Genomic DNA, 56,276 nt, shown 5'->3' on the forward strand with positions numbered 1-56,276 from the left:
CGAGCATGCCCTGACGGTGACGGAGACCGGGCTGGCCTTCGTGCAGGACGCCCGGCGCCGCGGAGACATCTGCCAGCCCTTGGACTGGATCACCGAGGTCTACCACCCACTCGGCAGCGGCGAAGCCGTCATCCCCGACGCTGCTCTACTACCGCAGCTCCAGCAGTACGGACGACGGCGAGGGCGGGGCGATGCTGCGGGCCTTCGTCGAGGTCTACCGGGCCACCATGGGCCCCAAACGCCTCGCCGCCAAGTTGACCGCCTACGCCCGGCTACACCGGTGCGTGCCCGCACCCCCGCCCGGCGCGCGGCACCGGCCGGCCATCCAGGAACCAGCGAAGGAGGACTGGCGGCGCCGCTACCCGCTCTTCCCACGGCTGCTGTTCATCCTGGACGGCACCGGCCCCGCAGGCGTCGAAACCCGCATCCACGCCCTGCACGCGGCCGCCCGCGACGTGACGCTGGCCGACTTCCTGCGCGAGGTCCTCGTCCTCGCGGCACCGATGACCGACCTGCTCCAACACGGCCCCGCCGCACCCACCATGAACCCGACCACGGCAGGTCACAGGCTTGCTGGCTGTGTGCGCGAGTTGCTGTGCCGTCGTTTGTCGGCGGGTTCGCGGCAAGGCAGGGCCGCAGCAGGACGGCGCCACGCGATCGGTCGGGGGCTGCGGGGCGGCGCCGACGCGGTGTACTACGCCCATGGTCGAATACCTCCAGTGGCACACCGATGACTGGCTCGCTCACTTCGCCGCGCGGGGGCACCCGGCTGTACGGCCGCTGGCCGCAGCAGAGAGGTCCTCCGGGATGACCTCGTCCCGTGCCAGATGCTCCGCCCGGAGTTGCACCGGCAAGTCCCACATGCTCATCGCTCTGGGCACGGAGGCCGCCATGAAGGGCTACCGCGTCCGCTACACGCTCGCCACCAAACTGGTGAACGAGCTGGTCGAAGCCGCCGACGAGAAGCAGCTGAACAAGACCATCGCCCGCTACGGCCGCGTCGACCTTTTGTGCATCGACGAGCTCGGATACATGGAACTAGACCGGCACGGCGCCGAACTGCTGTTCCAGGTTCTGACCGAGCGGGAGGAGAAGAACAGCGTCGCCATCACCTCAAACGAGTCGTTCGGAGGCTGGACGAAGACCTTCACCGACCCCCGTCTCCGCGCCGCCATCGTCGACCGGCTCACCCTCAACGGCACCATCATCGAGACCGGAACCGACTCCTTCCGCCTGGCCAGCACCCGAGCCCGTGCCGAACACGCAGAAGCAGGCTGATCAACCCCTCCACCGCCTGGCCGCCAACCGCTGAAGGCCGGCCAGGCCGACGTCATCCGAGCGGGACAGGCCCTCCAACCCGGGGACCAGCGTCCAGATGAGCTGTGATGCGCGTAATCGTCCGGGCATTGTCCTCGAACAGATGCGCCTGCATGCCCGCCGCCTGAGCAGCCTCAACATTGACTGCAAGATCGTCGATGAACAGACAGCTCTCCGGCCGCATCTCCAGGCTGGCGCATGCGGCCTCGAAGGCACGCGGGTCCGGCTTCTCGAGGCCGATCTCGTGCGAGTACACGATTTGCTCGACCAGTTCGTCGAAGTGATACAGCGCCGTCTCCCGCTCCCGGGCACCGACGAAGCTGTTGCTCAGGATGCCCAGCCTGCAGCTTCCCCGCAGCCCACGCACATAAGCGATGAGCTCCTCGTTAGGCGTTCCCAAGTACTCCGCCCAGAGATCAGCCATGAAGCCTTCAACCTGGGGCGCGTCGAGCCCCAAGCGTGCTGCCACCTGCTCGTGAACCTCTCGTTCACTGATACTCCCGACGCTCCCGGCTTGCCACAGGTCGCGCATCCGCTCATGCACAGTGCCGAACGGCAACCCCAGCCGCTCTTCCCACCGCTGCACACACCCCGTTTCCGGCGTAATCTCCAGCACGCCACCAATATCGAGAATGACGCAGGTCGCCGTCACTCGAACTCCCCCTCTTCGTCCTGCCCTGCTGGCGAGCGCACACCGCTCGCTCGTGTGATCTACGGAGACACTGTCGCCCTTCCCTCTGGGGCAAGGTCAAGCGATCTTGAAACCTTGTGGCAGCCCTGTTGCGAGCCGCCGACACGACTCGGCTGCATCGGCAGGTGCCTTTAAAACTCGTGACGAACCGCGGAGTCCTCGACCGGACGATGACGTCAGAACTCGTCAACAAACGCTGCGGCAAGAAGTGATCGAAGCCACCGGCGTCACCATCGACTGCAGCATCAACTTCAACGACGCCGAGTTCTCGGGCACAACAGTGTCCTTCATCGACGCGAAGTATCGCACCTGTTGAGGTGCACCGCCGCGGTTCATATGAGTTCCTTGAGTCGCTCTTGCCTGCTGCGTAGACAGTGGGCCCGCCATTTGCAGCCCATGCCGACGACGTAGCGGGTCGCACGGCGGGGTAAGCACGGGACTATGGGAAGCAGAAGACGACTGGGCTGGAACGAGGATCGGACGATTGACGGCACTGTTTACGCAGTGCTGTCCGTCATCGCTGGTGCCCTCTTCCTTATCGGCCTATGCGGGTTGTTGCTCGGTGTGAAGGTCGATGCGAGCGAGGGGGAGCCTCTGAAGTGCGGGACCGCCGTCACAGGCGTGGAAAGCGCCGTTACCTTTGACGCCGTCCAGGCCGGGCTGCCGGATCGGGCTGTGGACGCTCGCGTTGCGGCGTGCGACTCGGCGATCAACACGCGGCGCGTCTGGGCTTGGCCGGCCACCGGAGTGGGAGCAGTAGGCGGGTTCGTGCTCGTCTACCTGGTGCCCTTCGTACACCCGAGTCCCGAGTGGGCTCTCTCGAAGGTACGGCCAATCCACCGTTGAGCTTCATCGGCTGCGGCGTCGCGCGGCGCACTTGGCACGCAGCCCACGCCCCGCCCGGCCTGGAAGACCTCCGCTTTCGACGAGCGGGCGAGCGTCGCCGCGGTTGTCAGACGAGGCCGAGGGCAGCCAGTGTGGTCAGAAAGTCCCATGGAGACAGCGAAGGCTCTCCTGCGGACAGGATCGCCTCTGCGCGTGACGCACCAGTGATACGGGTGAGGGTGAGCCACGAACTGAAGAGCGCGACGAGCACCTACTACGCCGCCAAGAACCGTACCCCGAGCTGATTAAGCCCCGCAGGCCCTGGCACGGCCTGGCCGACGTCGAGCTCGGCACCGCGGAATGGGTCGACTGGTTCAACAACCAGCGCCTCCATACCGCCATCGGGAGCATCCCGCCCCACGAACACGGACCGACCACTACGCTCAACACCAGGCCCAACCGGCGGCTGGAGTCAACGCACAGAGCCTCCACCGATGCCGGAGCGCTTCACCCTGACGCCGCCGACACGCCCCTACGCGGCTGACTCTCCGCTCGCCTACCTCTTGGACCTGGCCGTCGACGTCGGCGGGCCCACCGAGGAGGAGCAGCGCGACGACGCCGAAACCACCGCCGCCCATCATGTCTACAGCGCATACTCCGCACAGCCTCGCCCAGGTCGTCGACGCCGTGGACTAGCGCGGCTACCCCGCCCTGCGCCCCGACGGCTTCAAGGAGTTCGAGCCGTCGGCGGTGGCCTGGCTGGACGGCGGACTGTGGCTGCACCACACCCTGCCCATCACCGAAGCCGACGGCGCCGGACTCAAAAGCGGGCGGCTCGTCCAAGCACCGCCGCATATCAATGATCACCGGAAATGCACCGTGCGCCGTGCAGATGACCCGACCTGATCATCACGACCCGCTACCTGACAAACCTGCAGATCAGGCCCTTAGCCCAGGACCAGCTTCCACGCTCGCCACGGCTACCGAAGCACCAGCACTGTCTGACCATAGCCGCACACCAAGCTGATCACCCCAGACCAGAACACCCGCTCCTGATCACAAACACTGCTCCTGGACAACCGCCCTCGCCACGCTGGGCATCGACTGGGCAAGGCCGGTGACGATCCCCCAGGCCGCCCGGGACAGCCTCCGACCACCTCCAGCGCCGTGTCCGGGGACCGGGCCTCGCAGGGCCCGGGGCCCGCGCTGTGTCGCGCTCCGACCGACGTTGCCGCGATCTGCGGCCTGCCGAGCCCAAAATCTGGGCGCCCTCCCTTCCTCCTTACCTGAGCAGGTCCACCGGCAGCGGGCCGATGCCCGGTTCCGGCGGGTGTCCACAGCGAGCTGATGCGCAACACACCGTTACGCGTTAGTCCTTGAGTGTGATACGGCTAGAGATCTTCAACACCTTGCCGACGCAACAGAGCGGTTGGGAGGTGCTCTGATGCGGGCCGGAGCGGGGGACGTCGATGGTCGATACGGCTGGCATGGGCCAGGGGACTGAGGGGGTCGGAACGCCTCCTGACGTGGTGGGTCCTCACGGTGCAGCGCATGCACTCTTCGATCTGGCTCCCGAGGAAGACAGCGGATCGGACACTCTGGGCCGCTACCGGTACCAGGCGGAGGTAGCCGCAGTTACGAACTTCCGGTACCTGACGCCACGGCAGCCGAACAGACACGAGAAGGCGCATCTGACCAGCAGAGATAGCGAACTGCAACTGGAGTACTAGACCTCGCGGTAGGCGACGACTACCACGGTGGGCAAGGCGGTGACGAAGTATAGGACGCGGACCTGTTCGACGTCGTCGGTGTACTGGCGCAGTTGGAGGCCGGTGGTGTCGCCGGGGATCGGCTGGCCGATCTCGGGGTCAACGGAGATGACGACCAGGGTGCGGTCGAGGGCGTGGAGTTCTGCTTCTCTGGTGAGGGACTCCAGCTGTTCGCGGCAGCATCCGAGAAGGTGATCCGGGCGCGCCGGCCCTGGCGAGGGGGCATCAGGCGACGGCCGGGCGCTGCGCGGCCAGGCGGGCGAGGTGGGCCTCGCGCAGCTCCTCCCACGGGGTGCACTACTCAGGGTCGGGCAGGCCGTGGGCCGCGATGTCCTCCAGGACCGCGGCGAACTCATCGGCCCGGGCCCGGATGGCGGCCGCATAGGCGCGGACCGCGTCGGCGGCCGCGGGCTCCAGCTGCTGCCGTACGGTGGGTCGGCGGTGTCGGCGGGGGCCGGCTGGGCGCTCATCGAGGCCTCCACGAGTGGTGGAACTAACCTAGACCACAACGGTATCCCCGGACAGGCGCGCAGTGGACCGCTCACAAAGATCTGGGACTTCACGAGACGAAGCCCACGTTGGTGACGTACTCGTGGCCACGGCGAGCCGACGCCGATGACCTGGCGATCGAGGCTTCCGTCCACTGCTGGCGAAGCGGACGGAAGCGATGGGGGCGTTGTATCCGGCATCGATCGCCACCGCTCCGGCCCCCTCCCTCGCCCCGACCACGACGGCCAACCCCCGACCAGAGCAGGTTGGTGTTGCGCAGACCATCCGGCCAAAGCTGCGCAACGGAGTTCGGATGCGGGTATCTGCGGCGGCTCCCGCACGTTCGAGCGCGTCGGTGATACAAGTCACATCACCTGTGGCGATGACCTTGTTCGCTGAGACTGGTCCATTCAGGCGCGACAATCGATCAGCAGCCACGAAGGGGCCACATCATGCGGAAGATCATCCACTTCGTCCACACCTCGCTGGACGGCAACATCGAAGGCCCCAACGGCGAGTTCGACTGGCCGGCCATGGGACCGGAGCTGTCCGCTTACTCCCGTAGCCTCATGGAACGAGCCGACACGTTCCTCTACGGGCGCCCGGTCTGGGAGATGATGGCCGGCTTCTGGCCGAACGCCGAGTCCATGTCCGACGACCCGCACGACCTGAAGTTCGCCCCGATCTGGCGCAGCACCCCCAAGATCGTGTTCTCCCGAACCCTCACCGAGCCCGGCCACGGCGCCCGCGTCATCAGCGATTCGAAGCTGGTCGAGGAGGTCACCGCCCTCAAGGCCGAGCCGGGCAAGGACCTGCTGCTGACGGGCGGCGCCTCCCTGGCCGCCGAGCTCACCGCCCACGGCTTGATCGACGAACACCAGGTCGTTGTGCACCCGGTCGTCCTCGGTGGCGGCAAAGCACTCTTCCCGGCTCCCTTGCAGCGACTCAACCTTCAGCTCGCCGACTCCCGGACCTTCGACTCCCAGAGCGTGCTCCTGTGCTACCAGCCCGCGCCCACGGTGATGTAGCCCCCAGGCGCATCTACGCAGCGTCACCAGTGGCGGCCAGATGACTCCCCGTTAGGTGGCCGCCAGTGGGGAATTTCAACTGGCCGCTATCAGAGGGAGCGACCGTCATGGCCCACCTCAGCCTAGGTGGGCCAGATTCGTCTTGCCGTACAGCCAGCGCAGCGGCCCGGCTGGCGGCGTCTCCCAATATGCCTGGAAGCACGGCTTGCCGGGATGCGTCCCGGCCTGCACACTCCGTCCGCACATGCCTTCCAGGTGGTTGCAGGAGACGCACAGCAAGCCTCGGATCAGTCCGGTGCGGTGGTCGTGGTCGATGGCGTAAGCAGGGGCGTCACAGGTGGCGCAGGTGCCGTCCTGGATGTCGTGGAGCCGCCACCACACATACCAGCGAGGGATCTTCTCCTCGGGCCACTGTTCGGGCAATGGGCCTTGCCACGGGCGGGGGAAGTACCGCGGGGCATGCCAGCCGCCGCACCGTTGGTCGGGCGGAATCTGCGTGGCGGGCACCGGAGGGCCCAAATCCTCCTCCCGCCATCCGCCAGCCCGGTGGCTGCGCCAGTGAGGGCAGTAGATGGTGCTGAGCCCGCGGGTCGGGCTCCACAAGTGGTACCCGTCCGAACCGTCCAACGGTCGTCTGGCGTAGCGCGCTGGTCCCGTTGCCCTGGAGTGTGGGGCGCGCAGGGCGGATGTCTGGCGCGCCGGCGGACAGCAGCATCGATGATCTCGACAAGGTGATCAGGTAGTGGTCGCGGTGGTCGGATCGGAGTGGGCATGGCGACCTCCAAGGCAACGGGCGATGTGACGGCCATGCTGCCCGGTGCCTCTGACAAAGCGACGCCTCCGAGACCCCGAGGTCCGGGGACGGCTACTTACCGGCCGGGTTCAGCTCGCCCAGTCCTGGGCGTAGCCCAGCACCCGGCAACTGGTTTCCGTGGCCGCCGAGGTGACCCTCCCGGGTCTTCGGCCGGCGGTGCTAAGGACGTATCAGGCGCAGGGGGAGGGCGGTTCCTCATCCGCGAGGCCGCCAGCTCCCAGTGTCCGCCGCGGTGCTGCGGCCGTCGCCGTGTGGGCTCGGAGGACACCACGGGCCCGCAGCTCCTCAACGTCGGGGAGGTCGACTGCGGGCAGGGAGTCGAGCAAGTCGGCCTGGGCGGCGCGGATCTGCGCGGGGGCCTGGGGGCCGGTGCCAAGGATACGGCGCGCTGTCACGCGAGCATCGTACGGGCAGCCCGTCGCGGCAGAGCGGCCGGCCGGTGTTCTGCCCCATGGCCCGGATGCCCGGGTGTTGGTCTCTCCGGCCAGCACCGTCCACGGGGCCAGACGGTCACGTCGGCCACGTGGCGAGCACAAGGCCGGTCTCCTCGTCGACCAGAGTGATCCGGGCGTCCGGCAGCGCGCCGTACGAGCCGACCCAGGCCACGAACTTGCGTCGCGCCACCATCTCGCTCCGCCACCAGCCCTGCATCGTCCGACGGCCGGTCGCCGTCAGGGTCAGGTGAAAGCGCTCGTCAGGGTCGGAGCTCATCTCGCCAGCCTCAGCCTGCGGTGCTGCGGCGCGGGGACAGGCCCGCCGCGGCAGCACCCACACAGAGTCCGCGAAGCCCCTCTCTGGTCCCGGGCCCCGGCGACCGCGGCATGACGGTCAGGCTGTGGTGACGGCATGAATCCACAGTTCACCCCACCCGATCAGGACGTTGGATCAGGATGCGTGGCGGAACACGGCGGCGGGGCCCATGACGCCGGGTCCGAACTTGTCGCGGATCCGGTCGACGGCCGTCTCCGCCACCAGGCGCGCCTCGCGGACAGTGTCGAGGCTGATCTGCTGCGCAACCTGACCGGCGTCGACCAGATCCTCGCCCGTGAGGGCGATTCCGGTGAGGCGGCCGCGCTGCAGGCCGGCAGCGTCGATCAGCCGGTAGGCCATGGTGCGCAGGTCCTCGTCGTGAGCGGACGGCTCGGCAAGGCGGCGGGTCTTCTCCAGCTGGTCCCGCCCGCGAAGGTGAGGGTCAGGGTGAGGGCGCGGGCAGCCTGGCCGCGGTGGCGCAGCAGGCGTCCGAGGGTGACGACCAGGCCGAGGAGGGCGGCGCGGGTTTCGGCGCCGTCCAGGGTGTGGCGGTCGAAGGTGTTGCGGACGGTGGTGGAGGCGGGCAGGGCGCGGGGGACGACCGGGCGGGGGTCGATGCCACGGGCCCGGTCCGCGGCCAGGCGGCCGGGCTTTCCGCCGAGCAGGCGTTGGACCGTGGCGGGGGTGACGGCGGCGAGCAGGCCGGCGGTGTGGATGCCGTACTCATGGAGGGCTTCGGCCTGGCGGGGGCCGATGCCGTATAGGGCTTCCACCGGGAGCGGGGCGAGCCAGTCGGCAGCCTCGTCGGGGGCGACGGCGAGGACGCCGCCGGGCTCGTCGACTTGGGCGGAGGCGGTGGCCGCGACGGTGACGGTCGGGCCGATCCCGACCCGCACGTCGACACCCAGCCGGGACAGGGTGCGGACCCGCAGCATCTCCCCCAGCCGACGCGTGTCCGGGCCGTGGTAGCGCAGCGCGCCCTTCAGTTCCACCAGCGCGGCCGTGGGCGGGAGGGCCTGGACGACCGGCGAGAGCTCGGCGAGCTGTTCCAGGACCTGCCGGTAGGTCTCTCCCGGCAGCCGGTCCGGGCAGCGCACGTGCATCACCGTCGCCACCCCGCGAGCCGATCCATCTGCGGTCATCACCGTCACCTCTCACCCACCACGCTATCGAACAGAAAATCGAACACGCGAGGACGCGGGCAGTGGATCATGGGTCTAGAATCAAAAATATGTTCGATGACTTGCCGCCCGACCTGGAGCGCCTCCAGACCCTGAGGGTGTGGCACGTCATGTGGGTGCAGCGCATCGACGCGAAGATCGCCGCGATCCTGCAGCGGCAGGCGGAAGAGGAACACGGCCGGACCAACCGGCCGCGGCCACCGGAGTGGATCGTCGAACTCGGCATCGGCGCCCGGCGCCCGCCCCTGCAGGTCCACGCCGGCGACTGCTACATGGCCGGCAAACGGCACCGCCCCATCGACCGTGACGAAGCCCGCCGGCTCCTCGCCTCAGGCCTGAAGGCCTGCGGCCACTGCCAGCCCGACGTCCAGCTGCACATCATCGACTTATCCCAGCCCTGGTGCCGCAGGCTGCGTACCGGGTCAGTTCTCCGACGGGATACGGAAGGCAATCGCCTCGCCAGCCGGTCCGCCTCCCTCGACATCGGCCCCGGCTCCTGCGCCACCGTCACCAGCAACCGCAGCACGTCATGCGCCTCCTCCAGCGTCAGCAGCGCCAGGCGCTCCGCGGTGCCCATCGGGGCGAAGTCGATCTCATCGAGGTCGAGGTCGATGTGCTGGTCGTCGTCCATGACCGGGCAACGTACCCAGACCCAGCGCGGTAACGCGCCGGGGAGACAGCATCAGCTCCGCCCAGCGATGCCAGGCGGAGCTGATCCGAGTGCGTGATCGTGAAGGGCGGTCGCCTACGCGGCGAGAGGCTCTGCAGGGCTTCAGCTGAACGATCGTCCCTGCAGGCTATAGGTGAGGCCCGGGGACACTGTCCCCTCCACAACCACGATCATCACAACACCGGCACTCCCGTGGTCATTCCCGACGCCACTCAGGGCAGGGCCTCCGTCCTGACTCGGGGGATACAGGACGGAGGCCCGGTCTGAGTCTGGCATCGAAGTGGCCGTGCCCGCTTCCTCCCTTCCCCGCATCGCGCTCGCCTGGCCCCGTCTCGCGAGTCGGGTCGGGCGCCTCGTCGTGTCCGCCGTACGCTCGGCACCCGTGGCACACACTTCGAAGAACTCGTGGAGATGCAGCGCGCGGCCGACGCCGCTCACGCCCAGGTCCAAAAACTCTGGGACGACTACGGGCCGCCCGCCCACAGGAGCGAGCAGCAGTCCAGACCTAAGTGACCGGAGGCCGTGCACGGCATCGACATGCCCCAGCAGGTGCCAGATTTCGGTGACGGAGCGTCGAGCCACCTGCCAGGTCGCTGCTTCGTCCCGCCACACGCTGTGCTGGCGGGACAGACCAGAGTCCACAGCAGTGGGATGGGCCAGATGGGCAGGCCGCGCTGGAGGATGGTGGTGCGGCAAGACGTGATGCGACTCGCGTCCTTGGGCTGGCGGTGTGAAGCGATGTCCACCACGGACAGTCGCAGGTGGCTCGTTCAGCGCATGCTGTGTACGAGGTGAGTGCGTGGGTCGACAGGCATCAGGCTTGTGGGGCCCCTTGTCTCTGCTTCAGCTGTCGGCCCGGGTCAGTCACCGCGGGGGCGCCAGGCGCGTGCTTGGCGGACTGCCACGGTGGCTGCCCACAACCACATGAGGACGCTGATGAGCAGGACGATCCCCGCTGCTGACCAGGCGAGTTCGCGGGGAATATAGGACACTCCGTTGCCGGTGATCGGGGCTGCAAGGCCAGCAGCGATGATGCTCCCGGCGAGGCCTGCTACAGCCAGTGGAGTGAGTACGGACCATGCCGAGCTCGTACGGAAGACCCTGAGGCCGCCGGTGAGCACGGACAGGGGTGCGAGCGCACGCCCGTGCCGGAGGAACTCTGCCATTGCGCTGAGACTTGCTGTCAGGGCAAGTACGGCGATGCCGATGACACCGAACAGGGCGCTCCAGCGGCCCTGGTCGCGGTTGGGGATTCCGGCAGTCAGCTGGCCTTCGCCCGGAGTTCTGACTTGCGCGCCGCGCGGGAACACCTCGGAGGCCAGTTGCTTGACGGCTGGGATGGAGAGCGTTTCTCCGTTGCGGCTCAGAACGGCGAGGAATGACTGCCCTGCGGAGGAGGCCGCGTGCTTGGCAAGGTCGTGAGTGTTTGTCCGGTGGACATCTAGGAGCAGTGCTCCGTGTGGTGTCCACCTGATCAGTTCCTGTAGCCGGGGGTCCTGCGGCGCTTCGCTGATGCGGGTCGTGGTGGAGGGGCAGGGAAGGTGCAGGTTGGCGAGGGCGTCGCAGTCGCCGTGCAGCTTCATCGGGCTATTGGCGTCTGTGGGGTCGGCCGGCGGAAGGAGCAGGACGGCTTCGGTGTCCGGCAGGCGGTCCAGGAAGGTCTTCATGTCCGAGGTAGGTACTGCGCCTCTGGCACCGACGGTGATGATGCTGCGGCCGACGCGGTCAAGGGTGTGTTGTGCTTCGGCGCTCTGCGAGCCGAAGAGCCCCTGCCAGGCAACTGCCTGCATGAGGAGGATGAGCGCGACTGTGATGCCGGTGACCAGCCGGGCGGTGGCACCCGGGTGTGCGTTGGTGCGGCGTCCGGCCACGAGGGTTCCCGCCAGACTGTGTCTTTGTCCCCAGCCGGTAAGGACGCGGCCGGCGGCGGCGGTGACGGTAGCGACAGCGGCGGGGAGGGTGAGGACGGTTCCGGCGATGCCCGCCCAGCTGATGAGGGTACGTGCGGCGGAGTCGGGGCCGGCGAAGTCGGGGCCTCGTACCCCCAGAAGGATCATGAGGGGGCACAGTGCTGCAAGGCGGGACAGCCAGGCAGTGCGGGCGGCACTGTGTGGGCGTGTTGCGGTCGCCGCCTGGCGCTGGGCGAGATCGGCCAGGACCACCGCTGCTAGGACGGCCAGGAGAGCGACGAGGGGTATGAGTCCGGCCCACGAGCCGTACTGGCGTAGATACCCGGACGAAATGATGTAGTTGGTGTAAGGGACATGCAGGTCGTACAGCAGGGGGGCGGTAACGGCCGCCGCGCCGAGCAGTGCGCCCAGCAGGGCCGGCTGTGCCGCTTCGCCGATGGCGACCAGAGCGCGGTCCCGTCGCCGTCCGCCGAGCGCGGCAACCAGCGCGGTCCTGCGGTCGCGGGCGTGTGCGCCGGTGCGTGCCGCGACGAACATCAGGGCGAGTGCCGGCAGTACGAGCATGCCGAGTACGGCGGCCTGGAACATCCACTCCGGCTTGTCGTCCTGGCGTCCTGTCCCTGGTTCCAGACCGGGTGCGAGCCAGCCGCCCGCGGAGGGGCCGAAGCCCGCGATGACGTCGCTCTCTCGAGCAGCAAGGCCATCGCGGGGACGAACGTAGGCGAGCCATTCGGTCGGTTCGTCCAGGCCCGAGGCTTTGATGGTGCCGGCCAGTTGCCCGTAGCGGTGGTCGATGTCCTCTGATGCGCCCGCTTCGCGCAGTGCCGGGGACAAGACCACCTGCCCGGGCGCCGGCCAGTGGTCCACGCCGGGTGGCAGTGGGGCGGTGCCCTTGTGCGGCGCAAGGTACACAACGCTGAAACGCCGTTCGCCCGCAAGTGAGTCGGAACCCACCAGCCACCTGGTGGAGTTACCTGTGCTCTCTGCGGGGCCGTCGGACACTGCGGGGGTCCTGGCGATGCGCCGCTCTTCCTTGCCCGCATACACAGCGTGAACTGCGACAACGCTTGCCAGCCCGACAGAGAGGACCAGTGTGGCAAGGAGCAGAGCGACGAAGCGGACGCCTCCGGCCTCTGCCCGTCGGCCGGCGGTGCGCCCGACGGCGAACAGCCGCCGCGACAGATGCCATGTTTTTTCCGAAGCCATCACGTCACCGCCCGGCTGGTCACCGGTTCCAGGGTCCCGGCGGCGAGCCGAAGCGTGCGGTCTGCGCGTGCGGCAATACCTGGGTCGTGGGTGACCACGAGAAGCCCACAGGAGTATTCACGGGGAAGGCCGAACAGTAAGTCGGCGGTTCGGTCCCGTGTTTCAGTGTCCAGCGCGCCAGTTGGTTCGTCGGCCAGCAGCAGTGCCGGCTCGTTGATCAGTGCGCGGGCCACCGCTGTGCGTTGCCTCTCCCCTCCGGAGAGTTCCTGACTCGTCACCGCGTTCGGGACGCCGAGGTCGTCCAGAAGCTTCTGGGCGCGCTTCCGCGTGTCACGACGTTTGCGGCGAGCAAGCAGTGCCGCGAGCACGACATTGTCCAGGGGACTCAGTTCCGGCAGGAGTTCACCGAACTGGAAGACCATGCCGACCGACTGGGCGCGCAGGGAGATCAGCTGTGATCTGCGCAGCGCGGTGATGTCCTGTCCGGTCACCCGGACCGATCCGGCGCGCGGCTTGATCAGGCCCAGCACACACGAGAGCAGCGTGCTCTTGCCGGAGCCGCTCGGCCCGGTCACGGCGATCGACTCACCTGCTCGCAGCGAAAGAGATAGGCCGTCGAACAGGATCGACCCACCGATCGCGTGCTGCAGTCGTGCGATCTCCAGTACTGGCTGGGAGTCCTTTGCGGCGCCGTGTGCGGTGCCCACGTCTCTTGTCCTCACTGTGCTGTGTGCCCTTAAATGCGGAATGCGGTGGGGCGTTGGGTCCGCCCCACCGCATCAGTTCCTCTTAGTTGCCGTCATTGGGACGGTCGTCCGGGCCACACCGGTCCGGGGTGAGCTGGAGGTTGACGCAAGCGGTCACCTTCTGGACGTAGTTGCTCTCGTCCTTGACCGTGTACGTCGTGTTCCCGTAGCCCTCGTGGTTGTCGAGCCGCAGGCCCGTGTTGCGCAGGCGGTCATACAGGTTGTAGACGGCGTGGCTGTCACCCTGGTTGTCCAGGACCGCTGCCGCGCCGTTGGTGCCGTGGCTGTACGCGTGCGCGCCGGTGGTTTTCGAGTCCAGGCTCTCCCCGGCGCCGGCGGACGCCTGACCAGCCCCCGAGAGCGCCAGTACGGCGGCACCCCCCCCCACCACGATCTTGCCGACAGTTCTACGGACAGACTTGAATCTGCCCTGCGCAGCACTCATACGGGCGTGTCGAGCACTCGTTTGATCACGCCATGACGTCCTCACACTTTCATGACATTTAGGCAGCAGGGCGGGCGCTTGCAGCGGTACGTCCGGAACCCAGCGTCCCGTTTCCTTTACGGCCAGCACCCGCCGAGGCCGGAATGCCCCCCAGCGGGCACTTCGTCACCCTGGCGGAGCAGCGCAAATGATCACTCTGTAACGGAAAATTTGTGCGAGATTAGTGCCGGATTCACTTCAGCATGGCTTGATCCAACCCGCCGGACGCCTCTCCACCGTTCCGCCTGCGGCCATGCTCGTCACGAAGCTCCGATTCTTCTCGACCTGCCCCGGAAGGACCTGGACCACCCAGAGCTTCCCGAGTTGTGGGACACGCTCTACAAGACTGACCGCTTCTATGGACGCCTGGGCGTTCCGGTCAGTGAGCGGGACCTGCAGGGAAGGAGGCATGTGCCGCGACATGGGTGTCGAGGCCCCACGCACCTGCGGATGCGCGGCAGCCAGTGCGAGGCCGTCCACAAACGCCCGGAAGACGAGGAACACCACACCGCCCCGATGAGCGACGAGCACAAGGTCTACCAGGAACGCATCCTGGCGCCGCAGAGGAAGGCAGCGACAGCGCGGTACGCACCCACGTCGGTCGCAGCTGAAACGAGACCGACACCATCCTCGAAGGAGCCGACGGCCGCCGCGTCGGCTGGGAGATGCAGGTGTCCATCACGGACCAGGGCGGCCAACGCGACGTCCGCGCCCGCGCCGCCAAATCCGCTCCCCCCGTTCGTCATGCCGGGCGGACCTCCTTGGTCAGGGCGGCGAGCCGGGCCGCCGTAGTGGTCATCCAAGGAGGTCGGCGTCGAGGTGGCTGAGGGCGTAGTCGGCCGAGAGCATGGTCGTTAGGTCCGTACCCGGGGCCGTCTTGAGTGCCTCGAGCTCCCGCTTCCGTCCCACGTGGGCGGCGCGCTGGGCCAGCAGGTAGGAGCCCGCGTCGCCGCCGGTGAGGATCAAGACGATGACCTTGGCGAAGATCTCGTTCGTCACGAAGGGCGCGGGCGGTGCGATCTCCCCCGACCACCGCGTCAGTTCGCGGAACCCCTCGTCCGTCGCGCGATACGCCGTCCGCTCCGGACCGCCGTCCGACGCGGTCCCGTCGACCTCCACGAGACCGTCCCGGACCAGCCGCTGCAGGGTCGTGTAGACCTGCCCGTAGGCCAGCGGGCGGGCCTGGGGGAAGCGTTCGTCGTGGCGTCGCTTTAAGACCGTGTCCTATGTGGTGAGGCGTCGTTGAACTCGACATGGGGCGGGGTACGTGGAGTTGGATTGTTCCGGACGGGTTGTGGGAGATCGCGAAGCCGCTGATCCCGCCGTCGAAGGTGCGACCGCAGGGCGGTGGAACACAGGACATCCCTGATGAGACGCTGTTCGCCGCGATCATCTACGTCCTGGTGTCCGGCTGCGCCTGGCGTGCGTTGCCACCGTGCTTCGGCGTCTCGAAGTCGACCGCCCACCGCCGGTTCCTGATCTGGTCGAGAGCCGGCGTCTGGGGCCGGCTGCACGAGGCCGTGCTGCACCGGCTCGACGACGCCGGCCTCCTCGACGTCACCCGCGTCGTGCTCGACACCGCCCACGTCCGGGCTAAAAAAGGGGCGAACACACAGGTCCGAGCCCCGTGGACCGGGGCAAGCCGGGTTCCAAGATGCACATCCTGTCGGACGCGAACGGACTGCCCCTCCTCGTCGGCGTCTCGGCGGGTAACACCCACGACAGCGAAGGACTGAAGCCGATGGTGGAGGGTCACCAAACGAGACACAACTCCCACCGCGGCCGGTACTTCAAGCCCCAGCGCCTGCACGCCGACAAGGCATACGACCGGGCTGATCTGCGCAGATGGCTGCGGGGAAAGCGGATCGGCGTGCGGATCGCCCGCAAGGGCATCGAGTCCAGCGAACGATTAGGGCGACGCCGCTGGGTCATCGAGCGCACCATGTCGTGGCTCTCCGGCTACCGCCGGCTCAGCCCCCGCTACGAACGCGATCCCCGCAACTACCTGGCCTTTCTCGGACTCGCCGCCGCCCTGTGCTGCTACGAGCGACTCATCCGCCTCACCACATAGGACACGGTCTAAGTCGTAGCCATGGCTCGGCCTCGAGGCGAGCAGCCCCAGGAGGATGTGACGGCTACTCATGGAGATCAGTATTCACCGAATACATGAGCTTGGTCTGCTGGCTCAGGGATTGTGCAGCGGCTCACCAGCGGCCGGGCGCACTACGTCGTCTTCCACCCCGTCCACGCAGAAGCGGACCTGACCGGCTGTCCGTACCAGCGACGGCGCACAGCCTTGGGAGACTGTTCACGGACCACGGCATGGCAGCACCGCTGACGCTGGAAACAGCTTCTTCAGGCGGCGCTGAACTCGTGGGCGGTGCCGCCGCGCCACTTCACCCACTGCGGGTCGTCCAGGATGGCCTCGGGGTCGGCGACGCCTGCGCCTTCGAGGAACACGAGCAGGTCGTGGTCGCTGTGGGCGGTGCCGAGGAACTCGTCCCGGCCGAGGCGGTCACGGTGACTCTCCGGCCTCCTTTAGAGAGGGCCGGTGCACGACGATCGGTGCGCTGGTCGCGCCACCCAGCGCGCCCTGGGCCGGTTCGACGGGCGATGAGGGGGGATACGACACTTCACCCCCCACGGCGCTCGATCCCTCATCATGGAAGGGGACAAGGCGCCTACTCGACGCCGCACTCACGTGCGGCCCCCTGTGCTGAAGCAGACCTGAGAGGGGGCCGCACGGCCCTCCCTCCCGCCGGCCGCTTCAGCAGCCCTCCGACCGGAAGCGCCTTCTCGGGGCGCCGGTCCCTCGGTGGTTTGCCGTACTGGAGCGAGCCCGACCGTGGCCTGTGTGGCGGGCAGCGGCCTCATGATGGGGTCCTCGCACAGGAGCGAGGAGAACCAGCGCCCGGTGCTGCCCTGGGAGACCATCGGGCGGAGTCGAGCTCCAAACCTGTGGTGTGTCGAAGGGTTGGAGTGATTCTCTGGGGCGAGCACGTGCGCCTGGGGCGTTGTCGAGTTTGGTTGGGGTGTATGGCTGTGGCCGGTTACGGGGCCCTCTCGGATGTTTATGAGTGGCTGATGCCAGAAGGGAAGCTGACTCCCGCAGGCTCTGTCGCTGCGTTCGGTGACCTAGTCAAACGGCTTCCCCCGAAAGCGCGCGTTCTCGACTGCGCGTGTGGCACCGGGCAACTCGCGGTGGGTCTGGCTGCGCTCGGCCTGGAGGTGACGGCGACAGACGCGAGCGCTGCGATGGTGCGCCGGACCCATCAACTCGCGGAGCAACATGGTGTCCTGCTGCGCACGTTGCGCGTCAGCTGGGATGAGCTGTCCGATTGTCTCGATGGGTCCCCGCCCTTCGATGTGGTCTTCTGCGTGGGCAACTCGCTCGCCCATGCCGAGGGTGCCTCTGCTCGGTTCGACGCACTCACCGCCATGTCGCGGCTCTTGAGTCGCGACGGACGCCTCGTCCTCACATCCCGCACCTGGGAGCTCGTACGAGCGCGTGGAACTCGTCTGGACGTGGGTCATCGACTCGTCCGGCGCCAAGGACGCGATGCGGTCGTCGTCTACAACTGGCAGATCGAGCAGCGCTGGGACGAAGAGCACCATCTGGAGATTGCTGTGGCGCAGGTGGCGTCGGATGGGTCGGTACTGACGTGTTCCGAGAGGCTGTCGTGCTGGCCGTTCCGGCAGGAGGAGCTCGTCTCGCAGCTGCATGCGGTCGGACTTGGGGTGGAGTCCAACACCTTCGACCCGGACGCCGAAAACTACACGGTGGTCGCCGTAAAGGGGGACGTGCCCGAAGCTGACCAAAGAGATAGGCCTTAGTTCAGAGAAGTGACCAGGCCAAACGAGATCGCACCACTCCAAACGGTCTGGGCATGAGACAGGCCCTTCTCCACAGACAGCCCCAAGTAACACCAGCCTACGAGCAGCAAAGTAGCCCCGCACGCGCGTCGGCGTCGGCCACCCCGCCCGGGTTGCCGGCCCCCTCCCAGGGCGCATGTTCGGGGGGCCGCCCGGGCCTCGCCGTCCTGTCGATAGCAAGGCACTACGACGGTAGAACCGCATATCCGTCGGTGCTCGCCCAACGCACCGCCCGGGTGAGCAGTGCTGGAGCCCAGAGGCGCCGGCGTAAGAGTGTTCTTGCGGCACGGGCCGTCCTCGAGGTGCGGCGGCGGGAGGAGGCGGATGAGTTGCGGGCGGAGTTGTGGCTGTCCACCGCGCCCAGCCGGCGGGTCCGGGCAGTGGCTGATCGGGCCGGCTTGAACCCTGCCCAGGTCCTGGCGCAGCTCGCCGAGCGGGTCGTGGTGAGCGAGGACGGTACGGTGTCGGTCCCGCCCTTCACGCTGTCCCGGTAATCCCGAAACGGTCAGAAAACGAGGTCTAGGGACGATCAGGGAATGCCGGGTATTCAGCTGCGGGAACACCAGATGGACCAGAAATCGAGTTTCCGTAAGTGGGTGGGATTTCCCTGTAAGATCATCCGTGCCCCCCCCGAGGGGGCGCGGGGCACGATCGTGTCCGCGACCGGATCGGGGAAGACGATCACCGCCGCTGCGTGCGCGCTCGAGTGCTTCCCGGGCGGCCGGATCCTCGTCACCGTGCCGACCCTGGACCTGGTCGTGCAGACTGCCCAGGCGTGGTGACTGGTGGGCCACCACTCCCCCATGATCGCGGTGTGCTCGCTGGAGAACGACCCGGTTCTCAACGAGCTGGGCGTGCGCACCACAACCAACCCGATCCAGCTCGCCCTGTGGGCCGGGTCCGGCCCGGTGGTCGTGTTCGCCACGTACGCCTCCCTCGTGGACCGCGACGGCTGGGAGAACCCGTTGGGGCCAGGGGAAGGTTCGCGGGCCGCTGAAGGCCGCCCTAGCGGGCGGGGAGCGCCTCTACGGACAGCAGATGGCAGGTTTCGACCTCGTTATCGTGGACGAAGCCCACACAACCACAGGTGATCTCGGCCGGCCGTGGGCCGCGATCCATGACAACCAGCGGATTCCCGCCGACTTCCGGCTCTACCTCACTGCGACCCCGCGCATCCTCGCCTCGCCCCGGCCGCAGAAGGGTCCGGAGGGCCAGGAGATGGAGATCGCGTCGATGGCTGCGGACTCCGAGACGTATGGCCCGTGGCTGGCCGAGCTCCGGCTGGCGGAGGCGATCGAGCGGGGGATCCTCGCGGGGTTCGAGATCGACGTGCTCGAGATCCGCGACCCCTCGCCGGTCCTGGGAGAGTCGGAGGAGGCGCAGCGGGGCCGGCGGCTGGCCCTGTTGCAGACGGCGCTGTTGGAGCACGCGGCGGCGTACAACCTGCGCACCGTGATGACGTTCCACCAGAAGGTCGAAGAAGCGGCGGCGTTCGCGGAGAAGCTGCCCGAGACCGCGGCCGAGCTGTACATGAACGACGCCTCGGACGAGGACCTGGCGAAGGCGGAGGAACTGCCGAGGTCGTCGATCGACGCGGAGTTCTATGAGCTGGAGACCGGCCGCCACGTCCCGCCGGACCGGGTGTGGGCGGCGTGGCTGTGCGGCGACCACCTCGTCACCGAGCGACGCGAGGTCCTGCACCAGTTCGCCAACGGCGTCGACGCAGCCGGCCGCCGGGTCCACCGCGCCTTCCTCGCCAGCTGCCGCGTGCTCGGCGAAGGCGTCGACATCACCGGCGAACGGGGAGTCGAGGCCGTCTGTTTCGCCGACACCCGCGGCTCCCAGGTCGAGATCGTCCAGAACATCGGCCGTGCGCTCAGGCTCAACCGCGACGGCTCCACCAAGGTCGCCAGGATCATCGTGCCCGTCTTCCTGGAGCCCGGCGAGGACCCGACCGACATGATCGCCTCCGCCTCGTTCGGCCCCCTTGTAGCGGTCCTCCAGGGCCTGCGCTCGCATGATGAACGACTCGTCGAGCAGCTCGCCTCCCGCGCGCTCACCAGCGGCAAGCGCAAGGTCCACATCCGGCGCGACGAAGACGGGCGGATCATCGGGGCCGACGGCGAAGGCAACGGCGCAGACCAGGAGCGCGACGACACGCAGGCAGCCGCCGAAGCCGCCCTCCTCCACTTCTCCAGCCCACGCGACGCGGCGACCATCGCGGCCTTCCTGCGCACCCGCGTCTACCGGCCCGAATCCCTGGTCTGGCTGCAGGGCTACCAGGCGCTGCTGCGCTGGCGGAGAGAGAACGAGATCACGGGCCTCTACGCCGTTCCCTATGACGTCGAGGTCGAAGTCGGAGCGACGAAGGCGTTTCCGCTCGGGCGATGGGTCCACCAGCAGAGGAAGGCACTGCGGACTGGAGAGCTGGAAGAGCGGCGCAAGACCCTGCTGGACGCGCCGGAAGCCGGGATGGTGTGGGAGCCCGGCGAGGAAGCCTGGGAGAGGAAGCGCGCCGCGCTCCGGGCCTACCGGCGGGCCACGGGCCACCTCGCGCCCCGGCAGGACGCCCTCTGGGACGACCCCGCCGGCGGGACGGAGGTGCCCATCGGACAGCACATGGCCAACCTCCGCCGCAAAGACGGCCTCGGGAAGAACCCGGAACGCGCCCGGGTACGCGCAGCACAGCTCACTGCGATCGATGAGGACTGGAACTGCCCGTGGCCGCTGGACTGGCAACGCCACTACCGCGTCCTCGCCCACCTCGCGGAAGACGAACCCGGCGGCGTCCTGCCCGACATCCAACCCGGCGTGACATTCGACGGCGACGACCTCGGACGATGGCTCCAGCAGCAGCGCAAGCCGGGCACCTGGAGGCTGTTGTCCACCGAGCAACAGCAACGGCTGATCACGCTGGGCGTACAGCCCGCTGAGGCGGCATCTCCCACCCCGGCGGGCACGTGTGCGGCCAAGGGCCCGAGCAAGGCCCAGCAGGCCTTCCAGCGGGGCCTCGCGGCCCTCACACAATGGGTCGAACGAGAAGGCCCGGACCGGCCGGTGCCGCGCGGGCACGCCGAGGAGATCACAGTCGACAGCGAGACGGAGCCGGTGACCGTGAAGCTGGGCGTATGGGTATCGAACACTAAATCGAGAAGGAGCCGGCTGGCCGCCGACCAGCTAGCCGCGCTCGCCGAGCTGGGCATGGACTGGGCGAGGCCGGTTACGGTCCCCCAGGCCGCCGCGGACAGCCCCTGACCACCCCCAGCGTCGTGATCCGTGTCCCGGGCCGCTTGAGGCCCGGGGCACGCTGCTGCAAGGCGGTCCAGGCGTTCGTACAGAGCCCGGACGAGCCGGGCACGGTCCTGGGTGCAGCGGGCGGTGCCCTGGATCGGCTGCGAGAGGCGGCCGGCGGCTTCGCGGAGGATGACTTCGGCGAGGGCGCCGCGGCCGTCGTCCTTCGGCAGGGCAGCGTGGCGGTGGACGTCGGCGGCGAGGGCGCGGGCGTGCCCGGTGAGTTGGAGGGCGATCTGCTCGTGTCGCGGGGCATGAAATTCGGGTCCTGCCACGCGAGGACGGCGGTGACGGGCGCTTCGTGCGGGGCGCGGTCCAGCGGCAGTTCGGCGTCGACCAGGCCGTGGGGGTCGTGGAGCACGGTGTAGGCGTCGCTCACCGGCACCTCGCCGCGTCGTCCTGGTCGTGGTCGCCGGTGCGGTCGTCCGGGGCCGCCTGAGCGAGGAAGCGGGCGTAGCCGCGGTCGGCGCGTGCCAGCAGGGCCGGGGAAGGCCGGCCGAAGTCGGGCGGCTGGAGGCCGCCGCCGCGATCAGCGGGGCGGCCCGTACGTTGAGGAGCCGACACGCCCTACACCACGCCGCTCGCCCCGGTGACCCCGCACGCAGCCATCAGCGCCTTCGACTACTTCCGGGCCGTCCAGGCCGACAACACCGGTGCCGCCCGTGAGTTCACCGGCGCCGAACCACGGATGACGCGGATGCCGCCGTATCGCCTGGTCCCATGCTGCTGCACCCGGGCCCGCTGCCGGTGCTGCTGTCTGGTGGTGCTGCTGCTCGTCGCCGCGACGCCGCCGTACCGCCGCCTGGCCTCCACCTCGCTGCGGTCTGGTCGTCGTGGTGCTGCCCGCTGCTTCCAGCTCGCTGCCCTCGGGCCCGGCCGCGTGGCCGTGCGGGTCTGCCGGGCCTCGTCCCGGGCCGCGCCCTCGTTGTGGGCCGGCGCGTCCGGCGCCGCCCTGCTCTGCCGCGTGCTGGCCCCGGCGGGACGGGGCGGTCGGTGACGTATGGGTCCGCGAGGTGCCGGATGTGTTCCCCGGTTCAGAAGATCGACAGGCCGGTGAGTGTGGTGAAGCGGTCCAGGGCCGCTACCCCGGCGACCGAGTTGCCGTGTTCGTCCAGGCCCGGGCTCCACACGCACAGCGTGCACCGGCCGGGTACGACGGCGATGATGCCGCCGCCGACCCCGCTCTTGCCGGGCAGGCCCACCCGGTAGGCGAAGTTGCCGGCCGCGTCGTAGGTGCCGCAGGTGAGCATGATCGCGTTGACCTGCTTGGCCTGGCTGCGGCTGAGCAGCCGGCTGCCGTCGGCGCGGATGCCGTGCCGGGCGAGGAAACCGGTGGCGAGGGCCAGGTCGGCGCAGGAGGCGGCGACGGAGCACTGCCGGAAGTACTGGTCGAGCAGGACCGGTATGTCGTTGTCGATGTTGCCGTAGGACGCCATGAAGTGCGCGAGGGCGGCGTTGCGGTCGCCGTGCACGGCCTCGGAGGCGGCCACCTCCGTGTCGAAGTCCAGGGCGGGGTTGCCGCTCTCGGCGCGCAGGAAGTCCAGCAGTTCGCCGGCCGCGTCCCCGGTACGGGTCTGCAGCCGGTCGGTGACGACGAGGGCGCCCGCGTTGATGAACGGGTTGCGCGGGATCCCGTTCTCGTACTCCAGCTGGACCAGTGAGTTGAACGGGTTGCCGGAGGGCTCGCGGCCCACGTGTTCCCAGAGTTCGTCGCCTTCCCGGGCCAGGTCCAGGGCGAGGGTGAAGACCTTGGTGATCGACTGGGCGGAGAACGGCTCCCGCCAGTCCCCCACCCCGTACACCGTGCCGTCCGGCTCGGCGACGGCCATGCCGAAGCTGCGCGGGTCGCGGGCGGCGAGGGCCGGGATGTAGTCGGCGGGACGGCCGCGCCCGGGCGTGTGGTCGATCTCCTCGGCTATGCGCTCCAGGACCGGAAGGAAGGTGGCGGACGACGTCGTTGTCATGATCACCATTGTGCCTCCCGGCCGGTTCCCGAGCCTTGTCGAGGTGGCGTTACCGCAGGTCAGGCTGCCGGTGCGCCGCTGCCCGCGACGATCTCCGGGCGCAGCAGCTCGGCCTGCCGGCCTGCCGGCCCTTCTCCAGTACCAGTTCGGCCACACCGCGGCCGGTGGCGAGGGCCTCCTTGGCGATGTCGGTCGCGGCCGTGTAGCCGATGTGCGGGTTGAGCGCGGTGACCAGGCCGATGGAGTTCTCCACCGTCGCGCGCAGACGCTCGGTGTTGGCGGTGATGCCGGAGACACAGCGCTCGGCCGGCGTGCGGCAGGCGCTCTGCAGCTGCGTGATCGACTTCGACAGGGAGTGCAGGATGATCGGCTCGAAGGCGTTGAGCGGGAGCTGTCCGTCCTCGGCGGTCATGGTGATGGCCACACCGACACAGCGTGACAGTGCCGGTCACCAGGAACGCGCATGCGCCATCTCCCCGGAACGGCGCGCGCAGACCGTTCGTCACCAGGGCACCTCTCCCTCGTCGTCGAAGAAGCGGCCTGTGGGCTCGTGGCCCTCCACGGTGGCCAGCCGGATCGCGGCGGCTGCGCCTTCCTGCGGGGTGCGCACTCCCCGGAAGCCGTTCAGGTCGGTCGCGGTGAAGCCGGGGCAGACGGCGTTGATCAGGATGTGCGTGTCGGCCAGTTCCTTGGCGTACTGCACGGTGACGGCGTTGAGGAACGTCTTCGACGGGGCGTACGCGATGGAGATGGGGCCCGTCTCGGCTCCAGGTGTGGTCTGGAGTGTGAGGGAGCCGACGCTGCTGGAGACGTTCACGATCCGCGGCGCCGGCGAGCGGCGCAGCAGCGGCAGCAGGGCGTTGGTGACGCGGATGACGCCGATCACGTTGGTCTCCACGGCCGCCCGTACCCGGTCCACGTCGACCATGGTGGGCTCCTGCGGCATACCGCCGGTGATGCCGGCGTTGTTGACGAGCGCATCCAGCCGCCCGGCCTGCTCCTCGATCAGCCGGGCCGCCGCGGTCACGCTCGCGTCGTCGGTTACGTCCAGCGGCACGCCGAACACGTCGGCGCCAGCCGCGCGGAGCTTGTCCACGGCGGCCTCGCGCCGTTCCTCATTCCGCGCGCCGACCCCGACCGTCCAGCCGAGGGTGCCGAGCCCGGCGGCGATCTCGTACCCGATGCCCTTGTTGGCCCCGGTCACCAGCGCGACCTTGGGGTGGTTCACGGTGTTCGTCTCAGTCATGACACCGATGTTTCTCCCCCGCCGGGCAGGGAGTCCAAGACCGACCGGGTGGGCGGCGATACCGCCTGGGTATCACTCCTGGCCGGGCCGGTTAGGCTGGCGGGGTGGAGACACGTGAGCTGCGGTACTTCGTCGCGGTCGCCGAAGAGCTGCACTTCGGCCGGGCCGCGCAGCGGCTCGGAATCGCCCAGCCCCCGCTGTCACGGGCGATCGCCGGGCTCGAACGACGCCTGGGCGCCCCTCTGCTGGAGCGAGGCAGCCGGGGCGTCGTCCTGACCGAGTCCGGGGCGGTGCTGCTGCGGGAGGCGCGGGCGGCGCTGGACGCCGTCGAGGCTGCAGAACGGCGCACCCGCCGGGCCGCACTCGCCGCGACAGGCCGCCCCGCCGTGGTCCTGGCCGCGAAGGCGGGCGCCTCCGATGAACTGCTGGCCAAGCTCCTCGACGCCTACGCCGCCGAGCCCGGCGCCGTCGACGTCGACGTCTTGCTGTGCGGGCCGGGCGAGCAGGTCACGGTGCTGCGCACCGGCCGGGCCGACGTAGCCCTGCTGCACCGGCCCTTCGACGACACGGCCGGCTTCGACACCGAGGACCTGCACTCCGAGGGCCAGGTCGCGATCCTCCCCGCGGGTCACCCCCTCAGCACCCGTCCCCACCTGCGGCTCGCCGAGGTCACCGCCATTCCCGACCTGCCCCTGCCCCGCTGGCCCCGCCCCGACGGCACCTTCCCGGACGGACCCGGACCGCAGGTACGCGACCACACGCAGCTCACCCAGCTCATCGCCCTCGGCCGCGCCTGCGCGGTCGTCCCGGAGTCAGGCCGCACAGGCCTACGCGACGGCCTCACCGCCGTACCGGTCACCGACGCCACCCACGTCACCACGGTCATCGCCTGGCCCCCACACAGTCGTTCAACGGCAGTCGCGGGACTGGTCCGCGCCGCCACCGCCCTGTAACCGACAGCGGTGAACGTGCGGTACGAAGTGACTGGCCTGCACCGGCGTTGCCAGAACTGTCCCGTCGAAGTGAAGTTGACTGTGGATCTCGCTCTGAGCTGCAGGTTTGCCAGTTGGTACGAGACTGCCAGCCCCGGACGTCCCGCACCCCGACGCACTCACCCCGTTCGTCGAAGCCGGGGCCACCTCCCGTTCGACGTCACCGAGGTCACGACCACGGGCCCGGCCCTCCGCTCCGGCGGCTCCGCCGTGAACGGTCCCGTCAGCGGGTGATCGTCGGCGCAGGAGCTGCCCGCCACCCGCACCGTCGCCGTCGAGGTCGACGAGCACCACACGTTCGTCACCTCCTGCGTCGAACACAACACCTGGATCGCCGGACGGCTCGTCGCCTGGCCGGAGCCGCCACCGCGCCCGGCACGATGGTCATCGTCACCACCGCGCCTCATTTCCGGCAAGCAGCTAGGGGACGCCTTCCCCGTCCCGGCCCGTTCCTGGCAGCCTCCGGCCCGGCCGCCGTGTGGCGCCGCGGTCGCGCGCCACGGCCAACTGCACGCGCTGCACGACGCACTCGGCCGCCTCGCCTTCCCCACCGGCCGCAGCCTGGGTTGCCCTCATCCGACATGGCGCCCGGGTGCGGAGCCGCGCTGCCGCTGCCAGTGAGCGGGTTGCACCTTCTACTGCGGGGATGCGGCGTGCTTGTGGAGGCTATCGAGGAGTCTGCGTTCGGCCGGAGTGAACTGTGGCTGTTCAAGCTGCGGGCGCAGGGGGCCGGCAAGGGCTGTCAGCAGCACTCGGGGCTTGACGAGAGACGTGGGCGGGGCTTGCAGGGCGAGCACGTCGGTAAGGGCCGTTGCGGCGTGGAAGGAGCCGGTGGCCGTGCGGGAAAGACGGCTGACGTAGCGGTGCAGGAGGCGGTCGGCGAGGTTCGGGCTGGCGCCCGTTGTGGTGGGAAAGTGAATGTCCTGTCCTACGGCGAGGGTCCAGGCGGTGTTGACGGGGCGTGCGATGGCCTGCTGGGCCCGGCGGGCCAGGCCGTGGGCGAGGCCGCTGGCGAGCACGCCCCGCAGGGCCAGGGCGCCTTGTGCGGCCACCGAGATGCCCTGGGCGTAGACAGGATTGAAGGATGCGACGGAATCGCCCAGCACCACCAGTCCCTTTGGCCAGTGCTTGAGCCGTTCGTAGAAGTAGCGCCGGTTGGCGGTGCTGTGGGTGACGCTGACGTCGGTGAGCGGTTCGGCGAGTGCGAGGAGGTCGGCCAGGACGGGGTGGCGCAGGGTTCGGGCGAAGGCCTCGAAGGCGCCTGCCTCGCGGGGTGGTTGTCCGCCGGGAGCGCCCATCAGGCTGACGTGCCAGCGGTCGCCTTCGATCGGCAGGATGCCCCCCGCCTTTCCGGGCTGGGGCAGGCCGGGGTCGGCTTGTACCCCGACCATGGGCCAGTCGCGCGTGGGGACGGGAGCGCGGTAGAAGCGGCTTGCGTAGACGAGACCGGAGTCGATGCGCTTCTCGGCGAGGCCGGTGATGCCCAGCTCAGCCAGCCATTGAGGGGTGCGGGTGGCGCGGCCGGAGGCGTCGATGACGAGGTCGGCGTCAAGTACCGCTTGTGTGCCGTCGGCGGTGTGGATCCGTACGCCCGTGACGGTTCGGTGGTCTCCGCGCAGTGCGACGGCCTTGGTGTTGGTGCGGACGCTGACCCGGGGGTCTTTGAGGACCTGTTCCCGGACGATGGAGTCCGTGAGGTCTCGGCTTGCGGAGATCATGAAGTGTGTGGGGCGCTGCCAGCGCCGGTACCAGCCTTCAGGTGAGTAGATGACCATGTTGGTGGTCATGGGTATGCGGTTGGCGCCGGCGGCCAGCAGCTGGTCGGTGGTGCCGGGCAGGAGGCTTTCGATGGCCTCGGCGCCGCCGGCATGCAGGAAGTGGATGTGGACGGCCTGTGGGACTCCGGTCCGCGGTTCGGGTCCTTCGGGCAGCTCGTGGGCCTCAATGATCTCTACGGAGTCGGCGTGGTCCTTCACGGCGGCTGCAGCGAGCATGCCGGCAATGCTGCCCCCGATGACGACAACGCGGGTGGGGTTCCGGCGGGTGGCTTCAGTCATGGCGGGCTGCTTTCTGCGGGCGCACGTGCTGCTCCTGGAGAGTTCTGACAACGGGTGAGGTGAGCGCCTGGGACAGCGGGACAAGGTCCCCCGCGCGCCATGGCGAGGCTTCGTACTGCGGTGCGGGTTTGGTGCGCTGTCGCTCGAGAGCGACAAGGATCATGGCCGCGTCTGCGGTGGCTGAGGCTGAGGCCTCTTCGGCTCCGTCGCTGAGTGCAGCTCGGTAGGCGCTCTCGCGTACGGCGAGGTCACAGTGGGGGCTCAGGGCGCGGATGGCGTCGTAGAGTGCTGTTTTCCGCGCGGTCAGGAGCACTGCGGGAGGAGTTTGCCACCAGGGCAGCGAGGAGCGGATGGCGCCCGGCGTGGGGACGTCACGCAGAGTCCGCCACAGCGGGGTGAGTTGGTGCAGTTGCCGCATGGTCCGGGCGGTCTCGGCGATGCGCGGGCCGACCAGCGGGACGGCGAAGCCGATGGCGCCGAGCATGGAGGCCGGAGCGGCCAACGGGGGCGTGACCTCGTCGACCAGGAAGTCCAGGTTGTGACCCGTCCACCGGGCAGTCACGGCAATCAGCCTGATGGCGTCGTAGCACACGATGATCAGGTAGGCGGGGGCCAGGATGCGCAGGCCTGCTCTCAGCGAGCCGTGGACTTCTTTCGACCAACGCCAGCACAGCGTGCTCGCGGCCATCATCGCCACGCCTTGTGAGACCAGGTAGGTGACGATCATCTCTCTGATGTACGGGGTGTTCGCGTAGTAGGCATCGAACAGCGTGACTTCTTCCACGGGAGCATTCCCTAGCCAGAACAGGGCGATGACAGCGAGGACGGCGAGGCTGTAGGCGGTCACGCACAGGCGTGTCGCGCGCCGGGTCTGTTCTGGAGGGGCCGGCCGCCAGTTGATGATCAGCAGAAGGCTTGCCCCCGAGAATGCGATCGTCGTCGTGTATACGACGGGAGCTGCAATGTTGGTTATCCCGGTGGTCCGGTTGAGCGCGACGATGGAATCCGGGGCGGCGAGAATCATGAGACAGCCTGCGGCGAAGAGCAGCAGGCAAGCCGCGCGCAGCAGCATGTCGCGCCGTCTGCGGACCAGCGCGGGGATCTTCGCAGCACAGACCAGCAGGAGGATGGTCCCGCAGGCGTAGAAGCCGAGATTGCTGGTTCCGGATGTCACCTTGCTGGTTCTCTTCTCGGGAACAGGTGCAGGGCTGGTTGTCCGAATTGATCAGGTTCGGCGGACGCGGTGTGCCATGGAGGCCTGGATACGACCGGCCAGGTTGTGCGTATCGCCGGATGTGCGGGCCTCTGTGAGGGCAGCCTGCACGTCTGTGGCGAACCGAAATCCGAAGCGCTCTGCGTCGAGCTCTTCTTCGATTTGGCGGGCATCGGAGCGGGCGGCGAAGTGCAGGGCGGCGTCCATGGGGGCGGTGGGAGGCAGGCTCATGTCGTCCGCGCGGGAGACCGCGGCCACGAGTTCTGCCAGGGCGCCTGTCATGTCGTTGTCCTCGGCAGCGCGGGAGGCTGCGGGTCCGTGGGCCGTGGCGCTGCTGCAGTGCCCCTGGAACATGTGCCATGCCTCGTGTCCGATGATCACGAGTTGGTGCTCGGGGTCGGTGTTTTCTTCATAGGCGATCAGATCGTGGCTCGTGCGGTCGACCCACAGCCCGCTGGCCATCCCCAGGGGGAAGGCTGTGTTGCGTAACCGCACGGGTCGTCCTCGTACGTGGGTGAGTGCCCTGCCTATCGCGGACATGACGTCTTCGTCGCCGGCGGGCAGCCGCATGTGGCGGACAAGCCGGGCACTCAGCTGTCGCATGGCCCTTGGTCCCGTGCTCACTGGTCTCCTTCGCTTTCGTCGAGTTCCAGCAGTGCTTCAAGGGTGGCGTTCAGGACGTTCCAGCGTTCCGGTGGCAGGGCGCGGGCCTGTCGGAGGGCAATGCCGCGAACGTCGTCGAACTGGTCCTGTACCGCGGCCAGGGGGTCGCTCGCGGCCGCCGTCTTTTCCGGCAGCGGCTGGTACGCGGCAGCGATGGACAGCAGTGCGCGGTTGAGGGCCTCGGGCGCCGGGGCGGTGAAGAACGCCTCTCCGCCGTCGACGTGGAAGTAGTCGACCAAGCCGTGCAAGAGTTCAACGCTGGGCATCTTGTCCCCGGCGCAGACCTGACGTGCCCAGAAGGCGGAGACCCCCAGTTGTCGAGAGATGCTGCCGGCCAGGTCCGACATGCGCCGGCCGGTGCGTTCCAGATGGGCGTCGGAGAGGGCTTTGATGCGCGCGCGGACCCGCTCGTTGACGGTGTCGGCGGGAGGATTGCCGCCCTCGAGCAGATTGCGGATTGTCTGTTCGGGCAGAGCTGTCCTGGCGGCGAGTCCCTTGAGGTCGAGCAGGTCCGATCGCTTCAGTCGCCGCTCCTCGATGAGCGCCTCAAGGTACTCGAGTGTCTCGGGCAGTGACGGGGCACGGTCCACCAACGTACTCCCAGGGCTCTGATCAAAGGCTGCCGTGCACGGCACCGTACGCGCCTTCACCGCTGATTTCAACGATCGTTGACCAATTGCAAACGATCGTTGAGGCGGGTTCGCTGCCGCCGCCCTGGCCGGCGGCAGCCGCAAGGACGTCACCCAGGCAATCGGGCTCCTTGAGGCCATGCCGCCGGAAAGAGGCAAGCGCGGCTGACTCCCGCGCCGCTTGGCCTGGCGCCGGCCGGCCACGGCGACGACCTGCTCCCGGCCGCTGCCGGTGCGTTCCCGGAGCGGGAGGCGGTTGTGCTCCGCGCGGTGCAAGGCCGGCACGAGGCGGTGGCGGCACCACGTACAGTCCCGTCGGAACTCCTGGCTCACACCTTGCGGTACTGCTGGACCTTGCCACGGTTGCGCACGCTGATGCCCAGCGCACGCAGTTCCTCGTGCGCCTCGTCAGCGGCACCGGTCCGGTTGTCGGCAAGCGCCCGCTGCCGCTTCCGCAGCAGCGCGTGGGCGCGCTCGTCGAGGCCGGGCACGTTGTCGACCCAGGTGGTGTAGTCGGCCTCGTGGGGGTCGACGGTGCCGCGCCAGGGATAGTCCTGCTGCTCGAAAGCGGACTGCAGACGGCCGGCGAGGCCGCTGTCCACCCGGGTGCGGACGTGCTCCCGGCCATCGGTATCGCGCAGCACCAGCTCGCGGCCGTCGGTGAACACCTCCGCGATCCGGGCCCGTTCGACGTGGCGGCCACCGGTGGCGTCGTGGACGACCACACTGTCGGCACCCACCTCGATCACGGGGTTCTCGTCGTGCCACGTGCCCGCCACCAACGCACCGGCCACACCACCGACAAGCGTCAGCACCGGTATGGCCCACACGAGCGGCAGCGCGGCTGCCAGCCTGAGCGGACCCGGCGCGCCGTCGAAACGACTGATCAACCAGTCGGCAAGCGGACCCACGGCGAACGCGGCACCGAGGCCGATCGCGGCCCCGCCCAGGATGACGGCCCACAGCCACGCCTGGGGCAGCCGCACGGTGACGGAAGGCTCACGCTTGACCATCGTCGTTCTCACTCTCTCGGCCTGTCCTCTCACTGCGGGTCAGTCCTGTTCGCTCTCCCATCAAGCTCAGCAGGCCACACCCGGGACAGACATCGGCCAAAAGTCTCCGACACCGCTGGACGAGTAAGACTTTGGTCTCGATCTGCGGCTGAGCTTCGCTCAGGGAACCGCATGGCATCGGCTCACCGAACGAGGAACGCCATGAACGACGCACGGCGCGCTGCTGTCCGCTGCCGTTGTGTCATAGGGCCGAAGATGTGGCAGGTGAGGGACAAGGGTTCGGCGAGGAATCTGAAGACTCACCCGAGCTCCACCACTCACCGAAGGCCGAACCTCTCGCCCAACTCCCGTGTGCGCTTCCGTTTCCCCTCGGCCGCATCCGGCCGTCCGGGCGAACGGCCTCGGCCAGGGCGCGCTGGGGCAGCCGCGCGGCCCCGCGCAGGGCCGGGGACCGCCCCGGTCCCATCGCCACCCCGGTCCTCATCGCCGCCTCGGCCACGAAGGTGCCGCGGCCGCGCCGGCGGACCAGGACGCCCTCCTGAACCAGTTCGTTGAGGACCCGGACCGCGGTACCCATGCTGACCTCGAACCTTTCACAGATCTCCCGCCGGGTGGTGAAGGGCGCGTCGGGCCGGTACTCGCCGCGGGCGATCATCTCCCGCAGCTGCGCGGCAGGGACTGTGTGACAGCCGTGGCACAGCTGGGCCACGATCGTCAACCGCCGGCCGGTACACCCAAGTTGCTGCCTAGCATGAGCGGACGGACGGTCCAGCGATGCCTGGGGGGCGTGTGGTGCTGGGAGGGGTGACGGCGCGGCTCTGCTGCGCCATGGCGGTGTGCGGCGCGCTGCTGGCCGGCTGTAGCTCCGGTGGGGACGGGCCCCGCGGGGCAGCGGCCGGGACGACGGACCAGGGCGCGGTGAGCGCCAGTCCCTCGCCGACCGCCGTGGTCGACATCGACCCGGCCAAGCTGCCGACGACCAAGGACCAGGCCGCTGCCCTGGTCCGCGATGTCCTCGCGCAGCCCTCCGCGTTCGGCCCGGACACGGTCCGCCGCAGCCCGTACGAGAGCGACCCGCGGCGCTGGGCGGTGCTCGGGGACGACTGCGTCTGGGAGCAGCGGGCGCTCCCGGAGGACGTCCTCGCCTCTGTGACCCGCCATTACGAGGTCCCGGCGAGCGGCGGCCGGGGGTCGCTCACGCTGAGCGCCGTCGTCACCGTGCACCGGACCGCGGAGCAGGCCGACTGGGAGAACGCCGAGGTGCTGGAGGAGATGATGCGCTGCCCCTCCCAACTGCTGCGCTCGGGTGAGGTGCTCACGGGCCTGACCGACGTCCCGAACGCCCTCGGCGACTTTGGGAACGGTTACGCCGACGACACCCTGACCGAGACCGGCGCCTACACCAGCGACCGGCTCGGCGGTCCCTACCCGTACGTCTGGGAGCAGACCCGCATCGGCCCGTTCACCGTCGCGGTCTCGGCCAAGGGCGCCAAGGGCTGGTCCGAGACCGACCTCTTCGACCGGCTGAGGGACCCGCACACGAGGATGCGCGTCAGCCTCCGGCACGCGATCGAGCGGGACACCCCGGCCGGTACCGGCTCGCCCTCGGTGTCCGAGTCCACCGTCACGAAGGACAGCCGCCGATGACCGAGCAGCTCGCCCCCTCCGACCCGGCCCGGATCGGCGGGCACCGTCTGCTCGCACGGCTCGGCGCGGGCGGCATGGGCGTGGTCTACCTCGGCCGTGCGGAGTCCGGGGAGCTGGCCGCCGTCAAGGTGATCCTGCCGGAGTACGCCGACCAGCCCGAGTTCCGCGCGCGGTTCCGCCGTGAGGTCGCCGCCGCACGGCGCGTGGACAGCCCGTGGGCCGTGCCGGTGACCGGCGCCGACCCGGACGCGCCCGCGCCCTGGCTGGCCACCGCGTTCGTGCCCGGACCCTCGCTCGCCGAGGCGGTCGCCGCCTGTGGTCCGCTGCCGCCGCGCGGGGTACGTGTGCTCGGCCGGATGCTGGCCCGGGCGCTGACCGCCGTGCACGACGCGGGACTCGTCCACCGCGACGTCAAGCCCGGCAACGTCCTCCTCGCCGTCGACGGCCCCCGCCTGATCGACTTCGGCATCGCGCGCGCCGCCGAGGAGACGGCCCTCACCTCGGCCGACATGGTCGTCGGCACCCCCGGCTTCCTGGCACCGGAACAGGCGCGAGCGCACCCCGCCACCCCGGCCAGTGATGTCTTCTCCCTCGGCTGCCTCCTCTCCTACGCCGCCACCGGCCGCCCGCCCTTCGGCACCGGAGCCGTGGACGCCCTTCTCTACCGCACCGTGCACGACGAGCCCGACCTCGACCGGCTCCCCGACGGCCTGCGCGAGCTGCTGGAGCGCTGTCTCGCCAAGGACCCGGCCAACCGGCCCACCGCCCGTGAGGTGGACGAGGCGCTCGGCGAGGACACTCCCGCCGACACCTCGGACTGGCTGCCCGACGACGTCCTACGACTCATCGCGGACCGCTCCGCCGCGATGCTCGCCCTGCCGGACATCGAGGCGACGGCCCTCGACGCGAGGGCGGACGAGCGGCCGACGGAAGCTCCCGGGGAGGCGTCACAGCGCACCGGCAGCCGCCGCCGCTTCCTGCTCCTCGGCGGCGCGGCCCTGCTCGCCGCGGGCGGCGGCGCGGCCTTCTGGGCGAGCCGCCGCAACGAAGACCCCGCACCCGCCGCCCGCCGCTGGGTGCTCGGCGTCCAGGCCGACCTGACGGGCCCGCAGAGAGCCGTCGGGCAGGCCCAGGAACGCGGCGTCCGCCTGGCAGTCGAGCAGTTCAACGCCCGCGACGACAAGCCGTTCACGCTCACCCTGAAGGTCGCCGACGACGGGGGCGACGAAACCCGCGCCGCCCGGACCGCCCAGGTCCTCGCCGCCGACCGCGACCTGCTCGCCGTCATCGGCTCCACCGGCGACCGGACCACCGGCGCGAGCCTCGACACGTACGACGCCGAGCTCGTCCCACAGCTCACGGCCTCCTCCGCACAGGAGGCGTACGGCACCTCGCAGCCCCGCCACTTCCTCCAGGCCGTCCCCGGGTACGGCGTGTCGCCCGCGCTGATCGCCCTCCAGCTCGGCAAGGCAGGCGCCAAGCGCGCGGGCGTCCTGATCGACCGCGACGGCGGCATCGCGGCCTGGCAGCTCGGCCACACCACCTTCCAGTCCCTCGGCGTCATGGAGATCCCGGCCGAGCCACGCGTCGTCCCACGACTGGCCGGGCATCTCGCCCCGGTGGTCGCGCAGATGCTCGCCCGCGAGCCGGACGGCTTCGTCTACACCGGCACACCGGCACGCGCGGCGGCCGTCGCCCGTGCTCTCGCCGAACAGCGCTTCACCGGCGTCCGTATCCTCGGCTACCCGGCGGCCGACCAGGAGTTCCTGACCGCCGCGGGTCCGGCCGCCGAAGGCTGGCAGATCTTCGCGCCGTACATCGACCCCGCGGCCGCACGCGTGCGGAGCTTCGCCACCGCCTACCGCCGGCGCTACGGCTCCGCGCCCCCGTACTGGGCGGCGGAGGCCTACGACGTGGCCCGCATGGTCATCACCCGCGTCGCCCAGGCGGGTGGCCGGCCCTCCCGGACCAGGCTGTACGGCCTGCTGGCGAAGGGCACCTACAAGGGACTCGTGCGGACGTACGCGTTCGACAAGAACCGGATACTCAAGGGGTACGACGTCTTCCGCTACGAGGTGAAGGGCGGCCGGTACGCCTACGCGGGCGAGGCGGCTCTCTGATGCGTCCGCTCATGGCGGACGACCCCGAGGACGTCGGCGGCCACCGGCTGCTGGCGCGGCTCGGCGCCGGTGGCATGGGCGTCGTCTACCTCGCGCGCAGCGCGGGCGGAACGCTGGTCGCGCTCAAGGTGATCCGCGCCGAGCACGCGGCGGATCCGGCCTTCCGCACCCGTTTCCGGCGCGAGGTGAGAGCCATGCGCGCCCTGACCGGCCGCCGGCTGGTGCCGGTCGTGGCCGCCGACCCGGAGGCCCGCAAGCCCTGGCTGGCCACCGAGTTCGTCCCCGGTCCCGCCCTGGCCGAGGCGGTCGACGGCCACGGTGCCCTGCCTGTCGCGACGGTACGGACCCTGGGCCTTCGGCTGGCCGAGGCGCTGACCGCCGTCCACGCGGCAGGGCTGGTGCACCGGGACGTGAAGCCGGGCAACGTCCTGCTCGGCCTGGACGGCCCCCGGCTGATCGACTTCGGCATCGCCCACACCGCCGGCGCCACCGCGCTCACCGCGCCCGACGCCGTCGTGGGCACCCCCGGGTTCCTCTCGCCGGAACAGGCACGGGCCCGCGCGGAGGAGGTCGGTCCGCCGAGCGACGTCTTCTCCCTGGGCTGCGTCCTGGCGTACGCGGCCTCGGCACGGCGCCCGTTCGGCGCCGGGCATGCGGCGGGCGTCCTGTTCCGTACGGTGCACGAGGAGCCGGACCTGACGGGCGTGCCCGACGGCCTGCGGTCGCTGATCGCGGCCTGCCTGGCCAAGGACCCCGCACGGCGCCCGACGGCCACGCAGGTCGGGGCCGCCCTGCGAGACCCGAGGACCCCGCTGGCGCAGGGCATTCCCGAAGCGCAGGACGAGGACTGGCTGCCGCCCGCTGTCCTCCGCCTGGTCGCCGAACGGTCCGCGCGCGCACTGGACCTCCCCGCACCCCGGCGGTCCGTGCGAGCCGTGGACGTCCCCGTATCAGGAGGGTCCGCGCGAGCCGTGGACGTCCCCGCCTCCCGACGGCCGGCAGGTGGAGAAGCCGTCACCGACCCGGCCGGCCCCCGGCCACCGACCCGGCGGCGCGTCCTGCTCATGGCAAGCGCGGCAGCCTCCGTGGTCGCGGTCGGCGGCGGGACCGCGGCGTACCTGGCGGCCGGACGCGGGGCCGGTGGCGGTTCCGGAAGCGGCCTGCCCGTGCACACCCTCGGCTTCCAGGCCGATCTCACCGGCACCAACAAGGCGGACGGCGTGGCTCAGGAGCGCGGGGCACGCCTCGCCGTGGCGCACCACAACGCGCGTGCGGACATCACCTTCCGCCTCGCGCTCGACACCTACGACGACCTCGGCGTCGCCGCACGGGCCCGGCAGGCGGCCGATCGCTTCATCCAGGCCGGGGTGAGCGCGGTCCTCGCCCCCGGCACGACCGCCGCCGCGCTCGCCGCGGGCCCGCGCTACCAGGCCGCGCGCACCGCCATGGTGCTGATCTCCGCGGACGATCCGCGACTCGACACCAGTGAGCTGCGGACCCTCTGCATCACCCGGGGCCCGGAACGGCAGTTGGCGCTTCCGCTCATCACGTACCTGACCGCCAAGGGACTCGACCGCACCGCCGTCATCGACGACCGGGCCGCGGGCCAGGTGGGTGCCGACCTCACCAGCGCCCTCACACAGGACCCGCCCCACGAGGGCGCGACCAGCGTGCACTCCGTGGCCGCCGGCAGCGACGACTTCCGGCCCGCCGTTCGTGCCGCCCTCGCCGCCCGGGCACAGGGCGTCGTCTTCAGCGGGACGTCGCCCCAGCGCGCCGCACGCTGCGCCCGTGCCCTCGCGGACGCGGGCTTCACCGGGCCACGGCTGGGCACCTGGCACATCATGCGCCAGCCCTTCCTGCAGCAGGCCGGACCGGCCGCCCAGGGGTGGCTGTTCGGCACCCCCTTCACCGACCCCGGCAGCGTCTCCCCGGCGTTCGTGTCCGCCCACCGCACGGCCTACGGCACCCCACCCGGCCGCTGGGCCCCGGAGGCGTACGACGCGGTGGGGCTGGTCGCACGGGCCCTGGAGTCACTGGGCGGCTCGGCCGACAGCGCACCGGGGGCCGTGGCACAGCGCCTCTTCACCCTCACCTACCGGGGCCTCGCCAAGACGCTCCGCTTCGAAGACACCCACGCGCTCGCGTTGCAACCGGACGCCGTGTACTTCCTGTACCAGGTGAAGGACGGCGCCTTCCGGTTCCTCGGCCGGTACGACCGGATCAGCTGAACCGCCCGCCGTCCGCGCGCAGGGCGGGCGGGACCGCGCGGACGCGATGCGGGAGGGGGGAGGCGCCGCGCGGTCGTTCGCGGAGCCGGCTCAGCTGGTCGCGCGGACCGCATCGCGGATTCAGCTCGGCGACCGCCTTCGACTGGGAGAGGGCCACGGCGTGCGAGGCGCTCTCGATCTCGACGACCGTCGCCCCGGCCCGCTTCGCGCCGAAGCGCTCCGCCTCCGGGGGCACGGCGGCGGACCGGATGGCCGAGGCGCGGTACGCCGAACGCGATCGGCGGGAAGGGCTACGTGACGTCGTTCGTCGTCCGGCGGTTCGTCGATCGCGGCCTGCTGGTCGACCTGAGCGCGGCCCCGGACGGGACGCCGATCCGCGGCCGGGGAAGTTGACCAGGCCGAACACCTCGTCGCCCGGATGCCACGTGGTGACACCCGGGCCGAGGGCCGCGACCACGCCGGAGACGTCGCTGCCCAGGGCGAACGGCGGCGTCCAGGCCGGCCGGAACGTTGTCGAAGCCGCGGCGTGCGTAGAGGTCCGGCGGGTTGACGCCGGCCGCGTACACCCGCTCGAGCACCTCGCCCGGCCCTGGCTCCGGCCGGGTCACCTCTTCGTGAGCCAGGTGCTCGGGCCCGCCGATGGCGTGCAGTCGTACGACGTGCATCGTCGCTGTTCCCGTCTTGTCGCCTTCGGGTCCGGACGGACTGCCGGTCGTGGTCACCGGGTGGGCCGGTAATAGGCCGCTACGGGGTCGCGCGCCTCGTCGTGGAGGGCCGGACCGTCGTGCGGCACCGTCGGCCAGGCGCCCGACGGCGGGTTGAGCGCGACGAGTTGCTCGGTCGACAGCGCGTAGACGACCCGGCCGATGCCAGAGCGGACGATGCCGCCGTCGCACATGCCGCACGGCTGGCAGCTGGTGTACAGGGTGGTACGGGCAGCCGTGTCCGGGGCGAGTTCGCGGGCCGCCCAGCGGGCGAGCTTCAGTTCCGGGTGGGCGGTGATGTCGTTGTCCCGCCGGACCGTGTTGTGGGCTTCCGCGAGCACGGTGCCGTCCGGTCCGGCCAGAAGGGAACCGTACGGCGCGTCGCCCAGGGTGACCGCGTGGGCGGCGATGCCGATGGCACGCCGCAGAAGGGCCTCGTCGGCCGAGGTGATCATGATCGAGTGCTCCAGTGGGTGGCCACGGTGGTGAGTGCCCGCCATGCCGCGTCGGGCCGGCGGGTCTCTTCCGGGTCTCCGTGGTAGGGGTCGAGTACGACGGTGTCCGCGCCCAGCAGGCGCAACTGGTCGAGATCGTCGAGGATCTGTTCGACGGTGCCGACGCCGGCGAGCCGGTCGGAGGCGTCGACCGGTGCGCTGGTGACGCGCAGGGCGATGCGGGGCGCGAACCCCGGCAGCGCGTGCCGTCGCAGGACCGCGCGCATGTGGGGGAGGGAGAGCCGCAGCGGGTGCCAGGCGTCACCGAACCTCACGGCGCGCCGCAGGGCCGCCTCGCTGTGGCCGCCGATCCAGACGGGAACGTCGCCCTCCTGGCGCCCCGCGTCCCTGGCCTCCCGGAGGATGCCAAGACACTCGTCCGTCAGCCGGCCACGCGCGGTGAACGGCACGCCCAGCGCCTCGTATTCCTGCCGGGCCCAGCCGACGCCCGCCCCGAGGACGAAGCGACCGCCGCTCAGTTGGTGGAGGTTGGCAGCCATGCGGGCCACCAACAGGGGATGCCGGTACGGCAGGACGAGCACGGTCGTGCCCAGCCGCACCGTGGTGGTGAGACCGGCCAGCCACGACAGGGTGGTGAACGGCTCGTAGAACGGCTCCGGGTACCGCTCGGCCACGTCCGGGGTGACCGCCACATGGTCCGACACCATGAGGGTGCCGAAGCCGAGGCCCTCCGCGAGCCGCGCCCATTCACGCAGGATGCCGGGATCGGTTCCCGGGCCGAAATTCGGTACGTTGACGCCGAGTTGCATGGCCCGAGGCTATCCCGGTGATCATGGCGCACGGAACCGAAAACTCCCTGCGTAGCTGGTGCTTCTCCGTGATTTTGTTGGTACTTTCGCCGCATGGCCGGGAATCTTGACCACGTCGACTGGGCGATCATCGAACAGCTGCAACGGGAGGCCCGCATCTCCCTCAGCGAACTGGGCCGCCGCGTGAACCTCAGCCCATCGGCCACCACCGAACGCGTCCGCAATCTGGAGGCGTTGGGCGTCATCACGGGCTACCGTGCCGAGATCGACCTGGCCAAGGTCGGCTACCCCGTCCTCGCCGTCGTCCGCCTCAAATATCCGGGCAACCGCCACGAACCGCTGCGCCGCCTCCTCGCTGAACGACGGGAGATCCTGGAGTGCCTGCGCACCACCGGCAACGACTGCTACACCCTGAAGGTGGCCGCGACCTCCATGGAACACCTGGAGACCCTCATGGACGAACTCGCCGGCTTCGGCAGCACCACCACGAGCGTCGTCTACAGCCAGACCCTCCCCTACCGCGGCCCCACCGCCCCGAACTGACAACCGACCCGCCATCCGTCCGTGGCTGCACCAGCGGTCGTCCGGGACCCTGCTCCTGTGCTCTCCGTCCGCCCAGGCCCGCATCTGCCGGGATGTCAGCAGCGGCGCGACAAGCTCACCCCCGAGCAGCGCGCCGCACTCGCCGTATTCGCCGCCCTCGGCGTGGCCTGGGCGGGCGCGGTGCCGGCCGCCGAGCCCGGCGAGCCCGCCGAGGCGCCACCGGCCCCGCGGCCCGCACCGAGCGGCGGCGGTTCCGGCGAAGCGGCCGGTGCGGGAACACCACGAGGAGTGCGACATGATGCTGTGCGAGGGCGGGAGCTGCACCCCCGTCGACCTTGATGCCGGGGCGTCTTCGACGAGGGCATGCCGCTCTGCCTTTCCCTGGTGTAGCGAGCGGCATGTTCGGCTGCCTGCTTCGGGAGGCGAGCCGCATCGTGGGTTGAGTGTCAGCGGGTCTCGATGATGGCCTTCTCGAGCACAACGGGGGGCGTGGTCGGCCGGGGCGATCAGTTCAGTTCTACCGTGGCTCCGGCTGCCTGCAGTTTCAGCTTGGCCCGCTGGGCCCGTTCCTCGTCCACGGCCTCCAGCACTGTGGTGGGCACCTGGTCTGCCATCTCCTTGGCCTCCGCGAGGCCGAGGCCGGTCAGTTCCCGCAAGGCCTTGATGACGCTGACTTTGTTACGTCCTGCGTCCACCAGCACCACAGTGAACTCGTCCTGCTCATCACTCATCGTGGGGGTCTTTCAGTCATCGGGTTCGCCGTGCTCTTCGGGTCCGCGGCGCCACGGCGCACACGGTGATCACCAGGCAGAACTACGGCGCGTCCGGAAAGGACACGGCTCAGTCGGCAGGGCATGGAAAATGCCGGATCCAACTGCGACCGCCTTCTCGCCGCCGAGCGCCGCCTCCACGCCGGCGAGGGACTTGGTGTGTGTCCATGGCCGCCGTCGCCGGAGCCCGCGCCGGCCCTGCCCCCCTGGCGCGGGCTCACCGGCGGCCTCCAGGACGTCTGCGTCCTGCAGGCCGCCAACCGCGGCTCCGCCGGCATCCCGGCCATGACCTTCCCTGCTGCCAAAGCCTTCGAAGAGCGCCCGCGCCGAGGTGTACCGGCGGCTGCGCTGTCCTCGCCGAGCGCGGTGACCCGGCCTGTCACGAGAACGGGTTGTGGCGCCGAGCGCTAGTTTTCGTGTCGCTGCAGCCCGTGCTGCCAGAAGGTGAAGTACGGGGTGTCGTCATCACGGTAGGCCAGGAGAACCACCATGCCGTCGGGGTGGTTGCTCTCACCGGTCCAGAATTCGTAGTGCGCGAAGTTCGCGGTGATCTTCTTGGCGTAGGCCGAGGCGCCCTTCTCGAACGCCGCGATCTCGTCCTCGGTGGCGCCCGATTCCGCAAGGGCTCGTTTCACCGCCCCCATGTAACCCCGCAGCTGAGTCAGGTACCTCTTCTTGTCGAAGGTGGCCGGGCTCAGACGGAAGTCGCGCACGAAGTCACCGACCCACGAGGCCCCGTCCCCGGCCTGGTCCGTCTCGCCGTCGACCTCCCAGGCGACGCCGTCGATGGTTTTGATCGGGAAAGCGTCGCTGAGCATGCGGTCGCCAGTGACAATGTCGGTTAGAGAAGCACTCTCTGCAATCCTCTCAATTCTTGTGCCGCGTGACCGGCCCGGCACCGCGTTCGCACCGGCCCTCTCCAGACAGCCGGCAAACAGCACCGCCTCACGCAGAGTCATAGTTTCACAACGCTTTGTTACTGATCCAGTTGCGGATCGCCGGGTATCGCCGGGTGTACGAGGTGACTACGGCACTGGCGCTGGCACGCTCTCCTCCTGGCCGGCCCTGCGCGCGGCGCAGCTCACCATGGCGGCAGTGACCCTCGCACCGTCTGCCGCCGTGGCGCTCAGGACCTGTCCGACGGCGGTCAGCGACCGCCACCCCGCCGAGCGAGGCGAGCGGAAGAAGTTCTCCTCAGGCGGCCATGGGTGCCGAGCAAGTCCGGCAAAGGCCGCGCCGCACTTGCCCCCCTCCCGCCACGACCGCGAGCCCCGGCACCGCCCGCGCCGGCCGGGTTCGCGCGCCTTCGGGATACAGAGGTACGCGGCAGGGGCCCGCGGCCACCGGCCGCGGGCCCCTCTTGGGCGTGTGCGGGTCACTCGATGAAGAACTGCTGCCTCACCCCGCCGTCGCAGGGATGGAACTCCATCCGCGCACCGTCTGTCGCCCCTGCCGCGGTCACGCACCAGTTCCCGTACCCGGTGCGGATCTCGTACCGGTCGCCTCCGCGGGGAACGAACCTGAACTCCTGGTTCTCCTTGCCGGGGCCGCAGGGCCACTGGATGAGCCCGTTGTACACGCTTTCGCCGGCCAGTCAGTCGATGCCTTCGACGATGCGGAAGTCGCGCTCGACGCCGTCGGAGAGGGCGACCAGCGCCTCCTGGTAGGCCGCACTCTCGCGCGCCGCGACGGCCTGCTCGAAGCTGTCGAACTCGATCAGGACGGTGCGCTCGGCGATTCCGGCGTCATGCTCCACGACCCGACCGCCACGGACGAGGACCCGGCCGCCCCCGGCCTCGACGGCCAGGCGGGCCAGATTGTTGTAAGCAGCCAGCTTCTCAGGGTCGGAAATGGTGCGGTAGACGCTGACCCAGTAGCCCTTGGGCATGGAATCTCCAGTGTTGGGATGAGTGCATCTGACTTACGGGTTGGTCTCGGACGAGCGCCGGCGGGCGAGAGCGAGGCTTGTCAGCGTCGTGATCGCCATGGCGCCGATGCCGACCAGCGCCGCGGTGGTGTAGGCGCTGTCGTCGGGGAAGAGGTGGCCGGGGCCGGTGCCTGCGGCGAGGATCAGGCCGCCGATGGCGCTGCCCAGGGAGTACCCGACGCTGCGGACGACGTAGTTGAAGCTCATGGCGCTCGACGTCTCGCTCTTGGGGGTGACGGCCAGGATCACGCCGGGCATCGCGGCGGAGAAGCCGCCGACGCCGAAGCCGAGCACGCCCATCGCCACGAACAGTTCGGCCAGGTCCGACCGGGCCGCCGCGAACAGGGCGAACCCGCCGCCGACCACGACGGCGCTGCCGGCCAGGAGCAGGGGGTCGGCGATCCGCGTCCGGACCCGCGGCGTGAGCTTGCCGGCAACGAACCCCAGCACCGAGAACGGGATGAGGACCAGCCCGGCGACGAAGGTCGTCAGCCCGAAGCCGTAGCCGGCGCCGTGCGGCGTCTGCGCGTACCGGGTGATGAGCGTGAGCAGGAGGTACATGCCGATCCCGCCGACGAACATGGCGAGGTTCGCCCCGGCGACCGCCGGGTGCCGCACCGCCCGCACATCGACCAGGGGCGTCGTGCTGCGCAGCTCGATGACGGCCCAGACACAGAGCAGCACCACCCCGGCGACGGCGAGGACCGCCGCCACGGCGAGGTGCCGGCTCCACAGATTCCGTTCGCCGGCGAGGAACAGCACCAGGAGCAGCGCAGCGGCCAGGACGACCGCGCCTGCCACGTCCACGTGGGCGGAGCGGCCTTCGGGGGCTTCGGGCATGGAGCGCCAAGCGGTCAGGAGGGCGGCCGCGGTGACGACCAGGCCGAGGCCGTAGGCGGCCCGTACCCCGCCGAGCTCGGCGAGCAGTGCGGCCAGCGGGTAGCCGACGCCGGCCCCGATGATGGAGACCACTGAGATCAGGGCGATCACGGCCGCGCTGCGCTCCTCGGGGAGGTGGTCCCGGGCCACGCCCATCATCAGCGCCGTCAGCCCGACCCCGACGCCCTGGGCCGCCCTGCCGGCCAGCAGCCACGCGAACGGCAGCGGCAGCACGGTGAGCGCGCTGCCGGCGACGACGACCGCCAGCGTGGCGAGGATCGTGGCCCGCCGGTGCGGGCCGGCTCCGAGCCGGCCCAGGACCGGCGTGGCGACGGCGCCGCTGAGCAGCGCGATGGTCAGCGTCCACTGCGCGCTGCCGAGCGAGACGTGGAACGAGGTCGCCACGCTGGTGATGAGCGGTGTCCCGAGGCTGGCGACCGCCGCCACGACCAGAGCGATGAACATCAGCGAGGGGACCAGCAGCCGCGCCTTTGAGCGCTCCCGGGTAGTGCTCACCGGTTGGTCGCGGTCGTGGTGGGGAGGAAGTCGGCGAAGCGAGGCGCGCCGGGCTCGTGCGGCATGCGCGTGGCGCGCGCGGCGAAGCTGACGGCGTGGTACCACCCGCACAGCAGAAGCAGATCGAGCAGCTGGAGCTCGTCGAAGACCGACACGAGTCGTGTCCACAGCGCGTCATCGATGTCGGAACGCTCGTGCAGCGCGTCGACGGCGAGGATGAGCAGCCGTTCCCGCTCGGACGTCCAGCAGGCGTCAGCGGGGCCGCCGTGCACCAGGGATGCCGCCTGCTCGCGGGTGAGCTCGACCCGCTCGGCGAACGTCATCATGTGCACGCCCCACTCGTACTCGCAGCCGCACAGCGCGCATGTCCGGTCGATGGCGATCTCGCGCTCCCTCATGGTCAGGGTCAGCTGTCGGCCCAGCTCATAGCGCCCCCATCCGTGCATGGCGCCGGCCATGGGGAGGTTTCTGGCGAACATCCGGAACAGCCCGATCGGCGGCACGTCCCCGGGCATCATGCGCGCGAGCAGCGCGCCGGCCTCGTCGGTGTACGGCGGTTCCAGCAGGGCTATTCGCGACATCGGCGCTCCCGTTGAGGTTGTTTCGAAATCCGAAACACGGCACGGATGCTAGTGTTTCGAATAACGAAACACAAGGAGGGTCATGCCGACACCGCGCCCAGGAACACCGGTTCGTGGATCGACGACCGGCCGTCCGATCATGGCCGCGATGGACCTCTTCGGCCGTCGGTGGGCGCTGCGCATTCTCTGGGAGCTGCGTGCGGGTCCGCTCGGCGCCCGCACGCTGCTGGCCCGGTGCGAAGGACTGTCATCCAGCGTCCTCTACCAGCGGCTTCGCGAACTGACGACAAACGGGATCATCGCCCGCTCAGCCGACGGCTACGAGCTCACTCACCTGGGGGCAGCGCTCAATCACGCCCTGCAGCCACTCAACGAATGGGCGATCACCTGGGCGCAGGCACAAGAGCAGAACGATCAGGACCCTGCGGAGGCATGAAGGTGGAGCCGGCGGTGGGCGAGGGAAGCGGACGCCGGTCCGGCGCAAGGATCACGGCACTGCGTAAGTAGGCACGGTCTGCCCGTCGCGGCCGTCCGGGGCGGAAGCGCCGTCACGGCCATACGGGCACCGGAACGGGCGGGCCTGGCGTGGTCAGCGCGGCCAGGGAAGCCGGGGTACGCCAGTCGGCCGGGGCGCGGCGTGCGGGATGAGGTCTGGCATCGCGAGCTGCGCGAGGCCGGAGTCGGCAGTCTGGGCGAGTTCGGCCTCGGCCTGCGCGGTGGTCAGCGCGCCGAGCCGCCGAGGTGCCTCGGGCTGGTTCACGGCGGCGTAGCGCTCGCGCTGCGACCAGGACCACGGGGACGACGCGGGGACCACGGGCCGCCCAGCAGACGGCGCAGCCCACGCCCTGCCATCTGCCCGCGTGGCTGCGCCCGGCCGGCGCCCTGACCCCTGCTGGTGCGCCGGCTCGTCCGGCGCGGAGCGCGGAGGCGCCGACGCGCAACACCACAGACAGGACCGGCCCGATCCCCCGGCCGCACACCGCACCCGCCCGTTCCTTCCCCGCCGTAAGACGCAATCTTGCTCGGCCCGGCGAGGGGGCGCCTTGCGTCCGAGGCTCGCGCTACTGGCTGGAGCGGCGTCGGAAGCGCGACCACCAGTCGAGGAGTCCGCTGGATCCAATGGAGTCTCTCTGCTGCGGCCGCCGTGAGGACTCGTTCGGCCCTCGGTCAATCCTGTCTAGGAGTAGACCGCGAGGAGGGGTGCTCGTGTAGCGAGAGAGTTCCAGCAGCTTCTCCGCTGCTTCGGCGTTCGGACGCCGAGCCGGGTCTCTGTGGAGCAGAGCCCTGATCGGCGCGGCGAGGCGACCGGCGAACTGCATGGGCGGAATCTGCGCTTCTCGCAGAGCCAGCAGGATTTCGTAGTCATTCACTCCCTCAAAAGGCCGTCTGCCCTCCACCATCTCGTACAGCGTCACTCCCAGAGACCACAGGTCAGAGGCCTCCGAGGCCGGGCGCCGATCCTCTGGGTCCATGCTGACGAGTTCTGGCGCCAGGTACTCCAGCGCACCGATGACCTGGCCGACCTGGGTGACTCGGGGGGCTCCTTTGTACGTGGCGATCCCGAAGTCCATCAACAGTGCGCTTCCGTCAGCGTGGAACAGGATGTTGTCCGGCTTCACGTCGCGGTGAAGGACTTCAGCCTCATGTACCGCCCTCAGCGCGCGGAGAACCTGGAGCCCGATGTCTGTCGCATGCATCACCGTCAGCGGTCCCTGCTCACGCAGCACGTCGCCCAGCGTGCGTGGCGCGAACCGCTCCATTGCGATCCACACCTGGCCGCTCTCCTCGACCACGTTGTGGAACCCAACGACGTGTTGGTGTTCGACCCGGCTGAGTGCTTGCGCTTCACGTTGTGCCCGTCGCACCCACTCGTCACGCTCATCGGAGTCCTGAACATCCCGCAGCCCTTTCAAGGCCACTGTCCGGTTCGTTTTGGTGTCCAACGCCTCCCACACACGTCCCATCCCACCGCGTCCGAGTTCGCGTTCCAGCCGGTACCTGCCTGCGACCAGAACGCCGGACCAGTCGTCGGGACTCCCGTCGGGCCCGTTGCCGTCTGACGCTGAGGAGAAGCCCGCCTCGTTCGTCATCAGCAGGCGTGGAGGCAGCGGTGCACCAGGGCGCGGTAGGTTGCGGGACAGCTCTTCGTCCAGGACTCGTTTCCTGCGTTGCAGCTCTCGCAACTCTTCCTGTGCCTTGGTCCGATGCTCCTCGGCCTCCCGCTTGGCAGCCTGGATGATGCTGGCTGCTACATTTTCCGCGTCCTTCCACTCGTCGTCCGTCTCGCCGCCCGCAGTCGAGGGGGCGGGTGACGTCAGCCGGGCTTGAGCTTCGGATTCGGCAAGCTGTTGTTCCAGTTGGTTGCAGCGTTCTTCCGCCTGCTGGTGGAGCTGGCGGGTCCGTGCCAGCTTGGCCTTCAGCTCTTCTATTTCGGCAATGAGCCGGGCTCGCTCGTCCTCGGCCTCAGAAGCCGCTGCGGCTGCTGTGGCTTCGAGCTCTCGGTGGCCAATCTCCAGGTTCCGGATGCGGTTCTGGTGCTCTTCCACCGCCTGAGCGAGGTATTGCTCTCTGACCGCGGCCTGGCGGGCCCTTCTGTGGGCTTCGGCTAGCTGTTGCTCGAGGAACAACACCTTGTGCTGCGGGTTGTTCCCGGCCCTGAGCACATCGTTGTGCAGCTTTCGGAAGAGCCCGATTGCCTCAGCCGTCGGTACGGTCCCCTGCGCCTCAGCAACCGCGTAGAGGAGGTCGTGGATGAAGCCCCATGTGGGCGGACGCTCCCCTTTGAGGTAGCGGTAGACCGTGGAGTGGTCATACGGGCGGCCAGCCGCATACCGACGGTAGGAGATGCCAAGGCTGTCAAACAGCGCACACAGCTGATCAGCGAGGGCAGCTTCCTCAGGCGTGCGACGGTCTTCCCGCGGCTCGAGACTTCCCGACACCAGCTGCTCTCCCTCTCGTGTTGTGGTGGGTGTTGCCGCCTGTTCGGCCACGCCGTTGAACCTGTCGCAACAATCGGCTGTTCGCGAGCGTGGTGCACATCGTCACAGATGTCGTACTGATCGTGAACGGAGACTTCAGATGCGCAGCAATCGGACTCAGGACCTCGTTGTCTTCTTGGCGGTTCTCACGGCCGGCACGGTCCTCGCCCTGCACGACGCCCAGTCCGCGTTCTTGGCGTCTGTCGCCGTCATCGTCACTGACCTTTACACCGACTGGCGTGGCAGTCGGCAGGGAAGCAGCGATGAGGTCCGTAGGAGTCGGCGGGGGGACGCAGGACCGGATTAGACGTCCTTTCACTGCAGAAGCAGCGGCGGCCGCCCCTGGTCGGGGCGGCCGCCGCGTCAACGAGTCGTCTGGCCTTCCTATCGTGAAGGCCTTGCGCGAGGTGGTTTACAGAGACTCTCCTGCCTGCGGGCGCGAAGCGCTGAGCGTCAGCATCGCGGTACGTCGGTTGTGTGGTCCAGGTGGGCAAGGAAGCTTTCGATCTCGCGCACCAGGGCTTGGGCTCTCTTGGACAGGTCGAACCCGGCTTGCCTCGGCGCGGACTCCGCTTGGTCAGTGATGACGTGTGGATCGATGGAGCCGCGTTCGCCCGGTCCGTGTCGCGTCGATCGCGTCGGCCGTCGACGCGAACCCGGCGGCCCTCGCCTGGGCCTCCAGTGCGGCGCGGCGGGCCTGTTGGCCTGCGGGCAGGGTGCGTCGGGCACCCGCGGCCCGTGCCGCGCGCACGGCGGGCAGGTCGTCGGTGCCGGCGCGGGCGTCGGCGGGACGGCGGAACAGCTCCTGGAGGGGCGGCGTCGTGGCACGCAGCCGGGCAATCAGGTCCGGATCGTCTGCCATCGCGGCGGTGCGGGCCTGGGACAGGGCGACGCCGCGTCCGTGGCCACGAGCACGGTCGTGGCCGGGAGCCGGTGTTCGGCCCAGTACTCGGCTGTTGTCGTGCGGTGGGCACGGGCCAGGTGCGGACCGAGTTCCGGCAGCAAGGCCCTCTGGCGCCTGACGGATGCCGCTCACACTCATCTGGCTCGATACGTGATCGGCAAGACGCCACCTAGGTCTAGACCTTGACGTGTTCATGATGGGTCGCTAGTTTCCCGGCCACAGCGCCATTCACATCGCCGTAAGCCGATCGCATACATGAACGCGTGTGTCGTCGGTGTCAGCAGACTCGTCAGTGCCGTCAGAAAGGCAACCCCCCATGGCTGGAAGAGTCCTGAAGCCCGCTCTGCTCGCAGCGCTCGGCGCGCTGATGGCCGGCGTCCTCGCGGCGCCGGCCTCGGCCGCCCGGTCCACCTCCGCCGCCCCTGCCCCCGCTTCCGCCGCCGTCCCGGCCGCACAGGCCGCCCCCGACGTGTTCACCCACCCAGGCGTCGGCGTCAGCCGGGCCCAGCTCGACACCATGCGCGCCCGGGTGAACGCGGGCGCCTCCCCGCAGGCCGCGGCCTTCAGCCAGATGATGAGCTCGCGGTACGCGTCGCTCTCCTACACGCCCCACCCGCGCGCCGTCGTGGAGTGCGGCTCGTACTCCAACCCCAACCTCGGCTGCACGGACGAGCGCGAGGACGCCATCGCCGCGTACACCCACGCGCTCGCCTGGTACGTCACGCGGGACGCCGCTCACGCCCGCAAGGCGATCCAGATCATGGACGCCTGGTCGGCCATCGTCCGGGACCACACCAACAGCAACGCGCCGCTCCAGACAGCCTGGGCGGCCTCCTCCTGGCCCAAGGCCGCCGAGATCATCAAGCACGCCTACGCCGACTGGCCGAACGCAGGCCGCTTCGCCACCATGCTGCGCACCGTCTACTACCCGGAGATCCAGAACGGCTCCAACTCCAACGGCAACTGGGAGTTGAGCATGATCCAGGCCATCATCGGCATCGGGGTCTTCCTCGACGACAAGGCGATCTACGACCGAGCCGTCGCGCTCTACCGCAACCGCGTCCCCGCGTACGTCTACCTGACCTCCGACGGTGCCCTGCCGCGCACCAAACCGGGCGACGGGCGCGACACCCGCGACGAGATCATCGCCTACTGGCACGGCCAGACCACCTTCGTCAACGGCCTCTCCCAGGAGACCTGCCGCGACTTCACGCACACCGGCTACGGCATCGCCGCCATGGCCCAGGTCGCCGAGACCTCACGCATCCAAGGCCAGGACCTCTACCCCGAGTTCGGCGAGCGGATCCGCCACGCCCTCGGCTTCCACGCCACGTACGAACTGAACCAGCCGCCGTCCTGGCTCTGCGGCGGCACGGTCAAGCGGGGCCTGGGGCCGGTCACCGAGGTCGGCTACAACGCCCTGCACAACCGCCTCGGCCACGCCATGACCAACACGGAGACATACACCCTGGCCCGCCGCCCGATGGGGACGAACAACCTCTTCGTCGCCTGGGAGACGCTGACCCACGGCGACAACGTGTCCTGACTCCCGCACCGGTGGAAGGAGCACGTCGAAGTCGCCTCGCCTCCCTAAAGGAGGGCCGTCGATGAGACAGACGCGGCAGCCCACATGAACGGCGAACTGGTCGTCACCACACACGGGCGGCGCGACGTCGGCGAGCTGCAGCGCCGTGCGCGGCGCCGGGGCCGCAGCGCCGCCCAGGCCGCCGCCGAGCTCCCCGCCTACCTGGGCGCGTTCGATGTCCTGGAGACCGGCGGGACGGAACTCCTGACCCGCCCGTACCGGGACCGGCGTGCCGTCCTCGAAGACCTCTTCGCCCGGGGCGACCTCGCTGCGCCCTTCACCCTGTGCCCCAGCACGCCGGACCGGGCTGCGGCACAGCAGTGGCTGTTGAGCACCCGTGGTACGGCCGCCGCTGCAGCGCCGGCTGGGGAGCGCCGCCCTGGGAGCTGGACTGGCACCCCGTACGACCGAACCTGGTCGTGGAGTTCCTCGGGACTCGGCTTCATGGGGGACGTCGGTGATCTGGCCAAGCAGGTTTTGGTCCAGGAGGGGGCGCGGTCGGGTCGGCCGGACAGCCAGGCTGCGCTGGAGCACGAACTGGCCGACTGCCTGTGGTCGGTGCTGATCCTTGCCCACCGCTACGGCATCGACCTGGAGAGCGCGTTCGTACGCACCATGGGCGAGTTGGAGAAGACGATCAGCGCTCGGCTCGACCCGTAGACGCTGACGGGGGGCAGCGGCATTGCTGACACCTTCAGTGCTGCCGTTTCCGGACAGGGGGCTGCTCCCCACTCATTCACGGGTGGCGGGGCACCTCGAAGCTGAGCCACCAGGGCTTGTGCCCGACGGCCTCACGGCCAGCCCACGGGCGCACCCTGACGCCCGGTACGCCAGACGTGTCTGTGTGACCCGCCTCATGGTCTGCTGAGATTGAACTCGTGGTGTCGTGCGGTTGCTCACCGATGTCGACGAGAGCGGGGCGCTCGCCTTCGCGGAGGTCGTCACCGCCGCCCTTCTCGACGCCCCGGAGCCGCGCCGGACCTGCCGGCCGGGCGTCGCGGCGGCCCTCCTCCCCCGGAAGGGCCGGACGAGCCAGGATCCGAGGGACTGACCGGGACGGCACCCCGCTCCGAGGCCGGGGCGGGGCCGTCCTGTCCGTCGAGGACCTCGGACTGGTCCTCGACCTCCCGCGCGAGCAGGTCACCTTCCTGCATTTGATAGCGGGAGCCGAGCCCCTTCGTGCCGTAGGCCGACTCTGCTGGCGAGCTCATCTGGAAGACGCAGAGTTGCCCGATCTTGATGCCAGGTCGGAGCAGCGGGGGAAGGGGGGGCATGTTGCCGAGCTCCAACGTCACGTGCCCTTCGAAACCCAGGTGCCTGCGCACGGGACCCGTTCCACCATGGTCAGTCCGCCGTGGTCTCCCACCCGTAGTCCGGCAGCTTGAAGAAGTCGTCCCCGTCGACCTGGTCGGCGCTGCCCGTGGCCAGGCCCGTCATCAGGGACTCCACTCCGGTGCGTACGGACTGGACGAACATGCCGCGCTGCTGTTGTCCCAAGTCGTCCTGCTGCCCGCGGACTTCGAAGAGGACTGTGCCGGTTCCGTTGAGGGCGAAGGCGGAGCGGCCCTGGCCGGCGTATTCGCGCGCGTCGGGGTGGAGATAGCGGCCGGCCGCGGCGAGCCTCGACTGCTCGCCGTATGCGTCGGCGATGCCATTGGCCACCGCGAGCGCATAGCGGCGGGACTTGTCCTGGTCCAGCTTCGGCCACTGCTTCTTGTACTTGGCGCCGTCGTTCACGCCGAGCGGCGGGTAGTCCAGCGAGACCGTGATCAGCTTGCCGTCCTGAGGGCCGCCCGTGATGCGCTCGCAGGGACCCATGTGGTGCAGATCGATGAAGGCGTCGACAGATCCCTTCTCATTGCGCATCTTCACATAGGTGTCACGGATCGCCCGCGACTCGGGGGAAAGGAAGAAGCCGGCGTCGGTCTGCGTGCCGGGGAGGTCGGAGGCCCGCGGGACGTAGTTCAGATCCGGGTTGAAGTCCCGGTTGAGGTCATAGCCGGGCTGGTCGATGCCGTCACCCCTGAGGCTGTGGTACCAGGCCCGCGGTGCCCCGGCCAGCTGGGGGAACTGCGCGACCGTCTGGTCCCAGGAGCGTACGTTGATACGACGGTTGAGCTCGCCGCCGTCCGGGTTCACCATCGGCATGGCAACCAGGGTGACCTTGCTGAGGAGTTCGGCGGTCTTCGGACCAGAGCCGGAACCGAGCTCCTTGAGGATGCCGATGAGGGCCTCCGTGCCCGTGCGCTCGTTGCCGTGAATCGCGCTGGTCACCATCAGGACGCGGGGGCCGGTGCCCACTCGCGCGGCCCACAGTTCGCGGCCCTGGGTGGTGCGCCCGGCGACCTCGACCTGCACCCGGCCCTTGCTGGTCTCCTCGATCTGCTGCAGTGTGGCGCCGAGTTGAGCATGGTCGGTCCAGCCAGACCAGGACGGATCGTCGGAGACCTTGCAGCTGCCCGGCCCGCTTCCGGCAGCCGTGACCGTGGCGGCGGCCGGTGAAGTGACCAGTACGGAGCCGAGGACGGCGGAGGCCCCGACGGTGGCAACGGCTGTGCGTAGCGCTCGCGAACGGCTGCTCTGCGGGTAGGTGCGCATGGGGCGGGCTCCTCACGACGTTACGGCCGGGACCGGCGTGGGGGGCGGTCCGGATCATGCTGACCCGAGGGTCAAGGCAAGGTCAATGGGGCGTAGATGAATGGCCACAGCCCTCGCACAGTGGATCGAACGACCAAGACCAGACGCGACAGACTCAACCCGAACAGCTCGTCGCGCTGCGGAAGCTGGGCGTGAAGTGACACGTGCCGTGGCCGTCCAGGTCGACCAGGAGTGTTCGGCGGCCGGGAGCCGCGAGCGCCCTGCCCAGATGCAGCGTGGTCGTCGTCTTGGCGGCGCCGCCTTCCGGTTCGGCAGGGTGTCTTTCCCATAGCCATGGCGGCAGACCCCGTACCGCCGTCACAACGGGCCGCCGCAGGGTTCCTACGAGGCCGGGGCAGGCACCGCCGCCAGCTGCGACGACGACGGCGAGGACGGCGGCGAACGCGGCGACCGTGGTGAGGCCCGCCATGATCGGGGTGCAGAGGTCCGGGCTGCGGTAGACCGCGTAGAAGACGGCGCCGGCGATCAGGGCGCCGACCAGGACGACCAGCAGGACGACGAGCGGAGCCAGCGTGGACACGAGCGGCTCCCCCTCGGGGTCGGGCCGCCCCGGCCTGACCCGGGCCGCTGCACGTCGACGCCGCCTCTCCCCGAGATCCGGCGGGTGGGGCGGCATCGTACGTGGTGCTCCGAGCTGGCATCAACCCCGTGCCAGGTCACCGCGCCACCGATGATGGCGGCGATAACGGTAGCCACCGCCGCGACCAATGCCGCCACAACTGTCTGTGATCGCCATAGTGAGGTGGTACCCGTCCCGGAGTTGGGGTTAGCACTCCAGCCGTAGATCGTTATGTGCACTGGTCTTGGGATTGTCTGCCGCTGGCGAAAACTCAGATGATCTGAGCCCACCATCCGGTTAGGGTCGGGCGGTGCCCAAGCTGAAGCGGCTGCATGCTGGCCATGCCCCGGCGGTCCTGGCCTTCGAGCTGGAGAACCGCGCCTACTTCGCTGCCTCGGTCCCCGACCGCGGCGACGACTTCTTCGACAAGTTCACCGACCGGTACGGCGCCCTGCTGGCCGAGCAGGAGGCCGGCATCTGCGCCTTCTACCTGCTCGTTGCCGAGGACGGCTCGGTTCTGGGCCGGTTCAACCTGTACGACCTCGAGAACGGCACTGCTGAGCTCGGTTACCGGGTCGCGCAGCACGTCGCCGGACGCGGTGTGGCGACCGAGACCGTCCGGGAGCTGTGCCGGCTGGCGGTGGCGCGGCACGGGCTGCGCACCCTGCGGGCGGGCACCTCCCGAGAGAATGTCGCGTCCCAGAAGGTGCTGATCAAGGCTGGGTTTGTCCTGGTTGACCCGGCCGACCTCGGTGGTAAGTCAGGCCCCTGGTACCAGCGCGACTTGGTACTGCAGCGGTAGACCGTGATCTTGCTGGTGGACCGGCTGCGGGAAGGCTGCGGCCACCGCTGGGCCTGGCCGGACTGGACGAGCACCGGGTCCGACGCTTCACCTCATGGTCCCGCTGGGTCACCCTGGCCATGCTCGCTCACGCCTTCCTCGCCGTCGTCCGCGCCGATGAGCACGCCCGCCGATCCCGCCCCGGACGGGCTGATCCCGCTCACCTGCAACGAGATCCAGCGACTGTTCACAGCATTCGTGCGGCCCATACGCGACGCGGTCACCGGCTCCGCTGGTCCGCCTGGCGACGCCGCCACCAAGCCCGAGCCCAGGCCAGCCATTACCACCGACAAGCCGCGAATCAGACCTGAAGACCACGATCTACGGCTGCAGTATGAGAACGTGGTGCCGAGCTGGCGCGGGACCTGGGCGCAGGAGCAGGCGTGGATGAGGGAGCATCAGCGTTTGGCGGCATATCTGTCGTCATCTGCCTCCCCTTCCCCACCATTCCGTAACCCCATCCTGCCCTGGCAAGGTGATCTCGCGCTGGGCGGATACCGGAAGATGTCTGCACAGAGCGGCGGAGCGGCCGTCCAGCCGGTAGTGGCCCAAGGTGTTGGTGGTCTCCCCTCAAGACAGAGGCCGAGGTTGGATGGGGGGATGCGAAGATCCACGGTTTGGACACGCGGGTGGGGGTCGGCGGCGCTGATATGCGCGGCGGCGGTGGTTCTCCTTCCCGTCGTACGGTTCACTGCTGCGGCGCCGCGCGTCGACATGCTGGTCGCGATGACGATGGCGCTCGTGTGCGGCCTGGGGTGGGTGGCGGCCACGCGCCGGGCGCCCGCGCTGGAGCCGGGCCCGCCCGCCCCCGGCCTCGACGAGGAGCTCCCGCCGATCCCCTCGGTGCTCCCCCGGTCTTTCCCCGTCCCGCTCGGTCCCGCGTTCGCCCTCATGCTTGCTGCCACCGCCATCGCCTCGGCGTTCCTCGTGGGGCTGCGGCCGGACGGTGCCCAGGGCGAGGCGCTCGACGAGATCCAGCGCGCGCAGCCGCGGGTGTCGACGGGGACCGTCGTCCGGGTTGACGGCGAGGAGTTCACCGGCGTCGGGAAGGGCAAGCGGAGCGGCGGCGGTTACTACTTCGCCGATCTGCAAGTCGAGCTGGCAGATCACACGTTGCTCGCCGTGGACCGCGGGATCGTCGGCTCGTCCCCGCAGGAGGGCATGCACGTCCAGATCCTGCACGCCCCCGGCCGCCCCGAACTGGGCGGCTGGGTAGACGACGGTGAGGACCTCTCGTCGTACCTCTCGCCCTGGTACGTGCCCCTGAACGGCGGAACGCTGATGCCGTTCGCGGTTCTCCTGCTCGTGGCGTGCTGGGCCGCCGCCATGGTGAACTCTGAGCGGGTCGCGGAGTACGGTCCGCGCAGGCTGCTGACCGAGGACGCGGCGGCGGGGCGGGTGAACGCCGGGTATGTGGAGCGGCTGACCGCGGTACACGACGCCCACACCACGGTCGGCGGCCGGGCCGGCAGCACCAAGGTGGTCGACAAGGTCCGGCTGAGCGCCATGGTCGACGGTGTCGACTCGGTCGAACTCCGTGTCCACCGCGCCGACATCCTCGCCCTGGCGACGGATTTCGGCGAGACAACCGGCTGGCTGGTCTGGGCCCGGCGTTGGACCATGGTGAACGGCAAGAGCACGGTCCCGGCGGTCTTCGTCGCCCCTGACGGCCGGACCTTCACCTGTTCCGTCCCCCGCGACGACATCCGCCGCCTGACCGACGCCGCCGGGGAGACGCAGGAGGCGACCACCCCCGGCACGGCGACTCGTCCCTGGAAGGGCGTCTGCCGCACCTCCTCCCCCGGCATCCGGCTCACGGCCGTCGGGCTGTACGCGGCAGCCGGGGCGTCCCTGCTCCCAGCCCTGACCGGGAACGCCGGCCACCTCACCGGCTACCTCCCCCTCGCCCTCACGCCCGTCGCCGCCATACTGACAGCCGCACTCGTGGTCCCCAGCTGGCGCCGCACCCTGCCGCTTCCGGGCTGGGAACGGCGGACGAGCCGGGACGCCCGCGTACGCGCGTGACAGGACGATCGGTGGCCTGCTTCGACGAGCGGGCCACCGCCGCGGCGGAACCTCAGCCTGCCTGCTTCGGTCTGGATCCGACATCAGTGGCAAAGAGTCCAGGTTCGTCGGCAGAAGACGCAGTGCAACCGCCCCGGGCCTGCCGGCTCTCCGGCGGGCTCGTGGTCGCCAGGGTGCACTTCAGACGGTCCGCGTGGCAGGCGCGGCCTCCAGGCGGTCCAGGCGTTCATACAGGGCCCCGACGAACCGGGCGCGGTTCTGGGCGCAGTGTGCGGTGCCCTGGATCGGTTGGGAGAGGCGGCCGGCGGCTTCGCGGAGGATGACTGCGGCGAGGGGGCCTCGGCCGTCGTTCTCCGGCAGGGCGGCGGCGTGGCGCTGGACGTCGGCGGCGAGGGCGCGGGCGTGCCCGGTGAGCTGGAGGCGTCCGGCCTCACGGTCGGGGTCCTGGTCGGCCCGACCATGACGACCGGGTTCCGAACCCCCGGCGGCGTCCGGCCGGTGGATTTCTTTCCTCGCACACGCGGGCACGGCATTAGCGGCGGAACAGTCGGACTTGCCTGTTTTTTGGTATCTTGACAGTTTCAGCTGTTCTGTCATTTTGTGCCCTGCCGCTTCGAGACGACCGAGCGAGAGGTGACCCCGACAGACCAAGTACGACGCGGGCCAGGCAGTCAAGCGCCTGAAGGTGCCCGCAGCCGCCTTCCGGTGGGCCCGGCACACCGG

Annotated in this window: 50 protein-coding genes and 12 pseudogenes (1 of these 62 running past the window's edge); 25 read left to right on the forward strand and 37 right to left on the reverse strand. The window is 69.7% G+C overall.

All coding sequences use genetic code 11. The features are described from left to right. Positions 1-191 precede the first annotated feature (191 nt). Both H0H10_RS40720 and H0H10_RS40725 read left to right on the forward strand, forming a co-directional pair. Positions 192-734: a hypothetical protein gene (locus H0H10_RS40720; RefSeq protein ID WP_306420943.1), complete on the forward strand. Its 543-nt coding sequence runs from the start codon at positions 192-194 to the stop codon at positions 732-734. 106 nt (positions 735-840) lie between these two features. Then, positions 841-1,278, forward strand: a pseudogene (locus H0H10_RS40725) (ATP-binding protein); the annotation flags it as partial. Between the two features lie 52 nt (positions 1,279-1,330). On the opposite strand, the gene H0H10_RS13650 reads toward H0H10_RS40725, so the two are convergent. Beyond that, positions 1,331-1,969: an HAD family hydrolase gene (locus tag H0H10_RS13650; protein ID WP_188181207.1), complete on the reverse strand. Its 639-nt coding sequence runs from the start codon at positions 1,967-1,969 to the stop codon at positions 1,331-1,333. Between the two features lie 480 nt (positions 1,970-2,449). Here H0H10_RS13650 and H0H10_RS13655 point away from each other — a divergent pair, with 480 nt between their 5' ends. Both H0H10_RS13655 and H0H10_RS41230 read left to right on the forward strand, forming a co-directional pair. Further along, positions 2,450-2,854, forward strand: coding sequence for a hypothetical protein (locus H0H10_RS13655; RefSeq protein ID WP_188181208.1), 405 nt, complete (start codon positions 2,450-2,452; stop codon positions 2,852-2,854). Positions 2,855-3,164: 310 nt separating this feature from the next. Further along, on the forward strand, positions 3,165-3,377 hold the full coding sequence (locus H0H10_RS41230) for an integrase core domain-containing protein (protein ID WP_223179883.1): 213 nt from the start codon (positions 3,165-3,167) through the stop codon (positions 3,375-3,377). 1,182 nt (positions 3,378-4,559) lie between these two features. On the opposite strand, the pseudogene H0H10_RS39840 reads toward H0H10_RS41230, so the two are convergent. Both H0H10_RS39840 and H0H10_RS39845 read right to left on the reverse strand, forming a co-directional pair. Next, positions 4,560-4,828: pseudogene (locus H0H10_RS39840) on the reverse strand (hypothetical protein). Next, positions 4,828-5,072: pseudogene (locus H0H10_RS39845) on the reverse strand (hypothetical protein). The pseudogenes H0H10_RS39840 and H0H10_RS39845 overlap by 1 nt, the downstream one beginning before the upstream one ends. A 471-nt stretch (positions 5,073-5,543) precedes the next feature. Between H0H10_RS39845 and H0H10_RS13665 the strand changes: the two are divergent. Beyond that, positions 5,544-6,119: a dihydrofolate reductase family protein gene (locus H0H10_RS13665; RefSeq protein WP_188181209.1), complete on the forward strand. Its 576-nt coding sequence runs from the start codon at positions 5,544-5,546 to the stop codon at positions 6,117-6,119. Between the two features lie 117 nt (positions 6,120-6,236). On the opposite strand, the gene H0H10_RS13670 is transcribed toward H0H10_RS13665, so the two are convergent. From H0H10_RS13670 to H0H10_RS13685, 4 genes and pseudogenes are all read right to left on the reverse strand, one after another. Beyond that, complete coding sequence (locus tag H0H10_RS13670) at positions 6,237-6,542, reverse strand: endonuclease VII domain-containing protein (RefSeq protein ID WP_188181210.1); 306 nt, start codon at positions 6,540-6,542, stop codon at positions 6,237-6,239. Between the two features lie 901 nt (positions 6,543-7,443). Beyond that, on the reverse strand, positions 7,444-7,644 hold the full coding sequence (locus H0H10_RS13675; protein WP_188181211.1) for a hypothetical protein: 201 nt from the start codon (positions 7,642-7,644) through the stop codon (positions 7,444-7,446). 174 nt (positions 7,645-7,818) lie between these two features. Next, positions 7,819-8,825, reverse strand: a pseudogene (locus H0H10_RS13680) (DNA polymerase Y family protein). Between the two features lie 5 nt (positions 8,826-8,830). Next, complete coding sequence (locus H0H10_RS13685; protein WP_188181212.1) at positions 8,831-9,121, reverse strand: hypothetical protein; 291 nt, start codon at positions 9,119-9,121, stop codon at positions 8,831-8,833. Here H0H10_RS13685 and H0H10_RS40525 point away from each other — a divergent pair. Beyond that, positions 9,074-9,181 (forward strand): annotated as a pseudogene (locus H0H10_RS40525) (DUF6233 domain-containing protein); the annotation flags it as partial. The gene H0H10_RS13685 and the pseudogene H0H10_RS40525 overlap by 48 nt on opposite strands. Here the strand turns inward: H0H10_RS40525 and H0H10_RS40960 are convergent. From H0H10_RS40960 to H0H10_RS13710, 5 genes and pseudogenes are all read right to left on the reverse strand, one after another. Then, on the reverse strand, positions 9,133-9,495 hold the full coding sequence (locus H0H10_RS40960) for a DUF6417 family protein (protein WP_188181213.1): 363 nt from the start codon (positions 9,493-9,495) through the stop codon (positions 9,133-9,135). The pseudogene H0H10_RS40525 and the gene H0H10_RS40960 sit on opposite strands and share 49 nt — an antisense overlap. Positions 9,496-10,394: 899 nt before the next feature. Further along, entirely contained in the window at positions 10,395-12,650 is a 2,256-nt protein-coding gene (locus tag H0H10_RS13695; RefSeq protein ID WP_188181214.1) for an ABC transporter permease, read from the reverse strand. Next, complete coding sequence (locus tag H0H10_RS13700; RefSeq protein ID WP_188181215.1) at positions 12,650-13,357, reverse strand: ABC transporter ATP-binding protein; 708 nt, start codon at positions 13,355-13,357, stop codon at positions 12,650-12,652. Before H0H10_RS13700 ends, H0H10_RS13695 begins: the two co-directional genes overlap by 1 nt. An 82-nt stretch (positions 13,358-13,439) precedes the next feature. Beyond that, the gene (locus tag H0H10_RS13705) at positions 13,440-13,787 is read right to left on the reverse strand and encodes a hypothetical protein (protein ID WP_188181216.1); all 348 of its coding nucleotides are present in this window, start codon (positions 13,785-13,787) and stop codon (positions 13,440-13,442) included. Between the two features lie 835 nt (positions 13,788-14,622). Next, positions 14,623-15,095, reverse strand: a pseudogene (locus H0H10_RS13710) (PadR family transcriptional regulator); the annotation flags it as partial. A gap of 38 nt (positions 15,096-15,133) precedes the next feature. On the opposite strand from H0H10_RS13710, the gene H0H10_RS13715 reads away from it, so the two are divergent. The 4 genes and pseudogenes from H0H10_RS13715 to H0H10_RS41235 all read left to right on the forward strand — a co-directional run bounded on the left by H0H10_RS13715 (position 15,134) and on the right by H0H10_RS41235 (position 21,412). Beyond that, positions 15,134-15,951, forward strand: a protein-coding gene (locus tag H0H10_RS13715) for an IS5 family transposase (RefSeq protein ID WP_188181217.1) whose coding sequence is annotated in 2 segments (ribosomal slippage) — positions 15,134-15,482 and positions 15,482-15,951 — 819 coding nt in all. Because the reading frame shifts where the segments join, the coding sequence is not laid out codon by codon here. Positions 15,952-16,964: 1,013 nt separating this feature from the next. Then, positions 16,965-17,714, forward strand: a complete 750-nt coding sequence (locus tag H0H10_RS13725) for a class I SAM-dependent methyltransferase (RefSeq protein ID WP_188181474.1) — start codon at positions 16,965-16,967, stop codon at positions 17,712-17,714. A 575-nt stretch (positions 17,715-18,289) separates the two neighbouring features. Beyond that, positions 18,290-21,008: pseudogene (locus H0H10_RS13735) on the forward strand (helicase associated domain-containing protein). 14 nt (positions 21,009-21,022) lie between these two features. Continuing rightward, complete coding sequence (locus tag H0H10_RS41235) at positions 21,023-21,412, forward strand: hypothetical protein (RefSeq protein WP_188181218.1); 390 nt, start codon at positions 21,023-21,025, stop codon at positions 21,410-21,412. 7 nt (positions 21,413-21,419) lie between these two features. Here the strand turns inward: H0H10_RS41235 and H0H10_RS13745 are convergent, their stop codons facing one another. Then, a complete protein-coding gene (locus tag H0H10_RS13745; protein WP_188181219.1) occupies positions 21,420-21,608 on the reverse strand; it encodes a hypothetical protein in 189 nt (62 codons plus the stop codon). Positions 21,609-21,633: 25 nt separating this feature from the next. Here H0H10_RS13745 and H0H10_RS13750 point away from each other — a divergent pair, with 25 nt between their 5' ends. Further along, positions 21,634-22,041, forward strand: a complete 408-nt coding sequence (locus tag H0H10_RS13750; protein ID WP_188181499.1) for a hypothetical protein — start codon at positions 21,634-21,636, stop codon at positions 22,039-22,041. 37 nt (positions 22,042-22,078) lie between these two features. On the opposite strand, the gene H0H10_RS13755 is transcribed toward H0H10_RS13750, so the two are convergent. From H0H10_RS13755 to H0H10_RS13765, 3 genes and pseudogenes are all read right to left on the reverse strand, one after another. Next, a complete protein-coding gene (locus H0H10_RS13755) occupies positions 22,079-23,017 on the reverse strand; it encodes a glutaminase (protein WP_188181220.1) in 939 nt (312 codons plus the stop codon). Positions 23,018-23,067: 50 nt separating this feature from the next. Further along, positions 23,068-23,432: pseudogene (aspA, locus tag H0H10_RS13760) on the reverse strand (aspartate ammonia-lyase); the annotation flags it as partial. A 78-nt stretch (positions 23,433-23,510) separates the two neighbouring features. Beyond that, positions 23,511-24,254, reverse strand: coding sequence for an SDR family oxidoreductase (locus H0H10_RS13765; protein ID WP_188181221.1), 744 nt, complete (start codon positions 24,252-24,254; stop codon positions 23,511-23,513). 104 nt (positions 24,255-24,358) lie between these two features. Here H0H10_RS13765 and H0H10_RS13770 point away from each other — a divergent pair, with 104 nt between their 5' ends. After that, positions 24,359-25,207, forward strand: a complete 849-nt coding sequence (locus H0H10_RS13770; RefSeq protein WP_188181222.1) for a LysR family transcriptional regulator — start codon at positions 24,359-24,361, stop codon at positions 25,205-25,207. 674 nt (positions 25,208-25,881) lie between these two features. Here the strand turns inward: H0H10_RS13770 and H0H10_RS13775 are convergent. The 6 genes from H0H10_RS13775 to H0H10_RS13800 all read right to left on the reverse strand — a co-directional run bounded on the left by H0H10_RS13775 (position 25,882) and on the right by H0H10_RS13800 (position 31,530). Next, positions 25,882-27,303, reverse strand: a complete 1,422-nt coding sequence (locus H0H10_RS13775) for an FAD-dependent oxidoreductase (RefSeq protein ID WP_188181223.1) — start codon at positions 27,301-27,303, stop codon at positions 25,882-25,884. Next, the gene (locus H0H10_RS13780; RefSeq protein WP_188181224.1) at positions 27,296-28,477 is read right to left on the reverse strand and encodes an MAB_1171c family putative transporter; all 1,182 of its coding nucleotides are present in this window, start codon (positions 28,475-28,477) and stop codon (positions 27,296-27,298) included. Before H0H10_RS13780 ends, H0H10_RS13775 begins: the two co-directional genes overlap by 8 nt. A 51-nt stretch (positions 28,478-28,528) precedes the next feature. Further along, positions 28,529-29,011 (reverse strand): hypothetical protein, encoded by a 483-nt coding sequence (locus tag H0H10_RS13785; protein ID WP_188181225.1) that lies wholly within the window; start codon positions 29,009-29,011, stop codon positions 28,529-28,531. A gap of 125 nt (positions 29,012-29,136) precedes the next feature. Then, positions 29,137-29,769 (reverse strand): hypothetical protein, encoded by a 633-nt coding sequence (locus H0H10_RS13790; RefSeq protein ID WP_309141786.1) that lies wholly within the window; start codon positions 29,767-29,769, stop codon positions 29,137-29,139. Between the two features lie 368 nt (positions 29,770-30,137). Next, positions 30,138-30,821, reverse strand: a complete 684-nt coding sequence (locus H0H10_RS13795) for a YqeB family protein (protein WP_188181226.1) — start codon at positions 30,819-30,821, stop codon at positions 30,138-30,140. Positions 30,822-31,062: 241 nt separating this feature from the next. Continuing rightward, positions 31,063-31,530 carry a GntR family transcriptional regulator gene (locus tag H0H10_RS13800; RefSeq protein ID WP_309141809.1) on the reverse strand — a complete coding sequence of 156 codons (468 nt, stop codon included), beginning with the start codon at positions 31,528-31,530 and terminating at the stop codon, positions 31,063-31,065. Between the two features lie 209 nt (positions 31,531-31,739). Here H0H10_RS13800 and H0H10_RS13805 point away from each other — a divergent pair, with 209 nt between their 5' ends. Genes H0H10_RS13805 through H0H10_RS13815 form a run of 3 tightly spaced genes read left to right on the forward strand, consistent with a single transcriptional unit; the run spans position 31,740 to position 36,819 of the window. Further along, complete coding sequence (locus tag H0H10_RS13805) at positions 31,740-32,468, forward strand: hypothetical protein (protein WP_309141787.1); 729 nt, start codon at positions 31,740-31,742, stop codon at positions 32,466-32,468. Beyond that, positions 32,465-34,588: a bifunctional serine/threonine-protein kinase/ABC transporter substrate-binding protein gene (locus H0H10_RS13810; RefSeq protein WP_188181228.1), complete on the forward strand. Its 2,124-nt coding sequence runs from the start codon at positions 32,465-32,467 to the stop codon at positions 34,586-34,588. Before H0H10_RS13805 ends, H0H10_RS13810 begins: the two co-directional genes overlap by 4 nt. Next, positions 34,588-36,819: a bifunctional serine/threonine-protein kinase/ABC transporter substrate-binding protein gene (locus H0H10_RS13815; RefSeq protein WP_188181229.1), complete on the forward strand. Its 2,232-nt coding sequence runs from the start codon at positions 34,588-34,590 to the stop codon at positions 36,817-36,819. The genes H0H10_RS13810 and H0H10_RS13815 overlap by 1 nt, the downstream gene beginning before the upstream one ends. A gap of 90 nt (positions 36,820-36,909) precedes the next feature. Here H0H10_RS13815 and H0H10_RS13820 read toward each other — a convergent pair. The 3 genes and pseudogenes from H0H10_RS13820 to H0H10_RS13835 all read right to left on the reverse strand — a co-directional run. Continuing rightward, positions 36,910-37,057: pseudogene (locus H0H10_RS13820) on the reverse strand (alpha/beta hydrolase); the annotation flags it as partial. Between the two features lie 480 nt (positions 37,058-37,537). Continuing rightward, entirely contained in the window at positions 37,538-37,978 is a 441-nt protein-coding gene (locus H0H10_RS13830) for a nucleoside deaminase (protein WP_188181230.1), read from the reverse strand. Continuing rightward, complete coding sequence (locus H0H10_RS13835; RefSeq protein WP_188181231.1) at positions 37,975-38,787, reverse strand: LLM class flavin-dependent oxidoreductase; 813 nt, start codon at positions 38,785-38,787, stop codon at positions 37,975-37,977. The genes H0H10_RS13830 and H0H10_RS13835 overlap by 4 nt, the downstream gene beginning before the upstream one ends. Positions 38,788-38,880: 93 nt before the next feature. Between H0H10_RS13835 and H0H10_RS13840 the strand changes: the two genes are divergently transcribed. Further along, positions 38,881-39,330 carry an Lrp/AsnC family transcriptional regulator gene (locus tag H0H10_RS13840; protein WP_188181232.1) on the forward strand — a complete coding sequence of 150 codons (450 nt, stop codon included), beginning with the start codon at positions 38,881-38,883 and terminating at the stop codon, positions 39,328-39,330. Positions 39,331-39,836: 506 nt separating this feature from the next. Here H0H10_RS13840 and H0H10_RS13845 read toward each other — a convergent pair. The 6 genes from H0H10_RS13845 to H0H10_RS13870 form a co-directional block, all read right to left on the reverse strand. Then, positions 39,837-40,061 (reverse strand): ribosomal protein bL12, encoded by a 225-nt coding sequence (locus tag H0H10_RS13845; RefSeq protein ID WP_188181233.1) that lies wholly within the window; start codon positions 40,059-40,061, stop codon positions 39,837-39,839. Positions 40,062-40,507: 446 nt separating this feature from the next. Next, on the reverse strand, positions 40,508-41,059 hold the full coding sequence (locus H0H10_RS13850) for a translationally-controlled tumor protein (protein ID WP_188181234.1): 552 nt from the start codon (positions 41,057-41,059) through the stop codon (positions 40,508-40,510). A 416-nt stretch (positions 41,060-41,475) separates the two neighbouring features. Continuing rightward, a complete protein-coding gene (locus H0H10_RS13855) occupies positions 41,476-41,679 on the reverse strand; it encodes an RICIN domain-containing protein (protein WP_188181235.1) in 204 nt (67 codons plus the stop codon). 15 nt (positions 41,680-41,694) lie between these two features. After that, the gene (locus tag H0H10_RS13860; RefSeq protein ID WP_188181236.1) at positions 41,695-41,988 is read right to left on the reverse strand and encodes a DUF1330 domain-containing protein; all 294 of its coding nucleotides are present in this window, start codon (positions 41,986-41,988) and stop codon (positions 41,695-41,697) included. Positions 41,989-42,021: 33 nt separating this feature from the next. Further along, the gene (locus tag H0H10_RS13865) at positions 42,022-43,371 is read right to left on the reverse strand and encodes an MFS transporter (RefSeq protein WP_223179888.1); all 1,350 of its coding nucleotides are present in this window, start codon (positions 43,369-43,371) and stop codon (positions 42,022-42,024) included. Between the two features lie 47 nt (positions 43,372-43,418). Then, complete coding sequence (locus tag H0H10_RS13870; RefSeq protein ID WP_188181238.1) at positions 43,419-44,003, reverse strand: carboxymuconolactone decarboxylase family protein; 585 nt, start codon at positions 44,001-44,003, stop codon at positions 43,419-43,421. 139 nt (positions 44,004-44,142) lie between these two features. Here H0H10_RS13870 and H0H10_RS13875 point away from each other — a divergent pair, with 139 nt between their 5' ends. Beyond that, the gene (locus H0H10_RS13875) at positions 44,143-44,439 is read left to right on the forward strand and encodes a winged helix-turn-helix transcriptional regulator (RefSeq protein WP_188181477.1); all 297 of its coding nucleotides are present in this window, start codon (positions 44,143-44,145) and stop codon (positions 44,437-44,439) included. Between the two features lie 153 nt (positions 44,440-44,592). Here H0H10_RS13875 and H0H10_RS13880 read toward each other — a convergent pair whose 3' ends face one another. The 3 genes from H0H10_RS13880 to H0H10_RS13890 all read right to left on the reverse strand — a co-directional run bounded on the left by H0H10_RS13880 (position 44,593) and on the right by H0H10_RS13890 (position 47,843). Further along, positions 44,593-44,817: a hypothetical protein gene (locus tag H0H10_RS13880; protein WP_223179857.1), complete on the reverse strand. Its 225-nt coding sequence runs from the start codon at positions 44,815-44,817 to the stop codon at positions 44,593-44,595. Positions 44,818-45,064: 247 nt separating this feature from the next. Beyond that, positions 45,065-46,993 carry a serine/threonine-protein kinase gene (locus H0H10_RS40965; protein ID WP_309141788.1) on the reverse strand — a complete coding sequence of 643 codons (1,929 nt, stop codon included), beginning with the start codon at positions 46,991-46,993 and terminating at the stop codon, positions 45,065-45,067. Positions 46,994-47,558: 565 nt separating this feature from the next. Further along, on the reverse strand, positions 47,559-47,843 hold the full coding sequence (locus tag H0H10_RS13890; protein WP_188181239.1) for a hypothetical protein: 285 nt from the start codon (positions 47,841-47,843) through the stop codon (positions 47,559-47,561). Positions 47,844-48,201: 358 nt separating this feature from the next. Between H0H10_RS13890 and H0H10_RS13895 the strand changes: the two genes are divergently transcribed. The 4 genes and pseudogenes from H0H10_RS13895 to H0H10_RS13910 all read left to right on the forward strand — a co-directional run bounded on the left by H0H10_RS13895 (position 48,202) and on the right by H0H10_RS13910 (position 50,521). Next, on the forward strand, positions 48,202-49,431 hold the full coding sequence (locus H0H10_RS13895) for an alginate lyase family protein (protein WP_188181240.1): 1,230 nt from the start codon (positions 48,202-48,204) through the stop codon (positions 49,429-49,431). A gap of 78 nt (positions 49,432-49,509) precedes the next feature. Continuing rightward, positions 49,510-49,767, forward strand: a pseudogene (locus H0H10_RS40730) (ATP-dependent DNA ligase); the annotation flags it as partial. Between the two features lie 147 nt (positions 49,768-49,914). Continuing rightward, complete coding sequence (locus H0H10_RS40735; RefSeq protein ID WP_188181479.1) at positions 49,915-50,130, forward strand: MazG nucleotide pyrophosphohydrolase domain-containing protein; 216 nt, start codon at positions 49,915-49,917, stop codon at positions 50,128-50,130. Between the two features lie 232 nt (positions 50,131-50,362). Further along, complete coding sequence (locus H0H10_RS13910; protein WP_188181241.1) at positions 50,363-50,521, forward strand: hypothetical protein; 159 nt, start codon at positions 50,363-50,365, stop codon at positions 50,519-50,521. Between the two features lie 293 nt (positions 50,522-50,814). Here H0H10_RS13910 and H0H10_RS13915 read toward each other — a convergent pair whose 3' ends face one another. Beyond that, positions 50,815-52,068 (reverse strand): M14 family zinc carboxypeptidase, encoded by a 1,254-nt coding sequence (locus H0H10_RS13915; protein WP_188181242.1) that lies wholly within the window; start codon positions 52,066-52,068, stop codon positions 50,815-50,817. A 154-nt stretch (positions 52,069-52,222) separates the two neighbouring features. Then, on the reverse strand, positions 52,223-52,648 hold the full coding sequence (locus H0H10_RS39870) for a ParA family protein (RefSeq protein WP_309141789.1): 426 nt from the start codon (positions 52,646-52,648) through the stop codon (positions 52,223-52,225). Between the two features lie 349 nt (positions 52,649-52,997). Here H0H10_RS39870 and H0H10_RS13925 point away from each other — a divergent pair, with 349 nt between their 5' ends. The 3 genes and pseudogenes from H0H10_RS13925 (at position 52,998) to H0H10_RS13935 (ending at position 55,553) form a co-directional block, all read left to right on the forward strand. Continuing rightward, positions 52,998-53,489, forward strand: coding sequence for a GNAT family N-acetyltransferase (locus H0H10_RS13925; protein WP_188181243.1), 492 nt, complete (start codon positions 52,998-53,000; stop codon positions 53,487-53,489). A gap of 50 nt (positions 53,490-53,539) precedes the next feature. Beyond that, positions 53,540-53,839 (forward strand): annotated as a pseudogene (locus H0H10_RS13930) (IS701 family transposase); the annotation flags it as partial. 352 nt (positions 53,840-54,191) lie between these two features. Further along, positions 54,192-55,553, forward strand: coding sequence for a hypothetical protein (locus tag H0H10_RS13935; protein ID WP_188181244.1), 1,362 nt, complete (start codon positions 54,192-54,194; stop codon positions 55,551-55,553). A 180-nt stretch (positions 55,554-55,733) separates the two neighbouring features. Here H0H10_RS13935 and H0H10_RS13940 read toward each other — a convergent pair whose 3' ends face one another. Further along, a complete protein-coding gene (locus H0H10_RS13940; protein ID WP_309141790.1) occupies positions 55,734-56,081 on the reverse strand; it encodes a hypothetical protein in 348 nt (115 codons plus the stop codon). A gap of 151 nt (positions 56,082-56,232) precedes the next feature. Here H0H10_RS13940 and H0H10_RS40740 point away from each other — a divergent pair. Further along, a pseudogene (locus H0H10_RS40740) lies at positions 56,233-56,276 on the forward strand (hypothetical protein) (its annotated part continues 337 nt past the right edge of the window); the annotation flags it as partial.

Origin of the sequence: Streptomyces griseicoloratus (genome assembly GCF_014534645.1) — a bacterium.
GTDB lineage: Bacteria > Actinomycetota > Actinomycetes > Streptomycetales > Streptomycetaceae > Streptomyces > Streptomyces griseicoloratus.

Coding starts and splice junctions, on each gene's coding strand:
- H0H10_RS13810 (WP_188181228.1), top strand. CDS start 32,465: ATGACCGAGCAGCTCGCCCCCTCCGACCCGGCCCGGATCGGCGGGCAC.
- H0H10_RS40720 (WP_306420943.1), top strand. CDS start 192: ATGCTGCGGGCCTTCGTCGAGGTCTACCGGGCCACCATGGGCCCCAAA.
- H0H10_RS40735 (WP_188181479.1), top strand. CDS start 49,915: ATGGGGGACGTCGGTGATCTGGCCAAGCAGGTTTTGGTCCAGGAGGGG.
- H0H10_RS13665 (WP_188181209.1), top strand. CDS start 5,544: ATGCGGAAGATCATCCACTTCGTCCACACCTCGCTGGACGGCAACATC.
- H0H10_RS13755 (WP_188181220.1), bottom strand. CDS start 23,017: ATGGTGATCATGACAACGACGTCGTCCGCCACCTTCCTTCCGGTCCTG.
- H0H10_RS13860 (WP_188181236.1), bottom strand. CDS start 41,988: ATGCCCAAGGGCTACTGGGTCAGCGTCTACCGCACCATTTCCGACCCT.
- H0H10_RS13675 (WP_188181211.1), bottom strand. CDS start 7,644: ATGAGCTCCGACCCTGACGAGCGCTTTCACCTGACCCTGACGGCGACC.
- H0H10_RS13725 (WP_188181474.1), top strand. CDS start 16,965: ATGCCAGAAGGGAAGCTGACTCCCGCAGGCTCTGTCGCTGCGTTCGGT.
- H0H10_RS13655 (WP_188181208.1), top strand. CDS start 2,450: ATGGGAAGCAGAAGACGACTGGGCTGGAACGAGGATCGGACGATTGAC.
- H0H10_RS13835 (WP_188181231.1), bottom strand. CDS start 38,787: ATGCAACTCGGCGTCAACGTACCGAATTTCGGCCCGGGAACCGATCCC.
- H0H10_RS13850 (WP_188181234.1), bottom strand. CDS start 41,059: ATGACTCTGCGTGAGGCGGTGCTGTTTGCCGGCTGTCTGGAGAGGGCC.
- H0H10_RS13775 (WP_188181223.1), bottom strand. CDS start 27,303: ATGACTGAAGCCACCCGCCGGAACCCCACCCGCGTTGTCGTCATCGGG.
- H0H10_RS13695 (WP_188181214.1), bottom strand. CDS start 12,650: ATGGCTTCGGAAAAAACATGGCATCTGTCGCGGCGGCTGTTCGCCGTC.
- H0H10_RS13895 (WP_188181240.1), top strand. CDS start 48,202: ATGGCTGGAAGAGTCCTGAAGCCCGCTCTGCTCGCAGCGCTCGGCGCG.
- H0H10_RS13830 (WP_188181230.1), bottom strand. CDS start 37,978: ATGATCACCTCGGCCGACGAGGCCCTTCTGCGGCGTGCCATCGGCATC.
- H0H10_RS13865 (WP_223179888.1), bottom strand. CDS start 43,371: ATGTTCATCGCTCTGGTCGTGGCGGCGGTCGCCAGCCTCGGGACACCG.
- H0H10_RS13870 (WP_188181238.1), bottom strand. CDS start 44,003: ATGTCGCGAATAGCCCTGCTGGAACCGCCGTACACCGACGAGGCCGGC.
- H0H10_RS13815 (WP_188181229.1), top strand. CDS start 34,588: ATGCGTCCGCTCATGGCGGACGACCCCGAGGACGTCGGCGGCCACCGG.
- H0H10_RS13890 (WP_188181239.1), bottom strand. CDS start 47,843: ATGGCAGACGATCCGGACCTGATTGCCCGGCTGCGTGCCACGACGCCG.
- H0H10_RS13845 (WP_188181233.1), bottom strand. CDS start 40,061: ATGAGTGATGAGCAGGACGAGTTCACTGTGGTGCTGGTGGACGCAGGA.
- H0H10_RS40960 (WP_188181213.1), bottom strand. CDS start 9,495: ATGGACGACGACCAGCACATCGACCTCGACCTCGATGAGATCGACTTC.
- H0H10_RS13840 (WP_188181232.1), top strand. CDS start 38,881: ATGGCCGGGAATCTTGACCACGTCGACTGGGCGATCATCGAACAGCTG.
- H0H10_RS13765 (WP_188181221.1), bottom strand. CDS start 24,254: ATGACTGAGACGAACACCGTGAACCACCCCAAGGTCGCGCTGGTGACC.
- H0H10_RS13875 (WP_188181477.1), top strand. CDS start 44,143: ATGGCCGCGATGGACCTCTTCGGCCGTCGGTGGGCGCTGCGCATTCTC.
- H0H10_RS13795 (WP_188181226.1), bottom strand. CDS start 30,821: ATGGTCAAGCGTGAGCCTTCCGTCACCGTGCGGCTGCCCCAGGCGTGG.
- H0H10_RS13915 (WP_188181242.1), bottom strand. CDS start 52,068: ATGCGCACCTACCCGCAGAGCAGCCGTTCGCGAGCGCTACGCACAGCC.